This window comes from Agreia sp. VKM Ac-1783, assembly GCF_900177765.1.
Lineage (GTDB): Bacteria > Actinomycetota > Actinomycetes > Actinomycetales > Microbacteriaceae > Agreia.
Genome location: NZ_FXWI01000002.1, coordinates 573,347 through 629,380, shown reverse-complemented (window position 1 = coordinate 629,380; position 56,034 = coordinate 573,347). Strand labels below are relative to the sequence as shown.

The following is a 56,034-nucleotide window of genomic DNA, read 5'->3' as shown; positions in this document are numbered from 1 at the left end:
CGAATCCCCGCCGCTGGACGCCACGCATCCGAAAGGGCGACCCTCGCACGTCGTCGCCGGTGTTCTCGGTATGGGAGGGGGCCGTGCTCCTGCCGCGATCCGTGTTCGACGCGACGGGCGGGTGGGCTGCGCCGTTCTTCTACGCGCACGAGGGTATCGAGCTCGCCTGGCGCGTCTGGGATCAGGGGCTCGTCACCTGGTACGCCGGAGATCTCGTCGCACACCATCCCGCTATCGAACCGACGCGGCACTCGTACTACTTCAGGCTCAACGCGCGTAATCGCGTGTGGCTGGCGAAACGCAACCTGCCCGCGATTATCGCGCCGGTCTATGTGGGAGCGTGGACCGGCATCCAGATTCTTCGCTGGGCGCGCCGCCCCGCGGCCCTGCGCGCCTGGTTCGGCGGCTGGCTGGCGGGCTGGCGCGAAGACGCCGGCGAGAGACGGCCGATCCGCTGGCGCACCGTGCTTCGGATGACGAGGGCCGGCAGGCCGCCCATCGTCTAGCTGCGTGACCGGATGCGTGTGGTTCGATCATCACGATTGGCTACCGGTAAAGCCCCCTGGTCGGGGGGCCAACGGCGGCTGAGTACCCTGGAATGGTGGGAATTCTTCGTGACGCCAAACTCGGGATCAAAGTCGGAGTCGATCTGCTGAAGTCGAGGCGCACACGGGGCCAGCTCGCCCAGAAGCTGTCGCGCCGCCCTCCGTTCGCCCCGGGCTCTTTCGAGATCGGTGTCTACTTCGCCGATAGCGACGTCAACCTCTACCAGCTTCGCCAGTGGTACGAGCCGCTGGTCGAGCTGTCGAAGACCTGGCCCGTCGTCATCCTCAGCCGTAGCCCCTCCGCTATGAGCGCGCTGCTCGACGAGTCTCCGCTTCCGGTCGTCTACGTGCGCAAGGTCGTCGACCTCGAACAAGTGATCGATGAACAGGCCCTCAAGGTCGTGTTCTACGTCAACCAGAACACTCGGAACTTCCAGATGATGCGCTACGGGCGCCGCTGGCACGTTTTCATCAATCACGGTGAGAGCGACAAGATGTACATGACGACCAACCAGTTCAAGGCGTACGACTACAGCCTTGTCGCGGGCGAGGCAGCAGTCGCGAGACTGAATCGGGTTCTGTGGGACTACGACTTCGACAAGCGTGCGATCCGCATCGGGAGACCGCAGGCCGACCACTACTCGGGGCCGGTTCCCTACACCCCTGACGACCGCCGTGTCGTTCTCTATGCTCCGACGTGGGAGGGCGACAGGCCCTCCGCGGCCTACGGATCGATCGTGACTCACGGCGTCGGTCTGGTCACCCAACTCCTGGCGACCGGCGCGCACCGGGTCATCTACCGACCGCATCCTCGGAGCGGCGTCGTCGACTCGAGCTACGCTGCAGCCAATCAGCAGATCATCAAACTGATCGCTCAGGCGAACGCCGCAGATCCTCGGGCTCAGCACATCTACGACGACGGGCCCCAGCTCGGCTGGCAACTCGCGGCCGCCGACATGGCGATCGTCGACATCTCTGCGATGGTCTACGACCGGTTGGCGAGCGGAAAACCGCTGTTCGTCACCCGTCCGGTCAACGCGCTCGCCGAGATCGACTCGAGTGGATATCTTTTCGAGGCGGAATGGCTCGACGCCGACGAGGCTGCCGACATCGTGTCCAGAATCGACGCCCTCGAACACGATCCCGAGGCCGAAGCCCGTCTCGCGTACTGGGTCGAGAGATATTTCGGCGATACGTCACCGGGAGCGACGACGCGTCGATTCCATGAGGCAGTGGGAGGCCTGATGGACGCGTGGGAGACCTACGCCGCGCTCCACATGGACGACGGCCCGGTCGACGAGCATGAACCGGTCATCGAAGAATCGAATTGACGACCGTCGGCGTCGTGGATGCGTGCCTCGCGTCAGCGATCGACGCGGGCGAGACGCATGCGCACGAGAACCACCGCTACACCGATGACCACCAGCACGACGGCGGCCGCGACGAGCATGGGAACGAAGGCGACGCCCGTATCTGCAAGCGTCGTACTCACCGGAGTGATCTCAGTGAATCGTGCGAACAATGCTCTCACCCCGCTTTCGTATGTGTAACAAGTGTGTAACGTCGTCAAGCCTAGCAGTTGACTCTCAGCAATTCACCACGTTTGTGTGCGAGTCGCGCATTCGACGCAGAATAGAGATCATGATCACCATCACGTATACCGGTCACCGCTATGAACTCAGCGTCGACGGCGAAGGAGTCGGACGTTGTTTCTACCGAGACGCCGGCCCTCGTCGAGTCTTCATCCATACCGAAGTAGACGCGGGGCACGCAGGTCAGGGACTGGCCACACGTCTCATCGAGTACGCGCTCAGCGACTGCCGGGCTCGAGGGATGCGCATCGTCGCGCGTTGCCCGATGGTGTCGGCCTATCTCGACAAGCACCATGACTTCGACGACCTCGTCGATACTCCCGCGGGCGTGGACGCGCCTGAGGCTGCCGACTGAGGACCGTCCTAGCGACAATAGGATGTCGTCGGCTCAGATCCGCACCTCTGGCCACTCCGAACCCGGAGCATCCGGCGCCACGACCTCTGCCTCGGACTTCTTTCGCGACCGAGTGAGCATGCGGGGTCGGCGTCGATCCTGGCCCGTCAGCTCTTTCTGTCGAGGCACCTTCTTGTCGCGGGGCACGACCACCTTGGGTTCGAGGCTCGCGGGGAAAAGGGGTGGGGGAGGGCCGAAGGCGTAGCGGGCGCTGTGCACGACCTTTCGCCCCAGGATGTGATTGCCTGTTCCGCCGATCACGGCGCCGACACCGAAGGGTACGAGGCGCCCCACCGCTCCTGCTCCCGCGCGCGCGGCCAAGTGTTTGAGGAAGGTTGTCTTCAGGCGGTCGGCGATCGGTCCGATAGCGAACTGGGGGAGGCTCCGAGTCACCAACGTTCCCCAGTACTGACTTCTCGGCGCTCCGGTACCCGTCACTTGACCGGCCAGTTGCCTCACGAGGTCGGCGCCCGCCGTTCCCATCATCATCGACATCACGAGGGTGCGCGCCCGGTCGGGGTCGTCCACGGCGATACCGTGGACCTCGGTGATGGACTGAGCGAACAATGCGCTTGCCTCAAGGAATCCCGCCGTCTCGACGCTGGTGAGAGCAAGCGAGATTCCGACGCCGATGCCGGGGATGACCGCGCTCGCGCCGACAGCGGCCCCGCCTGCCGTGACGGCGGCGAGGTAACGCGTCTCGAGAATCTTGATGATCTGCTCGGACGTCGCGTTCGGGTGCATCTTGCGAATGGATCGGATATGGGCGACGACCACGGGCCGGTGCACGCTCAGGAGGCCGTCGATGCCCTTGGTGAACTGGGGGTGCAGATCGGGGTCGTAGACCGTCGGACCGGGCTGTGCCTCGCCGAGCTGCTTCTGCTTCTTCGCCACTGAGAGTCCTTCGTTCGGTCGGTGGGGTGATCATCCTACGTTTTCAAGCCGAGAGGCGTAGCGTCGACACATGGATACTCGACCGACGCATGCCCAGATTCCCGCCGACGGCCAGGAGTCGGTGTGGGACTACCCACGCCCTCCTCGCCTCGAGATGTCGACCGAACGCATCCAGATCACCCTCGGCGGTGTCGTCATCGCCGACACTGTGAATGCGTGCCGCGTTCTCGAGACGAGCCACCCGCCGGTCTACTATCTGCCGCGTTCCGCGTTCGCCGACGGAGTGATCACTCCTTCGGTCGGGAGCTCGTTCTGCGAGTTCAAGGGGTCGGCCAAGTACGTCACTCTCCGAGGTGGCAGCGTCGTTGCGCAGGGCGCGGGATGGTTCTACCCCACGCCGACGAGGGGATTCGAGGAGCTTCGAGACAGGATCGCCGTCTATCCGTCGGCGATGGATGTCTGCACGGTCGACGGCGAGGCGGTAACGCCGCAGGAGGGCGATTTCTACGGTGGATGGATCACCTCGCGCGTCGTCGGCCCGTTCAAGGGCGCGCCGGGAACCCTGGGGTGGTGAGCTGCGCCCTATTCGGCTGTGACGAAGTCGATGAGCTGCTCGACCCGGCCCAGTAGCTGTGGCTCGAGATCGGTGTAGGTAGAGACCCGCGACAGGATGCGCTGCCAGGCTCGGGCGATATCGGCCTGCTCCGCGTGTGGCCATCCGAAGGCCTCGCAGATGCCGTGCTTCCACTCGATAGATCGAGGGATCACGGGCCACTCGGTGAGGCCGAGTCTGGCGGGTTTCACCGACTGCCAGACGTCGACGTAGGGGTGGCCCACGACGATCACGTTGGCGCCATGGGGGCCGCGGGCGACCTTCTCGGCGATTCGGCTCTCTTTCGAGTTCGGAACGAGGTGATCGACGAGAACCCCGACCCGCCGTCCAGGCCCGGGCCGGAACTCGGCGAGAACCTCCTCGAGATGGTCGACGCCCTCGAGATACTCGACCACGACGCCCTCGGCGCGCAGGTCGGAACCCCAGACCTTCTCGACGAGTTCGGCATCGTGTCGGCCCTCGACGAAGATGCGGCTGGCACGAGCGACTCTGGCCCGTTCTTGCGGGCCGGCGATCGATCCCGATGCCGTGCGGCCAAGACCGGTCTGCTTCGTGCGGGGGGCACGAACGGCCACCGGGGTGCCTTCGAGCAGGAAGCCCGGTCCCAGAGGGAACATGCGGCGGCGGCCCTTGCGGTCCTCCAACTCGACCATCCGGCCTTCAACCCGCACGACGGAGCCGCAGAAGTCACTGGCGACGTCTTCGAGAACGAGATCGGTCACGGCCTCGACGACCGGGAGGTCGACCTTGGCCGGGCGTCTCGAGAAGTCGGCCAATACATCGGAGCCGTAGCGGTCGTCGGTGTTCATCTGCTCGACGCTAGCAACTCACCACGGGCGCGACCGAGAGGCTCGCTGGGCGGCAGCGTCGAGTTCAACACTGCCGTTTGGCCTGCACACGGTTCGTCTGAGGACAACCCCCGACAGCCCCGCTCGATCAACTCGTAGCGTGAAGAGAACGCACACGAGAAAGGCATGTCTATGACCCGGTTCGGATACACCCTCATGACAGAACAGAGCGGTCCCAAGCAGCTCGTCGGCTACGCCGTCGACGCCGAGCGCGCAGGATTCGACTTCGAGGTCTCGAGCGATCACTACTCGCCGTGGCTGACCGAGCAGGGGCACGCACCCTATGCCTGGTCGGTGCTCGGCGCCGTCGCCCAGGCCACCGATCGAGTTGAACTCGCCACCTACGTCACCTGCCCGACGATGCGGTACCACCCCGCTGTGATCGCGCAGAAGGCGGCCACCATGCAGCTGCTGAGCGACGGTCGGTTCATTCTGGGACTCGGATCGGGCGAGAACCTGAATGAGCACGTCGTCGGGGAGGGGTGGCCGTCGGTTGCACCGCGCCAGGACATGCTCGAGGAGGCCGTGACGATCATCCGTCAGCTGCACTCGGGCGATCTCGTCACGTGGGAGGGAGAGTACTTCCGCGTCGACTCGGCCCGCATCTGGGATGTGCCAGAGGGCGGGGTTCCCATCGGGCTGGCCGTGTCGGGCGAGAAGTCGATCCAGAGGTTCGCCCCCCTCGGCGATCACCTCATCACCACGGAGCCGTCTGCCGACCTCATCTCGGGATGGGCCGCCGCTCGCGCGGACAGCGCGCCCTCGCGCTCGATCGGCCAGATCCCCATCAGCTGGGCTCCCGACAAAGAGGATGCGATCGCCCGGGCTCACGAGCAGTTCCGCTGGTTCGCCGGTGGCTGGGCCGTCAACTCAGACCTGCCCACCCCGGCGGGTTTCGAGGGTGCGACCCAGTTCGTGCGGCCCGAAGACGTGGCCGAGCAGATCGCCTGCGGTCCCGATCTGGATGAGCTCGCCGAGAGTGTGCGCCCGTACCTCGATGCAGGATTCACCGACGTCGCGATCGTGCAGATCGGCGACGAGCTGCAGCAGCGATTCCTCGATGAGATCGCCGAGCCGCTGTTGGAAAAGCTCCGCGCACTCTGATCCCCAAAATATTCGTCGAGCGGGCCGGGCATAGAATTCCCGTCGGAATGGTTGCACACGCGCAACCTCCTCTCGAAAGGCACCACCCGGCCTATGGCCCCCTCGACGAATACTCCCGAACCCCCCGACAATTACAGCGAACGAGAACGACGCCAGCGCGCACGGCTCGCCCGCACGCCGAGCGAACGGGCGATCGTCTTCACGTTGGCGCTCACGGGCCTCACGGCCGCGGTGATGCAGACGCTGGTCACTCCCATCACTCCTGAGCTACCCACCCTGCTCGACACGTCCAGCTCGAACGCCACGTGGGTGCTCACGGCCACGCTGCTGGCAGCGGCCATCACCACTCCGATCTCCGGTCGTCTGGGCGACATGTTCGGCAAGCGCCGCATCACGCTCCTGCTTCTGGCGATCACGATCGTCGGTTCCGTGGTCTGTGCGCTCGCCCAAGACGTGACCGTGCTCATCGCCGGGCGAGCGTTGCAAGGCGCAGGGCTCGGCGTGATCGCACTCGGCATCAGCATTCTGCGCGATGTCCTGCACCCCAAGCGGCTCGGTGCAGCCGTTGCTCTCGTCAGTTCTACCCTGGGTATCGGCGGCGCTCTCGGCTTGCCGGTGGCCGCGTTCGTCGCCGACACCTTCGACTGGCACGTGCTGTTCTGGATGGCCACCGCGCTGTCTGCCATCGCTTTCGTCCTCGTGCTGTGGATCATCCCCGTCTCCACTCTCCGCACGGGTGGTTCGTTCGATTTCATCGGCGCGGTCGGGTTCGGAATCGGACTCGTGGCGATTCTGCTCGCGGTCTCGAAAGGAAACGAGTGGGGCTGGGCAACGCCGGCAACCATCGGCCTGTTCGCCGGGGGAGCCGTCGTGCTCATCGTCTGGGGCGTCTACGAGCTCCGCGCATCCAACCCGCTGATCGACCTGCGGATCGCCGCGCGCAGGCCGGTGCTTCTGACGAACCTGGCATCGATCACCGTCGGGTTCGCCTACTTCGCCAGCGTCGCCGTTCTGCCTCAACTCCTCGAGTCACCCACCGACACGGGCGTCGGCCTCGGCCAGTCGCTCTTCATCGCAAGCCTCTGCCTGATGCCCAGCGGAATCGTGATGTTCTTCCTCTCGCCGGTCGCCGCACGTCTGTCGGCAAGCAGGGGTCCGCGCACCTCCCTCGTTCTCGGCGCCTTCATCATCGCGGTGGGCTACGTGCTCGCCGTCGGCCTGATGACGGAGGTCTGGCACGCGGTGCTCGTCGCCACCGCGGTGGGCTTCGGCGTGGGGTTCGCCTATGCCGCGATGCCCACACTGATCATGCACGCTGTGCCGGCGTCGGAGACGGCCGCGGCCAACGGCTTCAACTCGGTGATGCGCACCCTCGGGTCGACGATCGCTGCCGCCGTCATCGGGGTGATCCTCTCATCGCACGTCGACATCGTGGGTGAGCGCGCCATCCCCACCGCCGAGGCATTCCAGTGGTCGTTCGGCCTCGCGGCCGCAGTGGCCCTCGCGGGCGCGATCCTCGCGCTCTTCCTTCCCCGACGCGAGACGATCTACACGACGGCCAGCATCCCCATCGTCGCGCCCGGCAAGAACTGATCACTCGAGCCGAGCCTCGTCGCCCAGCCACCGATTGAGGTCGGCGGTCAAGGCGTCGTCTACAGGCATGCCGCGGCCGTCGAGCGTGTGCACCGCAACAGCCTGGCGCACGCTCGACACGAGCCAGATCGCATCGCACTCGACGAGGTCGGCTGCCTCGATGGCAGCGAATCTCGTTCGGAAGCCTCTGGATTCGAAGAAGGCGAACGCAGTGGCCTGGGTCGTTCCGGCGAGGATTCCCGCGTCGATCGCGGGGCTCTCGATGAGCTCGCTTCGCCGCACGATCAGGCTCGACGTCGGACCTTCGAGCGCGAATCCATCGGTCGACGTGAAGATCACGTCGTCGGCGCCTCGTCTGGATGCCTCGCGCAGCGCGGCCGCGTTGGTCGCGTACGACAGGTGCTTGGCTCCCAGGAGAAGCCATGGCGCGCCTTCCGCGGCGTCGCTCGCGTACCCGCGATCGAGTGTGACGACCGAGACGCCGCTGCGTCTGATGCGAGTGAAGTCGCGAGCGGCACGGGCGAGGAGCCAGGCTGTGGGGGAGCCGTCTCCGCCCTCGACTCCCCGCGTCATCACGATAGTGACGGCGAGGCGGTCGACCGGCTCGTGCGCGTCGATCGCCATCCTCAGGGCATCCGTCCAGATCAGGCGGTCTGGCGGCGCAAGATCAAGCGCTCTCGCCGAGGCCTCGAGCCGGGCGAAGCGGGCCTCGAGTGCGGGCATCCGGCCGGCGATCACGCTGATGCTCTCGAAGATGCCGTCGCCGCGTGTGACTCCCCAGTCGGTCACGGCCAGGTGCGGCCCGCGGGGATCGACGCGTCGCGGGCCTGATGCGTCGACGATGAACAGGACGGGTGAACCGGTCACGGGTTCCACCGTTCGATGGAATGCAAGTGGACCTCACGCAGCTCGCCGGCATCGGCGACCGCGGTGAGAAAGGTGCAGTTTGGCTGGCGGCGGCGGTCGGTGGGCGAACCCGGGTTCAACAGACGCAGGCCGCTGGCTGCCGTCGAGTCCCACGGAATGTGGCTGTGACCGAAGACGAGGACGTCTGCGTCGTCGAACGTCTGCGCCATGCGCTCGTTTCGCCCGGTCGCCGCTCCGGTCTCGTGAATCATCGCGAATCGCACTCCTTCGATCTCTCGTCGCGCAACCTCGGGCAGCCGAGATCGAAGTTCCGGCCCGTCGTTGTTGCCGTACACCCCCACCAGGCGAGCGGATCGAGCCTCGAGCTCGTCGAGCGTGGCCTCATCGACCCAGTCGCCCGCGTGCAGAACGACATCTGCCGTGTCGATCGCCGTCCACAGCTCGGGCGGCAGAGCCTTCGCCCGTTTCGGTAGATGGGTGTCGGCGGTCATGACGATTCGGGTGCTCACTCGTTCAGTCTGACAGCGCGGGTGGGATTGAATAAGGGGGTGACCCATCCTCAGCGCGACCTCATCGCCGCCCTCCGCTCAGACCTCACCGCGGCGGGATTCACCGTCTCCGCTCTTTCCGGGCTCTGGGGCCAGGATGCCGACGCCGCGTTGCATCGCAATCAGCGCGTTCCGGCACTCAGGGCATTGACCCAGCTGAGGCGCACGCTCGGGCGGTCGACGCCGACAGCCACGCTCGCGGAACTGTTCGTGCTCGGCCTGCCAGTGCCGCCCGCACTGCTCGCCGAGGCCCTGCCGACTCTTGGTCTCCAGGGCGCATCGGAATTGAGGCTGATCTCGTCGGTGAGCGAGCGAGACGAGAGTGTGCGGCCGACGGCCGATCTGCGGCCCTACAGCTTCATCGACCAGCTCGGAGTCGGCAGCTGGTGGATCGTGTCGGACCTCGGCGAGTTGTCACTTGGACACGCCGTGGGCGAAGACCACGTGCTCGGTGTCGGAGGTGCGTCGCTCACGCTGAGCGGACTCATGATCCAGCGCCCCGTCGAGGCAGCCCTCGACCTCGGCACCGGATGCGGCATCCAGGCCATGCATGCGGCCCGGCACGCGCGCCGGGTCGTAGCGACTGACATCTCGGCTCGTGCCCTCGACATCGCCGCTCTGAACGCCGAACTGAACGGGTTCGAGAACATCGAGTTCCGGCTGGGCAGCCTCTTCGAGCCTGTCGCCGACGAGACCTTCGATCAGATCGTCTCGAACCCGCCGTTCGTCATCACCCCCCGGGCCGAGGGCGTGCCGAGCTATGAATACCGCGACGGCGGAATGGTCGGCGACGCGCTTGTGCAGCACGTCATGCGCCACGCGAGCGACTATCTGGCGCCCGGCGGCATCGCGCAGTCCCTCGGCAACTGGGAGTACACACACGAGAAGGACGGCCTCGATCGAGTGAACGGATGGCTCGATGACTCACCCGCCCTTGTTGTCGACGCGTGGGTCATCGAACGCGACGTGCAGCACATCTTCGAGTACGCGGAGACATGGATCAGAGACGGGGGCACGACCCCCGCGTCTCCCGAGTTCGATCGTCTCTACGGAGCGTGGCTCAACGACTTCGAGCACCGGGGGGTCGAGCGTGTCGGGTTCGGCTATGTCCTGCTTCGGCGACCGGATGCAGCGTCGTCCGTCGCGTCGGCGGCTCCGCTTCGCCGCCTCGAGCAACTACATGGCCCGCTGGGCGGCTCGGGCTCTGGCCTCGGGGCACACCTGGCAGAGTGCCTCGACGGGCACGACTGGCAGGCGAGCCGCAGCGATGCCGAACTCGCCTCATCGACCTTGGTCGTCGCATCCGATGTGACCGTCGAGCGGCACTACTGGCCCGGCGACGACGACCCGACAGCCATGATCTTGAGGCAGGGCGGGGGATTCGGGCGCCAGACCCCCGTCGACACGGGTCTCGCCGCGCTGGTCGGAGCGTGCGACGGAGAGCTCAGCGTCGGCGCCATCTGCGGCGCGCTCGCCCAGTTGCTCTCGGTCGATGAGCGGGCCCTCGAAGCGGAGCTGCTGCCTCTCGTCCGTTCACTCCTCGACGACGCGATCCTCCTGCCGACCACGGCGAGTTGATGCACGCCGCGCCGATTCGAGCTCCCGTTTCCCGAATGAGCACCGCATAGTCCCGATCCGGTCACCCGGCGTTTGCTTCATGGGAGTCCCCTGAATGCGTGGCATCTCGCCACGTTCGATCAGGGGGATCAAACGAATGCACTCACACTTCTTCCGAGGATCAGTGACTCGGCGGCGCACTCTGGCCGGCACCGCTGCCATCGTGGTCGCGGCGAGCGTTCTCGCCCCGGGCGCGGCCTTCGCCGCTGAGCTTCCCGACAATGGCGGGGCGGCGCGCAGCGAGGGCGACAGCACGGCCGCGCTTCGGGCTTCTATCGCCGATGGACCGGCCAAGAACGTGATCCTGCTCATCGGCGACGGCATGGGCGACAGCGAGATCACTATCGCCCGCAACTACGCCTATGGCGCCGCGGGTCAACTGCCGGGCATCGACGCACTGCCGCTCACGGGCCAGTACACGACGTATTCGCTCTACAAAGACGGAGCGAACAAGGGCAAGCCGGACTATGTGCCCGACTCAGCGGCGACCGGCTCCGCCTGGGCCACAGGAACCAAGACCTACGACAACGCCATCTCGGTCGACATCGATGGGGCGCCTCAGCAAACGCTGATCGAGATCGCCAAGGCCAACGGGCTCCGTACGGGCAACGTGAGCACGGCGGAGATCCAGGATGCAACGCCGGCCGTGCAGATCGCCCACGTCGATGCGCGTAGCTGCTACGGACCGGATTCCGCGACGTGCGGCGATGACGCGCTCGTGGCAGGAGGACTCGGATCGATCAGCGAGCAGTTGATCGACTCTCGTGCGGACGTCACCTTCGGCGGAGGCGCTGCGTCGTTCGGCCAGACTGCCAAGGCCGGCGAGTGGAATGGCCAGACTCTGTTCAACCAGGCGAGCGATCGCGGCTACCAGCTGGTCGACGATGCGACCGAGCTCGCCGCCCTCACCGAGGCGAATCAGCAGAAACCGGTGCTCGGTCTGTTCACTCCCGGCAACTTCCCCACACGATTCGCGCCGACCACGGCGACAGTCGGCGGCGCGGATGCCCCCGTGACATGCGCTCCTAATCCCGACCGTCTCTCGACCGACCTCTCATTGGCCAGCCTGACGGAGAAGTCGATCGGACTCCTCAACACCGCCGACAGCAAGGGATTCTTCCTGCAGGTCGAGGGCGCCTCGATCGACAAGCGCGACCACAGCGCTGACGCCTGCGGCCAGATCGGCGAGACGATCGACCTCGACGAGGCCGTGCAGAAAGCGTTGGCATTCGCCGAGGCAGACGGAAACACCCTGGTCATCGTCACCGCGGACCACGCGCACACGAGCCAGATCGTCGACAGCACGCCGCCCACGAGTCTGAGCACCGCGCTCACCACGGCCGACGGCACGGTGATGAAGGTGTCGTACGGCACCGCCGCAGCCGGAGGGTCGCAGCAGCACACGGGCAGCCAGCTCCGCGTCGCGGGCTACGGTCCGGGGGCTGCGAACGTGGTGGGTCTCATTGATCAGACGGACAACTTCTTCACGATCGCGAACGCCCTCCAGCTCAACCGCGACACGGCATCGCTGAGTTCGGACGCATCGCTCGTCCTACCGAAGACCACCTTTGCGCCGGGTGAATCGTTCGACGCGGTCGTCTCAGGCCTCGCCGGTGATCGCCAGCTGACCGGAACGATCTCCTCCACGGCGGATCAGAGCGATTCCGTCGTCGTGCCGAAGAGCGATCTCATCGACGGCGGGCTCGTCTTGCCTGCCTCAGCTCCGGCTGAGATCGGCGAGTACTCGGTGGATCTGACGGGAACGCAGAGCTCGAAGACACTGACAGCGAGGTTCCAGGTGACCGCTGACGGGCAGCTACCTCCCGCCGCTCCGGGCTCTAGCGTTCCGGGTGCGGCGACGGGCGGATCCGGATCGTCGGCCGCCGGCCTCGCACTGACGGGCGCCCAGATCTATCCGATCGTCGGAGCCGCTCTGCTGCTTCTGGCGCTCGGAGCCTTCCTCATCGCGCGTCGCCGATCGAGCACGAGCAACTGACACGCGTCGAAACGTGAGCGGGTGACAGGAATCTTCCTGTCACCCGCTTTCGTGTACGTAGTCGCGCGCCACATTCAAGGATGGCGAGATTCGACCCTCGCGGCGGCAGTCACTCCGAAAGCCAAGAGGACAAGAACCGACGCGGCCACGACAACGAGAGGCGCAGACCATCCGCCGGAGGCCTCGTGCACGGCGCCGACGATCGACGGACCTGTGGCGGCGAGAAGGTAGCCGCCGCCCTGCACGAAGGCCGACATACCTCTGGCCTGATCGTTGCTCGTCGACATGCGCACGATGATGATGAAGACGATCGTGATGCCGCCGCCCTGCGCGGCTCCACCCACGACCGACCACAGCGGCCAGAGCTGGGGGGCGAGCAGAAGCCCCAGCGGCATGGCCAGCCAGAGCGTGCCGACGAGACCCACTACAGAGCCGGGACGCCATCGATTCGCGAGCACCGGCACGCCCAGGGCGCCGACGACGGCAAGTACCTGGAACACAGATGAGCTGGCCCCCGCCGACTTGTTGTCGAGACCCTGCACCTCGTGCAGAATCGTCGGCAGCCAGGTCGTGATGCCGTAGTAGGAGAAGGCCTGTCCGCCGAACGCGAGCATCAGCAGCCACGCGGTGAGGCTCCTGTAGGAAGCCGAGTGGGCCGGTGCGACCTCGGAGGTGTCGGCGGCCGTTGCCCGGTCGCCAAAAATCGAGCTGCGCCATCCAGCGGCCTGACCCCAGACGAGAATGGCAGCGACGAGGAGAACGGCCCACGCGGTGATCGCTGCCCGCCAGCCCAGCCAGTCGGCCAGGGGAGCAGTGCCCAGGGAGGTCAGCATGGCGCCCACGTTGAGAGTCGCGGTGTAGACACCGGTCACGATGCCCACACGCGACGCGGGGAAGTCGCGACGCACGACGACAGGAACGACGACGTTTCCGATCGTGATCGCGATGCCGATGACCAGGGTCCCGATGACCGCGACCACGAATCCCCCCTGTGCGCGGATCAGAGTGCCGATCAGAATGCCCGTCAACGAGATGAGGACCGCGCGTTCGGGGCCCGCGCGCCCGATCAGAGCCGCGGCCAGGGGAGTGGCCAGGGCGAAGCAGAGAACAGGGAGGCTCGTGAGCAGGCCCGCGGTCGCGGCCGACAGGCCGAGTTCCTCGCGGATCTGCCCGATCACCGGGGCGATTGCGACGATCGGTCCCCGCAGATTGAGCGCGAAGAGAATGACCGCCACAAGCAGGAACCATGGCATCGCGCGGGCAAGGGATCCTGTGTCGCGCGTTCTCATCACTCCCCATTATCTCGAACCCTCGAGTGGCACAGGTGCGCCACAGCCCGGCTGGAGATGATTGAAGTCCGACGCGTCAGAAAGGACATCCCATGGGCTTCCTCGACAGGCTGCTCGGTCGCGAACCGGAGCAGCCACCCCAGGGTGCGACTCATTCAGCGCCCGACTACGGCACCCCTCCCTATGAAGCGAGGGATTCCGCGCACGGCCGGACCGACGACGAGATAGCGCTCGAGCGATATCGGTATCTGCTGAGAACGGCGCCGCCTGAGACGATCGAGCAGGTGCACGAAGAAGCGTTCGCCCGTCTGACGGCGGATCAGCGCGCGCAGGTGTTCGCTCAGCTCAGTGCGGAGGCTCCGCAGGGTGAGGCACCTCGTGACGCAGGAGCCCCTGCGCTGGCACAGGCGGCCACCCGCTCTGAGCTGCGCAGTCCGGGAGCCCTGGAGCGATCTCTTGGCGCACAGGGCCAGACGGGCGGGTCTGGCTTCGGGGCCGGCATGGGCACGATGTTCGCAGGCTCGCTGCTCGGCAGCGTTGCGGGCATCGTCGTCGGCAGCGCACTCGCGCAGGCGTTCATGCCTGATTTCGGGGGCGATACGTTCGGAGCAGACGATGGAGGTGTCGCCGACGCCGACGGTGGCGGCGGCTTCGGCGATTTCGGAGGCGGAGACTTCGGTGGAGGGGACTTCGGCGGCGGGTTCGACGTCTAAGAGCGCGACTTGGGCGCCGCTGCGACCGGGTAGTCGGCCGCGTAACGGGCGAGAACGTCGGCCACCGGGGCATCCAGAACCAAGGAACCCTTATCGAGGTAGAGCCCTCGGGTGCAGAAACGCCTGAGATCCTTCTCGTTGTGAGACACGAAGAACAGGGTTCGACCACCGGCGAGGAGTTCTTCGATGCGTCGGTAGCACTTCTCGCGGAAGGCCTTGTCGCCCACGGCGAGCACCTCGTCGACCAGGATGATCGGTTCCTCGAGTTGCGAGATGACCGAGAAGGCGATGCGCACCTTCATTCCGCTGGAGAGATGCTTGTAGGGAGTGTCGAGGAAGTCGCCGATCTCGGCGAAGTCGATGATGCGAGCGAACCGCTCGTCGATCTGCGCCTTGGTCATGCCATGAAGCCCCGCGGTCAGATAGACGTTGTCACGAACCGAGAGATCGTCGACGAATCCGCCGGTGATCTCGATGAGCGGAGCGACGCCTTCGCCCACGCTCACCGTTCCCTCGTCGGGAAGAACGACCTCGGCGACGAGTTTGAGCAAGGTGGATTTGCCCTGACCGTTACGGCCGATGACTCCGATGGCTTCGCCCTGTCGAACAGTGAAGCTCACGTGACGCAACGCCCAGAACTCGTCGGGTCGTGATCGACGCAGCCGGCCCGCGAAGAGATCTTTGAAGTTCCGGCGCGATCGCCGGTTTCGTTTGAACCGGATGCCGGCATCGGCGACGGTGATGACGGGGGAGTCGGGCATCAGATCTCTTTCAGTACGGCGCGTTCGGTGCGACGGAAGACGAGGATGCCCACGAGCAGGATGAGAACGCTCATTGCGGCGCTCACCGCGACGAGGTACCAGTCGAGGTGCTCGGGAAAGAATGCCGAACGGTAGAGCGAGAAGATTCCGCTGAGCGGGTTGAAGGCGGCCAAGACATGCAGGCCGGCGGGCAGATCACTCGTGCTGTAGATGATGGGCGAGGCGTAGAACAGAGCTCGAAGAGCGAGCTTGACCGCTCGCTCGAGGTCGCGGAAGAACACCACGAGGGGAGCGACGATGAGACCGACGCCGATGGTGAGCACGGCCTGAATGAGAATGGCGACCGGAAAGAGAAGTACCTCGATGTGCAGGGTCGCCCCCGCGAAGATGGCGAACACGGCCAGCACCGGCAGGCTGGCGAGAAACTCGATGCCCTTCGAGAGCACGAGCCTGTTCACCCAGATGGTTCGGGGAATCTTGGTCGAGCGGATGAGCTTCGCCTCGCGAAGAAACGCACGCGTGGAGTCGGCGGTCGTGCCGTTGAACCACATCCAGGGCAGGAGAGCCGCGAGGAGGAAGACGATATACGGATCTTCGCCGACCGACTTCTGGAAGACCTGAGTGAACACGAACCAGTAGATGAGCGCCATGACGAGCGGGTCGAGGATCGACCAGACGTAGCCCAGAGCCGATGTCGAGTAGCGCACTCGCAGGTCTCGTCTGGTCAAGAGCCAGAGCGCGTTGCGATACCGAGCGAACGGGGTGCGCTGGTTCGGTCGCACCTCGCTGAGCGTCGTCGTCACGTGCCGGTTCTCATTTCTTCTCGAAGAACAACGCTTCACTCTATCCCGCACACGAATAGTGCCCTCTCACGCCGATCGAGGATCGGAGTAAGAGGGCACGAGTTTCGGGATGCCGCACGAGTCGGCTATCGAGCGGTTCAGTTAGACGAAGAGGTTCGCCCGCTCCAGGTCTTCGGCGAAGTCGACCTCGACGGCGTAGAGATCCGAGATGTCGACGGGTTCGACGAGCAACCGGTTCTGCTCGATGGCGAGTTCGATGCCGCGTTCGAAGTAATCCTGATCGCCGACTGCCTTGAGCTGGCGAAGCAGCGTGGCCTTGTCGGCCGCGGAGATGTAGTTAATGCCGACGGCCTCGCCCAGACCGCCCTTGACGGTCTTCGACAGCTCTTTGATGTAGCCCTCGGCGCTGGTCGTGTATTTGACCTCTTCGTCGGACACCTTGGACGTGTTGACAGTGACGAACGACTGGTCGCGGGCGATCATCGCTGCTGCCCGGTCGAGCACGGCCGGGTCGAACACGACATCGCCGTTCATCCACAGCACGCCACCGGGGCCCGAAGCCTGAAGCGCCCGCATGAGACTCTTCGAGGTGTTCGTCTGGTCGTACTGCTCGTTGTAGACGAACGACGCCTGGGGGAATGCTTCGATGATGTGCTCGAGCTTGTAGCCGACGACGATGGTGACTTTGGCGTTGTTGCCGAAAGCGTGGTGGATGTTGTCGAACTGCTGGCCCATGATCGTGCGGCCATCATTGAGTTCGGTGAGCGGCTTCGGAAGGGTGCGGCCGAGTCGGCTGCCCATTCCTGCCGCGAGGATGACTACCTGGGTCGTCATGATGGATCTCCTTGATGGTGCGAAAGTACTTGAGGACAATTCTGCGCATCTGCATCGGAGACGAGAATTCAGAAACCGTTAAGCCATATGAGAGGCGCTGGACACTCCGTTATGTCGCCCTTCACTGTATCGTGTCCCCCGTTTCGGGTCACGTAAGCCTGTCGTATCGTTTCGTGTTCGTGATATAACCGGCACACATTCCTAGAGGAGCGAGTTGCGGACCGAAAGCACATCACAGTGTGTCATTGATGAATGCGAGTGTCGGTCTCGGCTGATACCTTAAGTTCGGTGAGCTCAGAGTCAGACATTTCCGCGACCGGGGGCGAAGGCAGCGAAGAGTTGAACGAGGAGTCGAATCCCTCGACAGCAGAATCCGCGACCGGAGTCCAGGGCGCACCGTCTCAGCCCACAAAACAAGGCACGACAGCACGAAAACCGCGGGCCGCCAAGACGCCGAAACCTCGTTCGGCGGGCGCGGAGAAGTCCTCCACGACGGTGAGACCGTCACGCACGGCGAAGCCGCGCACCCAAGTCCGACCGGTGAAGCCTGCCGAACCAGGCGTCGACTCGATCGGCGCAACCAGCAAAGAGGACGACGTGACGCCCCAGTCCCCGACCGATACGGCCGACAACGCTGTTGTCGAAGACAGTGCGACCGATGATGCTGTTGCGCAGATATCAACGAGCGAAGAGAGTTCCGACGAGGCCAAGATCGACGGCTCTGCAGGCGCAGATAATAAAGAGGTAGCCGACCCCGCCGAGAGCGATCAGCAGGCGGCGTCATCGGCTCAGAGCAGCACCAAACCTCGACCCGCCTCGCCTCGATCGCCGCGTGCTCGCGCCACCAGCACTCCTCGGGCGGCCTCCGGCTCAGACCGCGCCCCTGCCGCGCCCCGTGCGCCACGCAAACCCGCCGCTCCCCGAGCGAAAGCCGCGCCGTCGGCATCCGACGCGCCTATTGTCCTCGATCCGACAGCCTCGCCGATCAGCAAGCCGACCAAGAAGCCGGCACCCAAGGCGGTCCGGCTGACGGCTGCTCAGAAGAAGGCAGCGGCGCTGGCCGAGGCAGAGGCGGCCGAGCGGGCCGCATTCCGCGCTCAACAGCCCGTCGTGCTCTCCATCAGCCGTCTGGTCAAGAGATTCGGCAGCACGACGGCTGTCGACGGCATCGATCTCGAGGTTCGCCAGGGCGCGTTCTACGGAATCGTCGGACCGAATGGCGCGGGCAAGACGACCACGCTCTCGATGGTCACGGGGCTTCTTCGACCCGACTCTGGCACGATCACGATCAACGATCTCGATGTCTGGGCGGATCCGGCGCAAGCCAAGAAGATCATCGGTGTGCTTCCCGACCGTCTTCGCCTCTTCGATCGCCTCACCGGGCGGCAGATGCTCTATTACGCGGGCACTCTCCGCGGCCTCGACAACAAGTCAGTGCGCGAGCGCAGCGACGACCTCGCGGCGGCGTTCGGACTCGAGGACGCCCTGGGCCGACTCGTCACCGACTACTCGGCGGGAATGACGAAGAAGATCGCTCTCGCCGCCGCAATGATCCACTCTCCGAAGATCCTCGTGCTCGATGAGCCCTTCGAGTCGGTCGACCCGGTGTCTGCCGCGAACGTGATCGAGATCTTGCAGAAGTATGTCGAAACCGGCGGAACGGTCGTCTTGTCGAGCCACAGCATGGACATGATCCAGCGCGTGTGCGACGGAGTCGCGATCATCGTGCAAGGGCAGGTACTGGCGCAGGGCACGGTCGACGAGGTCAGGCGCGGCGGCACACTCGAAGACCGCTTCGTCGAGCTCGCCGGTGGGCGCAAGGCAGCGGAAGGCATGGAATGGTTGCTGAATTCCTCAAACTGAAGCTGAGGCTTCTCGGCAACACGTTCGACCGCACCCCCAAGCAGAACGTCGGGGTGGTCGCGAGCATCCTGTTCGCGATTGCATTGGCGGTCGCCTGCTCATGGGGGCTGTCGTCGCTCGCGCCCGGCTCTGCTGAGGCTCGCACGGCCATCGTGCTCGGTGGCTCCTTGGTGGTTCTGGCCTTCATCGTCGGTCCATTGCTTTCTGCCATACCCGATCCCCTCGACCCGCGCAGCTTCGCCCTCTTCGGCATTTCCGCGCCGACGTTGGCTCGGGGCTTGGCAGTAGCCGGGCTCCTGAGTCTGCCTGTGGTGCTCACCCTCGTCGTCGCCGCATTCACGCTTCGCGTCTGGTCGCAAGACGCAGCCACGACCTTGCTCGCTCTGCTCTCGGCTCTTATCGTCGTGGCGACGATCGTCCTCGCATCCCGTGTCACGTCTCTTCTCGCGGCCATCGGCCTCGCCACCCGCCGATCCCGCGAGACGGCGACACTTCTCGTCGTTGTCTTCCTCGTCCTCGTGTCACCCGCGGTCGTGCTGTGGGTCAGCGTCAACTGGGGTCGAGACGGATCCGGCCTCTCCGGTGCGGCGGCCGACGCGTTGAGCTGGAGTCCTCTCGGAGCCGCGTGGGCGCTGCCCGCCGACGCCGCGACAGGGGCACCGGCTGGTGAGGTCGCTCTCAAATGCCTGATCGCTGTGGCGTTTGTCGCGCTGCTCTGGCTGTCATGGAGAGCGCTGATCGCGCGAGTGCTCGTCACCGCACAGCGCAATGCGCCCGAGCGCGAGCACGCGAATCTCGGCTGGTTCGCTCGAACGCCAACCACCCGCACAGGTGCAGTCGCCGCTCGGAGCTTCACATACTGGGCCCGCGACGCTCGCTATCCGGTCCCCGTCATCGGCGTCTTCGGATTCCTCGTCGTTGTCTTTCTCGCTTTCGTCGTCGCGGGCATCCCGCTGACGTATCTCGTTCTGCTCACGGTGCCGGCGCTCTGCGTGACTCTGGCGTTCTCGGTACACAACGATGTTGCTCTCGACAACTCCGCCGTGTGGCTCCACGTCTCCGCCAGCCGGGTCGGATTCGCCGACCGGCTCGGCCGCACAGCTCCCGTCCTGGCCATGGGCATCCCGCTCATCGCCGTCGGATCGGTCGCTGCGGCCTTCTTCGCCGACAGCTTTGCGACGCTACCGGCAATCCTGGGCGTGAGTACCGTTCTTCTGCTTGCCGGTCTCGGAGTCGGAAACCTCTTGTCCTCTCTGTTCCCCTACCCGGCTGTACGGCCGGGCGACGGGCCCTTCTCTCAGCCTCAGGTCGGCGGAGGCACGGGTTTCGTGGTGCAGATCGCCTTCGTCCTTCTCACGGCGCTGTTCGCGGCACCGTCGGTCATCTATGCCATCATCGGCCTCCTCGGCGACGAGTCGGCGTTCTGGCCGTCGCTCTGGTGGGGTGCAGGGGCCGGTGTGGTCGTGTTCGTTGCGGGAACGGTTCTCGGTGGGGCTATCTTCGACCGTCGCGGTCCTGACATCCTGGCTGCAGCGCTGCGCAACTGATTCGTCGCCTCATTCGCGCGTACCTCGATGTCTCCAGGGTCACCGCCTCGCGGAGTGAAATTAGACTGGGCTCATGAGTTACGCACCTCACACCAGCCCCACCGCCAGCATCGCCGATCCGGGTTCACCCCGGGAGGGTGGAGGCACATCGACTCTCGACCGCGAGCTCGAGGAACTGCTCGAGCAGGAGGCCATCGAGCCGGGTGACCACGAGCGTTTCTCGCACTACGTCAAGAAAGAGCAGATTCTCGAGTCGGCCATGACGGGCAAGCCCGTCAAGGCGCTCTGCGGAAAGAAGTGGCTGCCGGGTCGTGACCCAGAGAAGTTTCCGGTGTGCCCCGACTGCAAGCGGATCTACGAGGGCCTCAAGCCCGAGTGACGTCCTGTTCCGGGTCAGACGTAGACGGTCGGGATGATCGGCTCGCCTCGGCCCAAGCGGAACGCCTGGTCTGGTAGCTCGGCGATAGCGTCGGCTCGGTGTGCACGCGCGAGCTCGACACCGGCGGGACCGACGTATCGGGTGTCGACGGTGCCCTTGTCGATGAGGGTCACGAGCAGATCGCGAGCTGAGCTGTTGGGTCGCTCCGCATCGCCGACGTCGATGGTCTCGGCCGTGGCCCGCCCCGACTCGTTGACACTACGGGCCGGATGCTTACGCCCACCCACCGTGGCCTTTTCGGCGGATTTCTTAGCGACCGAGATCCACTCGCCGTCGGCATCCTTATGAGCGACCAGCTTGTAGACCATGCCTGCGGCAGGGGAGCCGGAGCCGGTGACGACGGACGTTCCCACTCCGTACGAGTCGACGGGTGAGGCCGCCAGCGCGGCGATGGTGTACTCGTCGAGATCGTTGGTCACCGTGATCTTGGTGTGCGGGTTGCCCAGGGAGTCGAGCTGCTGCCGTACGGCGGTGACGAGCGAAGGCAGGTCGCCGGAGTCGATGCGAACCGCGCCCAGCTCGGGCCCAGCCACGCGCACGGCCAGTTCGACGCCTCGGTGAACGTCGAACGTGTCGACGAGAAGGGTAGTCGAGGGTCCGAGAGCATCGACCTGCGCCTGGAAGGCGGCTTCCTCACTATCGTGCAGGAGCGTGAAAGAGTGGGCGGCCGTGCCCATCGTCGGGATGCCCCACGTGCGCCCCGCCTCGAGGTTCGAGGTAGCACCGAAGCCCGCGATGTAGGCGGCGCGTGCGGCGGCTACGGCCGATCGCTCACCGGTACGGCGTGAGCCCATCTCCGCGAGCGGGCGACCCGCTGCGGCCGACACCATGCGAGAGGCGGCACTCGCCACCGAGGAGTCGTAGTTGAGAACGCTCAGGATCAGGGTCTCGAGAATGACACCCTCGGCGAACGTCGAATCGACGATGAGAATGGGGGAGTTGGGGAAGTAGACCTCGCCCTCACGGTATCCGGAGATGGTGCCGCGAAAGCGATAGTCGGCCAGCCAGTCGAGCGCGGCCGAGCGCACAATGCCCTCCCTCGCGAGCCATTCGAGCTCGGCGTCGCCGAAGCGGAAGGCTTCGATGAGCTCGAGCAGGCGTCCCGTACCCGCGACGATTCCGTAGCGACGCCCCTGGGGAAGCCGGCGTGCGAAAGCCTCGAAGACACATTCTCGCTCGTGCGTTCCGGCCTGAATGGCCGCATCGAGCATGGTGAGTTCATAGCGGTCGGTGAGAAGCGAAGAGGCGTCGGTCACCCGGCAAGCATATCCGCGGGCCACGCGCGCAGTAGTCTTGAGGGGTGAGTGATGCGCCGATCGGAGTCTTCGATTCCGGTGTCGGCGGATTGTCTGTGGCCCGGTCCATCCGCGACCAGCTGCCCCGGGAGTCCATCACCTACATCGGCGACACTGCTCGGTCGCCATACGGTCCGCGCCCGCTGGCCGAGGTGAGGGAGTTCGCTCTGGAGGCCCTCGACACACTGGTCGCGCAGGGTGTGAAGATGCTCGTCATCGCTTGCAATACGGCCTCTGCCGCCATGCTGCGCGATGCTCGCGAACGCTACTCCGTTCCCGTCATCGAAGTAATCCAGCCCGCGGTGCGCGCCGCCGTTTCGTCGACGAGAAATCTCAGGGTGGGTGTCATCGGTACCGAGGGAACGATCCGCTCCCGGGCCTACAACGACGCGTTCGCTGCTGCCCCTCACCTCGAACTCTTCACGCAGGCGTGTCCTCGGTTCGTCGAATTCGTCGAAGCGGGCGACACGACGAGCCGCGAGCTCTTCGCCGTGGCAGAGGAATATCTGGCTCCGCTTCGCGAGCACCACATCGACACCCTCGTGCTCGGCTGCACCCACTACCCATTCTTGAAGGGCGCTATCTCTTACGTGATGGGAGGCGGCGTGCGTCTCGTCTCGAGCGATACAGAGACGGCGAACGACGTGTACCGCGAACTCGTCAGCCGCGGCATCGAACGCACCTCGTCGGCACCGCCTGTGCACCGCTACGAGGCGACGGGTGCCAGCGCCGACGAATTCCTGCGTCTCGCAGACCTGATGCTCGGTCGACAGGTCGACGCGGTCGAGTTCGTCGAGACCGGCGTCATCACACTTCCGCCCATCCACTGATCCCCTCCTGGAGACACCATGTCGAACGATTTCCGCAAAGACGGCCGCACAGCCGGTCAGCTGCGCCCCATCACCATCGAGCGCGGATGGAGTGACCAGGCCGAGGGCTCGGCACTCATCTCATTCGGCAAGACGCGCGTCCTCTGCACGGCGTCGTTCACCAATGGCGTACCGCGCTGGAAGCAGGGCAAGGGCCAGGGGTGGGTCACGGCCGAGTACTCGATGCTTCCTCGCTCGACCAACGACCGCATGGATCGTGAAGCCGTGAAGGGCAAGATCGGGGGCCGCACGCACGAGATCTCCCGCCTCATCGGGCGCAGCCTTCGTGCCGTCGTCGACATGAAGGCTCTGGGCGAGAACACGATCGTCATCGACTGCGACGTCTTGCAGGCAGACGGCGGCACACGAACCGCCGCCATCACCGGCGCCTACGTCGCGCTGGTTGACGCGATCGAGTGGGCGCGCACCAAGAAGTTCATCGCACAGAAGTCGCAGCCGCTCATCGACAGCCTCTCTGCGGTCTCGGTGGGGATCATCGACGGCGTTCCGATGCTCGACCTCGCCTACGTCGAAGACGTGCGCGCAGAAACCGACATGAACGTGGTCGTGACCGGTCGAGGACTGTTCGTCGAAGTGCAGGGCACGGCCGAGGGCGCCCCGTTCGATCGCACCGAGCTCGACGCCTTGCTCGACCTCGCCCTCGCGGGCACCGCTGAGCTGGCCGAGATCCAGGCGACTGCCCTCGGGTCGGCCTAATGAGCATCCGGGTCGTTCTCGCGACGCACAACGCCCACAAGGTCGAAGAATTCCAGAAGATCCTGGCTGCCGAGATCCCCGAACTCGAGATCGTCGCATACGACGGACCCGAACCGATCGAAGACGGTGTGTCGTTCGCCGACAACGCGCTGATCAAGGCTCGTATCGCCGCAGCGCACACAGGCCTTCCTGCACTCGCCGACGACTCCGGCATCTGCGTCGACGTTCTGGGCGGAGCCCCCGGCATCTTCTCGGCGCGCTGGGCGGGACACGGCCGCGGGGCGTCGGCAAACCTCGAGCTCTTGCTCGACCAACTGGCAGATATCAAAGACCCGCACCGCACCGGATGGTACGCCTGCACGATCGCCGTCGTCGTGCCCGGGCAGCAGGGCCGAGACTCCAGTGAGCATCTCGCCGTGGGCGAGTGGCCGGGGCGAATTCTGGATGCGCCGCGCGGGGAGAACGGATTCGGTTACGATCCGATCTTCGCTCCCGATGGAGGAGATGTCTCGGCTGCCGAACTGACAGCGGAGCAGAAGAACGCCGACAGCCATCGCAGCCGTGCATTCCGCGAGCTCGTTCCGATGTTGAGAATGAGCGTCATTCCTAACTAGCTCAGCCGCTAGGTGCAGCCTCCTCCCTTGCCTACGCTGGAGGAACAATGGCTAGCACGGAACAACATTCGCACGGCTCACACGACCATGCCTCGACGACGAACCGAACCCGGCTGGCCTGGGCGATTGGCATCGTCGCCGCCGTCTTGGTTGTGGAAGTCGGCGGTGCGCTGGCCACCGGCTCGCTTGCGCTTCTCGCCGACGCCGGGCACATGGCATCCGATCTCATCGGGCTCACCGTCGCACTCGTCGCGACGGTCATCGCGGCTCGTCCCGCCACCGACAGGCACAGCTTCGGCTTTCAGCGCGTGGAGGTCTTCGCCGCGCTGTTCAACGGGCTGCTGCTGATCGGAGTGGCGGCCTTCGTGGCCATCGAGGGTGTGTCTCGGCTCATCACACCGGGCGATGTGAGCATTCCACCTATGCCGTTGCTGATCGTCGCCGTCATCGGTCTAGTCGCCAACTTCGGCGCCCTCATGCTGCTTCGAGGGGGAGCGGACTCCTCGCTGAATATGCGCGGCGCGTACCTCGAGGTGTTCGGGGATCTGCTGGGATCGGCGACAGTGATCGTCGCATCGATCGTGATCCTGGCGACGGGCTTTGCCCCGGCAGACGCCATCGCATCGCTCGTGATCGCAGCCATGATCATCCCGCGCGCCCTCTCGCTGCTGCGCGACGTCATCCGGGTGCTTCTGCAGCAGACGCCCGTCGAGACCGACGTCGCCGAGATCCGCAGCCATATCCTCGCGGAAGACGGCGTGGTCGATGTGCACGATGTGCACGTCTGGGCCGTGACGACGGGCAAGAACATCTTCTCGGCTCACGTCGTGGTCGATGCGGCGATCTTCGAGCGGGGAGAGTCCGGAAGGCTGCTGGATCGCCTCTCGACGTGTCTGTCAGCGCACTTCGACGTCGGTCACTCGACCTTCCAGATCGAGCCGGCGGAGCACGCACGGCACGAGGAGCACCTCCACCCGTAGGCGAGGTGTCCCCGTGCCGAGGGCTTACTTCTGGGGGAGGGCCTGTACCCCGAGGGTGCGGTACAGCTCGATCTGCTGCACGGCTTCCAGCTCGGCCGGTGCGCCCGTGAGCGGGTCGTTGCCGCCGCCCGACTTGGGGAATGCGATGACGTCGCGGATCGACTCGGTCGCAGCCAGAAGCGATACGACACGGTCGAAGCCCATGGCGAATCCTCCGTGCGGCGGTGCGCCGAACGCGAAGGCCTGCAGAAGGAAGCCGAACTTCTCCTCGGCCTCTTCTTCGCTGATGCCCATGATCTTGAAGACGCGCTCCTGCAGCTCGCGCGTGTGGATACGGATGCTTCCGCCGCCGATCTCGTTGCCGTTGCAGACGATGTCGTAGGCATACGACAGGGCGGATTCGGGGTCGGAGTCGAAAGTGTCGATGAACTCGGGCTTGGGCGACGTGAAGGCGTGGTGTACCGCTGTCCATGCGCCGGCACCGACGGCGACGTCGCCACTCGCGACGGCATCGCCTGCAGGTTCGAAGAGAGGGGCGTCGACCACCCAGGTGAACGCCCAGGCGTCGGGGTCGATGAGACCCTGGCGGGCTGCGATTTCTCCGCGGAGTGCGCCGAGCAGGCCGCGTGAGGCCTTGGGGGCGCCTGCCGCGAAGAAGATGCAGTCGCCGGGCTGCGCGCCGGCGTGCGCGACGAGTCCGGCGCGCTCGTCGTCGGACAGGTTCTTCGCGACGGGGCCGCGGAGTTCTCCGTCTTCGCCGACGAGAACGTAGGCGAGGCCCTTCGCTCCGCGCTGCTTCGCCCACTCCTGCCACGCGTCGAGCGCGCGACGGGCCTGGCCGGCACCGCCGGGCATCACGACGGCGCCGACGTAAGGCGCTTTGAAGATGGCGAAGTCGCTGCCCTCGAAGTATTCGGTGAACTCGACCAGCTCGAGGCCGAAGCGCAGGTCGGGCTTGTCGGAGCCGAAGCGACGCATGGCTTCTGCGTAGGTCATGCGGGGAAGCGGCGTGGGAAGCTCGACATCGATCGTGCGCCACATGGCGCGCAGCACCTTCTCGGCGAGCGCGATGACCTCTTCTTGATCGACGAAGCTCATCTCGACGTCGAGCTGGGTGAACTCGGGCTGCCTGTCTGCCCTGAAGTCTTCGTCGCGGTAGCAGCGCGCGATCTGGAAGTACTTCTCGAATCCGCCGACCATGAGGAGCTGCTTGAACAGCTGCGGGCTCTGCGGCAGCGCGTAGAACGTGCCGGGCTTGAGGCGTGCGGGAACAAGGAAGTCGCGCGCGCCTTCGGGGGTGGAGTGAGTAAGGGTCGGGGTCTCGACCTCGACGAAGTCCTCGTCGACGAGCACGTTGCGAACGGCCGCCGACACCTTGGAGCGCAGCTTCAGTGGGTAGGCCGCGCTCTCGCGACGAAGATCGAGGTAGCGGTAGGCCAAGCGGGTCTCTTCGCCGGGTTCGTCGTCGAGCTGGAACGGCAGGATGTCGCTCGCGGCGAGAACCTCGAGGCTCGTCGCCTGGATCTCGACCTCGCCGGACGCGATCGTCGTGTTGATGTTGCCGGCTGGACGCTCGCGGACGATTCCCTTGACGGTGACGACGGACTCGACCCGGAGGCTCTCGGCCGTTGCGACAAGCTCGTCACGGAACGTGACCTGGGCGATACCGGATGCGTCGCGCAGGTCGATAAAGGCGACGCCACCGTGGTCGCGGATGCGTGCGACCCATCCGGAGAGCATGACGTCTTGGCCCACGTCTTCGCGGGTGAGCGACGACGCGTAGTTGGTTCTATACATTGATGCGTGCTTCCTAAGCCTCCGGCTTGTGATCGAAGACCTCGGGGTCGAGTGCCAGATCTGCATGAGGCTCGGCGGCCCCCGCAGCGTTGGCCTTTCGAGCCTTCATCGTCGACTGCACGTAGTGCCAGATCGTGGGGATGAGCGTCGCCGCGACTGCGGCGAGCAGGATGATGTCGATGTACTTCGTGACGAAGTCGGCGACGGGAGGGATGTATCCGAGAACGAATCCGCCATAGGTCACGCCGGCGCCCCAGATGATCGCGCCGATCAGGTTGTACAGCGAGTACTTGCGGTAGTTCATGTGGCCGACGCCCGCGGCGATCGGAGCGAAAGTGCGAACGACGGGCACGAAGCGAGCCAGGATCACGGCGAAGGCGCCGTACTTGGCGAAGAACGCGTTCGTGCGTTCGACGTTCTTGATGCTGAAGATGCCCGACTCTTTGCGCTCGAAGATGCGCGGACCGAACTTGTGCCCGATGAGGTACCCCACCTCACCGCCGAGGAATGCGGCGAATCCGACCGCGAGGCACACCCACCAGATGTCGATCTTGATCGTTCCGGCGAAGGTGAGGAGGCCGGTGATGATCAGTAGGGTGTCGCCCGGAAAGAGGAACCCGATCAGAAGTCCGGTCTCGGCGAAGATGATGAGACAGACGCCGACGAGCGCAAGAGGCCCGAAGCCCTGGATGAGCGTCTCCGGGTCGAGCCAGGGGATGATTGCGGCGTGTGTCACGTGAGCTCCAGTCGTCGGCGGGTCGAGTCAAGGCCGGTCGGCGGCGGACAAGGGTCTGATCTGCGTGCATCAAGAGTACCCCCGCCGAGCTGCGGGATACGCGGACGACAATGAGGAGTACGGGAGAAGGGACTTGAACCCTCACGCTCGAAAGCACAGGAACCTAAATCCTGCGTGTCTACCAATTCCACCACTCCCGCAGAGCAGATCCAGTGTACCGGCGAGTGCCCGTCAGCTTCGCCCTGCGACCAGCAATCCGGACTCGTAGGCGATGATCACGAGTTGAGCACGATCGTGCACGCCGAGCTTCGACATCATGCGGTTCACGTGCGTCTTGGCAGTCTGCGGTGAGATCACCAGCCTGGCCGCGATCTCGCCGTTCGACAGACCCGACGCCACAAGCAGCAGAATCTCGCGTTCGCGCTCGGTCAGAAGAGCGAGCTCGTCGGGAACACGGTGCGGTGCCGAGTCGGCGGGCGAGAGATATCGATCGATGAGGGCCCGGGTGGCTTTCGGCGACAACAGGGCTTCGCCATCGTTGACGGTTCGGATCGCCGCCATCAAGGCGTCGGCCTCGGTGCCTTTGCCGAGAAACCCGCTGGCGCCTGCCCTCAGCGCGCGCAAGACGTACTCGTCGTCTTCGAAGGTCGTGAGAATGATGATGCGGGTCTCTGCGAGCTCGGGGTCGGCGCAGATGACCTCGGTTGCCTGTAGCCCGTCCATAACGGGCATCCGGATGTCCATCAGCACGATGTCGGGACGCGTCGCGCGAACCACATCCACGGCCTCGAGACCGTTCGAGGCCTCGCCGACGACGGCGAGGCCCTCGGTGTGAGACACGAGTTCGGAGACGGCGGTGCGGATGAGGGCCTGGTCATCGGCAAGGACGACGGAGATCATGGATGCGCTCCCGGATTGGAGGTGTCGAACGGGATGGTCACGACGAAGCGGTGCACAGGGCCGGGGCCGAACGACGTCTCTAGGACGCCGCCGACAGACGAGACGCGCTCCCGAACGCCGACGAGTCCATGGCCGACGGCAACGACGATCCGGTCGTCGCGGCGAGGCCGCGTCATATTGGTGACCGTGATCTCGAGCCGGTCGGGGCCGTAGTCGAGCTGCACGAGGGCGGTTCCGTCGCCTCCGTGCTTGTGTGCGTTCGTCAGACCCTCTTGGAGCACTCGATGGGACACGATGTCGCGAAGCGAGTCGAGCTCGACCGCGGTTCCGACTGTTCGCAGCTCGACGGTCAAGCCGGCTCTCGAGAACTCGTCGAGCAGCTGGGGAAGGTGCGCGAGGCCCGGAGTGGGAGCCAGGGAACCCGCGTGGTCGCCGTCTGCTGAACGGAGCACGGTCAGCAGGCTCCCTATCTCGCCGAGGACGGTGCGAGCCGCCTCTCGAACGGTAGTGAGTGAGCGTTCCGCGTCATCCGGTCGTGTGCGCAACGCCTGTGAGGCTGACGCGGCGTGCAGATTGATCACGGCGATCTGGTGCGCCATAACATCGTGCAGGTCGCGGGCGATGGCGAGCCGTTCCTCCGCCACGCGCCGCTCGGCCTCAGACTCGCGGGTCTCCTCGGCACGCCGTGCCCGTTCGGTGATGGCCTGAATAAAGGCCCGACCGTTGTATTGAGCGATCCCGCCCGTGGCAGCGAGACCCACGAGGGCGACGAGCGTGATCAGTGATTCGACGCCGCGCGAGCCCGCGGGCGGCGCGCACAATATGGTGAGGCCGATGGCGGCTACGCCGATGCCGGCGAGGGTGAGTGCCAGGGTGCGGCCTTGCCGAGATCCCACGCCGAAGACGGTGATCATGACGCACAGAACCGCCGCGACGACCGGACCGGGTCCGACGACGTCCAGGTGTGAGAGCAGCACGACCACACACGTCGTGGCGATCGCGACCGCCGCTGTGCACCGAGGGAATCGGATGCGCAGCAGCAGGGTGGCGACCAAGACCAGGGCGACGAGCACAGATGCCGTCACGATCGAGGCGGTTGTTCCGCCGGTCATCGCTCCGTGCTGGGATGCGACGACGACCGGAATGCAGACGACGACGATCGCGAGGGCCGAAGGGATCCAGCGCAGTCGCGCGGGCAGCGGAGACTCGAAAGGAACGGGAAACGCTCGAGAGCCAGATCTCATGGCGCACCCCCTTCGTCTCGTCGGCTCGCTGTCGTCCAGTCTCGCAGTACGCCCAGGCCGAGCGCGTCCCACGTTCGTGGTAGCCGAAGATGCCGTGCCGGGGTGACGACGCGCATCCGGTTGGCCGCCAGTCTGGAGTGATCGTGCACAACGCACGTGATGACAACACACAGGAGCAGCCATGCCGGTCCCGGTTCTCGCGGCGCGAGACGTCAAGAAGTCCTATGGGCGCGGAGCGGCGCGCTTCGATGCATTGAAGGGCGTGTCGATCGACATCGAGGAAGGGGAGTCCGTGTCGATCGTCGGAAAGAGCGGCTCAGGCAAGTCGACTCTGATGCACCTGCTCGCGCTGCTCGACAAGCCGTCCACGGGCGCGGTCGAGCTCAGCGGTCGCGACGCCGGGGCGCTGGGAGGTCGGGTGCTCAATCGCACACGCAACCAGACGTTCGGCTTCGTCTTTCAGCAGTTCTTTCTGACGCCCAACACCTCGGTGCTCGACAACGTGACTCTGCCGCTACGGATCGCGGGTGTGAGCGGCGCAGAGCGACGACGACGCGGCATGGAGGCGCTCGAACGCCTCGAGCTCGCAGACAAGGCGAAGAACCGGGCCACCGACCTGTCGGGAGGACAGAAGCAGCGGGTCGTCATCGCGCGGGCGCTGGTGAACGAGCCGCGGGTGATCTTCGCCGACGAACCGACGGGCAACCTCGACACGGCGACCGGAACGGTGGTCGAAGACATCCTCTTCGATCTCAACAGACGAACCGGGATCACTCTGATCGTGGTGACCCACGACGAGGACCTCGCGGCGAAGACCGACCGCAGCGTCTTCATCCGCGACGGGCTGATCGTCGACCGGAGCGGAGAGAGCGCATGAGCGGCCTCGATCTGATCCGCTCGGCGATCAGCAACACCTTTCGCAGCAAGACCCGCACGATTCTCACCGTGCTGGCCATCTTCATCGGAGCCTTCACGTTGGCGCTCACCAGTGGTGTGGGAACGGGGATCAACCGCTACATCGACACGACGGTCTCATCGATCGGTGCGAACGACGTGATGACCGTCACGAAGACCGTTGAGAACACCACGTCTGGGCCCGCGAAATACGAGCCCGACACCACCAACGTCTCGAGCGCGACCGGCAGACCTGGCTCGACGGTCGAGGCGATCACGGCGGCGGAGCTCGACGGCATCCGGGCTGTGCCGGGCGTGCAATCGGTCGAACCCGTTCTGACCGCCCGCCCGAACTACGTGGAATACGCCGGGGGCACTCCGTACCAGGCGTCGATCGGCGGCTTCGTGTCGGGCATGAGCCTCGACCTGGCGGCGGGTTCGGAGCCCGCGAGCGACAGCACGTCTTTCGAGGTCGCGCTGCCCGTGTCGTATGTCGAACCGCTCGGCTTCGCGAGCGATGCGGATGCCGTGGGCAAGACGGTGTCGTTCGGCGTCACCGATCAGACGGGCGCGTCGAGCACGATCGACGCGACGGTCTCGGGCGTGGCGGAGGCCGGTCTCCTCGGGAGTTCGAGCCTCACCGCCAACGACGCGCTCACGACCGCGCTGTACAACGCGCAATCGGTCGGTTTGAGTACCTCGACGAAAGACAGCTATGCCTCGGTCAGTCTGAGATTCGATCCGTCATCCTCCGATGCACAGGTCTCGACGATCAAGAGCGACCTCAAGGCTCTCGGTTACGACGCCACCACTGTGGAGGATCAGATCGGGTCGTTCAAAACGGTCATCGACGCGATCGTGCTGGTGCTGAACGGGTTCGCGGTGATCGCCCTGATCGCGGCGGGCTTCGGCATCGTGAACACTCTCCTGATGAGCGTGCAGGAGCGCACTCGGGAGATCGGTTTGATGAAAGCCATGGGAATGGGGGCGGGGCGGGTCTTCGGACTGTTCAGTCTCGAGGCCGTGTTCATCGGATTCCTGGGAAGCGCCATCGGAGCGGCCGGGGCGATTCTTGCGGGGACAGTGCTGAACGGGGCTCTCGCGAACGGCCTGCTGTCTGCGCTGCCGGGGCTCACTCTCATCGCCTTCGACCCCGTATCGATCGCGGTCATCATCGTGGTGGTGATGGGCATCGCGTTCCTTGCCGGAACCATCCCTGCCATCCGAGCTGCCCGGCAGGATCCGATCGAATCGCTGCGCTACGAGTAGGAGTTAGATCGCTCGTTCGCCGGAGCCCTGTGGATAACTTCCGCGGGGCTTCGGCGTTTCGGTGCATCATGTCGGTCGAGGGCGATCGACAGGAGGATGCGAGTGGCCAACGCCGTGCAGCTGATCACCGAGCGTGTGCGCGACCGCGTGCGCCGCGAGGGCGTCGACCTCGCGTCAGACGAGACTCTGGCCCGACGGTTCGTCGACGACGAGGTTCGCAGTTACACAGAGCGAGCCTTGGGCGGCGGCGCACCGTTACTCGCCGACGAGACCGTTGCCACCCGTGAGGTGGTGGCGTCGCTCACGGGGTTCGGCGCCCTCCAGCCGCTGCTCGATGATCCTGGCATCGAGGAGATCTGGATCAACGGCCCCGACAGGGTGTTCGTCGCTCGCAACGGAGTGTCAGAGCTCTCGAATGTGGTTCTGTCCGACCTGGAGGTGCGCGAGCTCGTCGAGCGCATGCTGCAGAGCTCCGGGCGGCGCGTCGACCTGAGTTCGCCCTTCGTCGATGCGTCCCTTCCCGACGGCAGTCGACTCCATGTCGTGATTCCCGACGTCACCCGAGCCCATCTTGCGGTCAACATCCGTAAATTCGCCCGGCGCATCCGAGACCTCCATCAGCTCGTCGGCCTCGGAGCTCTCACGCAGCAGGCCGCCGAATTCCTGCGCATGTGCGTGCTCGCGCAGCAGAACATCCTTGTGTCGGGCGCGACTCAGAGCGGCAAGACCACGCTGCTCAATGCCCTGCTCTCGGTCGCGCGACCGAGCGATCGCGTCGTCACCGTGGAGGAGACCTTCGAACTCGACCTCTCGGCGCGCGACGTCGTGGCGATGCAGTGCCGTCAGGCGAGCCTCGAGGGCACAGGCGAGATCACGCTGCGCCGCCTGATCAAAGAAGCGCTGAGAATGCGCCCCGACCGCATCGTGGTCGGAGAGGTGCGCGAGGCTGAGAGCCTCGACCTGCTCATCGCCCTGAACAGTGGACTGCCGGGAGCCTGCAGCATCCACGCCAACAGCGCACGGGATGCCCTCGTAAAGCTGTGCACGCTGCCACTGCTCGCCGGGCGCAACATCGATGCCGCGTTCGTGACCCCCACGGTGGCATCGTGCATCGACATCGTCGTGCACTGCGAGATGGACAAGCGCGGTGCCCGTCGCATCACCGAGATCCTCGCGCCGAGCGGCCAGGTTGCAGGGTCCGCAGAGCACGGCGGAGTCATCGAGGCCAGCACGATCTTCGGTCTCGACGGCCGAGACCTCGTCGCGACCGGCGGATATCCCACGAAGCTCGCGAAGTTCCGCGCTGCCGGTCTCGACCCGTCGATCGTGCTGGCACGGGGCGACCGATGAGCACTGTGCTCGGCCTCATTCTGGGACTCGGTCTCGTGCTGTGCGCGGCGCCGTTCTTGTGGCCCGCATCGCTCGAGCCGGCAGCAGAAAGGCGCACCGGTCGTATTCGTTCTCTTCTCGATCGTGCTGGGCTCGAGAAGGTGCCGGTTTCGGTGTTCCTCGCCACAAGCGTGTGCCTCGGCCTCGTCGCGGCGGCTGTTGCAGAGGCGTCTCTGGCCGTTCTCGCGCTCGACGCCGCGGCGGCCGTAGTCGGTCTCTTGCTGCCGATCTGGGTGGTGCGCCACCGCGGGCGCGCTCGTCGGCGCGCGAGTCACACGTTCTGGCCGGATGCCGTGGACCACCTCGTCTCAGCCGTTCGCAGCGGCGTCGCCCTGCCCGACAGTGTCAGCGCTCTAGCGCACGCCGGTCCGGTCTCGGGCCGAGCCGCCTTCGCCGAGTTCGAAGCGACGTACCGCACGACGGGTAACTTCGGAGTGAGTCTCGATGCGCTCAAAGTACGGCTGGCAGACCCGACGGCCGACCGCATCCTCGAGACGCTGCGCATGTCGCGAGAGGTGGGCGGCACAGACCTCACCCGCGTGCTGAGGAGTCTCTCGGGCTACCTTCGAGAAGACGCAGCCATACGCAGCGAGGTCGAGGCCCGGCAATCGTGGGTCATGAACGCGGCCCGCCTCGGAGTCGCGGCGCCGTGGATCGTGCTCCTTCTCTTGTCGACGCGTCCCGAGGCTGCGGCGGCCTACAACAGCGCCGGGGGAGTCGTGCTCATCGTCGGTGGCCTCTGCCTCAGCATCATCGCCTATCGCGTGATGTTGGTGATCGCACGTATCCCCGAGGAACGGCGGTGGTTCGCATGAGCGCCACCGTGGCCTGGGCGATGATCTTCGGAGTCGTTCTCGGTATCGGCCTCTGGTCGCTGGTGAATGTCACTCCGCGACTCTCGCGACCTTCATTGGCCGAACGCACCGCCCCCTACCTCGTCGATGTCTCGGCCGGGGCTCGGCAGTTCCTGAACAAGCGTTCCAGCGACCCGCTTCCGGTTTTCGGCGTGCTGTTCTCGCCCTTGGCCCGGGTCGCCATAGACGTTCTCGACGGAATTCTCGGTGGCGCGGAGCAGATCGAGCGCCGACTGGCGCAATCGCGGTCGGAACTGTCGGTCGAGCACTTCCGCTCGCAGCAACTGGTCTACGCGGTAGTCGGCGCGACCGTGGGCACCGTGCTTGTCGTCGCGTCCTCGCCCACAACGACCCTGCCCGTGGCCACGCAACTGGCCATCCCCATCGTGCTGAGTGCGGTGGGGGTCATGGCGCGCGATCTGGTGCTGCGCAAGGCGGCGCGACGGCGCATCGCCCGCATCGAGAGCGAGCTTCCCACTGTTCTCGAATTCTTGACGCTGAGTCTCTCTGCCGGCGAGACCGTGCTCGACGGCCTGCGCAGAGTGGCGAGGGTCTCGACCGGAGAACTGGCTCGCGAGTTCGCCGTCGTCGTCACCGACGTCAACTCGGGCGTCGGACTGGTGTCCGCGCTCGAGTCACGGGCCGGCGCGTTGGCGCTCCCCGCGTTCACGCGCTGCGTCGAACAGATGACAGGAGCCCTCGAGCGCGGAACCCCGCTGTCCGACGTGCTGCGAGCACAGGCGCAGGATTCGCGCGAAGACACCAAGCGCGCGCTGCTCGAGGCGGCGGGCAAGAAGGAGGTCACGATGCTCGTCCCTCTGGTCTTCCTCATCCTTCCGACTACCGTGCTCTTCGCCGTGTGGCCGGGCATCGTCGTGCTGCAGACGGGATTCTGATGCAGATCGTCTCGCGAGTTAGTCACGGCTTCATCATCGATTCACGCTCCGATTCCGCTGAAAAGAGAGATCCATGTCCTCGATAACAACTCGACTCACCCGACGCCTCCGCGACGATCGGGGCGATGTGCCCGGTTGGGTGCTCATCACTCTCATGACGGCCGGTCTGGTGATCATCATCTGGGGTCTCGCCGGTCCCGCGCTCAGCCAGGTCTTCGAGCAGGCGATCGATCGCGTCACGGCGTTCTGATCCGCTCATGGGGGCGAAGAGTCGGCGGATCCTGCAGAGACTGCGGCGTGACGACGGGTCGGCCGCCGTCGAGTTCGTTCTCGTGGGCGTGCTGCTGACCGCTCTGACGCTCGGGGTCATCCAACTGGCCTTCGCCCTCCACGTACGCAACACGCTGCTCGATGCGGCGGCAGAGGGTGCGCGGTTCGCGGCGCTCGCGGGAAACTCTCCCGAAGACGGAGCCGATCGAACGAGACAGCTCATCCGCACCGCCGTGGGCGCCGACTACGCCGCCGGAGTATCCGCCGGGTACACCGAATACCTCGGAGTGCCGGCGACCGAGGTCACCGTCAGCGCGCCCCTCCCGTTGGCTGGCCCGTTCGGGCCGCCGAGATCGTTGGAGGTGACAGGCCATGCCGCTGTGGAAGCGCTTGATGGCTGACGACGGATCAGCCTCCCTCGAGTTCATCACCGCGGGAATTCTGCTCCTGGTGCCGCTCGTCTACCTCGTGAGCGCACTGTCCGCGTTGCAGGGCGCCGCCTTCGCAGCGGAGGGCGCGGCGCGACAGGCAGCCCGGGTCTTCGTGCAGTCGGAGACGATCGATCAGGGAGCCGCATCCGCCGAGAAGGCTGCGGCGATCGCGTTCTCCGACTTCGGCATCACCGATGGCGTCGCTCCGATCGAGTACTCGTGCGATCCGGTTCCGGATGCCTGCCTCACCCGGGCGGGTCATGTCACGGTGACCGTGCGCGTGTCCGTACCGCTGCCGCTGGTCCCGGCTTTTCTCGGTCGCGAGAACTCGGGCCGCATCCCCTTCGTCGCCACGGCGACCCAGACGGTCTCGAGATTCCACTCATGATGCGGGTCGTCTCATGAGAGCGAGTGCCGCAGCAGAGCGCGTGCGCTCCGACGAGGGATCGACTCTGCCGCTCACGATCTTCTACGCGGCCCTCGCGTTGCTCGTCGTGCTCGTTGTCGTGGCAGCGTCGAGTCTGTATCTCGAGCGCACGCGACTCTTCACCATGGCCGACGGCGCCGCCCTCGCAGGCGCAGAGTCGTTCTCGCTCGACGACGTCGAACTCGTCGAATCGGCGGTCGTTCCGAGGCTGGATCCGCAGGCCGTCGACTCTGCTGTCGGCGACTACCTCGCCAACACTCCGTCGGCCGCATCGTTCGACGATCTCGCCGTGATCGAGGCGACCACCCCAGACGGCCGAAGCGCCACCGTCACACTGTCGGCGACGTGGCGGCCGGCTGTGCTGGCTCTCGTCGTGCCGAACGGGTTTCCCATCGAGGTCACCTCGATCGCGCGTTCGACATTCCGCTGAAATCTGCGCAAGGCCCTCAGGCCACGCACAGCTTCGGCGTAGAGTACGTGTCCATGACTTCGAGCTCACCGGCACCTCAGATGGAACTCACCGAGCGGGCGAAGTGGCAGGCGTTCGCCGTCGCCGTGGGCGTTGCCGCGCTCACCATCCTCGACCTCTCGAAGGTCAACGTGGGTCTTCCGTCGATCGAGAAGGCACTCGGCGCCGGCTCGACCGAGCTGCAGTTGATCGTCGCCGGCTACGCGCTCGCCTTCGGCCTGGCGCTCGTTCCCGCCGGCCGGCTGGGCGACATCTACTCGCGCAAACTGCTCTTCTCGATCGGCCTCATCTCGTTCACACTCGCGAGTCTCGCCTGCGCGCTGGCCCCGACTGTCGAGACGCTGCTCATCGCTCGCATCCTCCAGGGAGTCGCCGCCGGCATCCAGATGCCCCAGGTACTGGGGCTCGTGCAGCAGCTGTTCCAGGGCTCGGCTCGGGGGCGCGCGTTCGGTATCTTCGGCGCGACCATCGGCGTCTCGACGGCGTTCGGCCCGACGCTCGGCGGCCTGTTGATTGCCCTCGGCGGCGAGACCGACGGCTGGCGACTCCTGTTCTGGATGAACATCCCGCTCGGCCTGATCGCCCTGTTCTTCGCGCTGCGCCTGCTGCCGACGAAGCCGAAGGGGTCGACGGTCAAGACAGAACTCGACCTCGTCGGAATCCTGCTCCTCGGCTTCTCGGTGTTCAGCGTCATGGTTCCCTTCGTCTTCACGACGGGTGGCCCCGACGACGACCCCAAGCGCTGGTTCTGGCTTGTCGGCTTCGTTCTCGGAACCGTCGCCTTCCTCCTGTGGGAGCGCGACTACTCCCGCCGCGGCAAGTCCTCCGTCGTGCACTTCGCGCTCTTCCGCATCGCCTCCTACCGCAACGGCATCCTCGTGGCCACCGCGTACTTCGCCGCCATCCCCGGCACCTTTCTGCTCACGACGCTCTACCTGCAGCAGGGTCTCGGAGCGCTTCCCGTATTCGCCGGCATGGTCAGCATCCCGTTCGCGCTCACCTCCGCGGCCAGCTCGCTCATCGGCGGTCGAATTGTCGAGCGCTACGGGCGCAAGCTCGTGGTCATCGGCACGATCACGGTCATCGTCGGCTTCTCGCTGATTCTCGCCGCCGCCGTGCTCACCCCGCGCGACCAGACGATCTGGTGGATGGCCGCCGCCATGGCCGTCGCGGGAGCCGGAGGCGGCCTCGTGATCTCGCCCAATCAGACACTCACACTGGCCGAGGTGCCCGTCAGCGAGGGCGGCGTCGCAGGTTCGCTCGCGCAGGTCGGGCAACGAGTCGGCACCGCGATCGGTGTCGCGGCCGTGAGCTCGACCTTCTTCTCGACGCTCTACCGAGAGACGACGACGCCCGACAAGCTCACCGTGTACCACGACGGATTCCGCAACGGCATCCTCATCGCGATCTCACTCATCACGGTCTCCCTCGTCGTGGGTCTCGTCGACCTGAGGTCGCGTGCGAAAGCCCGTGCCCAGCAAGGCGCGCCATCCGCCGGATGAGAACTGCCGACGCCTGATCAGGCGGACGGGCGACCCGGCCTACGGGGAACGTAGCGGGGCACGTAGCGCAGCATCATGCCCGCGCCCAAGACACCGATGACGCCCATGATCGCCGTCGAGAGCGACAGGGTGGCCACAGCTACGACGAGAGACACGAGCAGGGGAGCGGCGGCCGTTCCGGCGTCGCCGGTGAAGCGGAATGCCCCGAGGAAGGGTGCCGGGTCGTTCTTGGGCGCCAGATCGGCGCCGAGGGTCATCAGGATGCCGCTGCCGATTCCGTTCGCGAGGCCGGTGATCGCGGTGATGCCGATGAACCAGCCCACGGCGTTCTGCAGGTCGTGGGTGAACGCCAGGGCGAAGAGTCCGATACCCATACCGAGCATCGAGGGCACCACGCTCCACAACCGGCCGAAGCGATCCATCACCTGGCCGCTGGCATAGAACAGCGCGAAGTCCATGGCGCCGCCCAGTCCGATGATCAGCGCGGTCGTGCTCTCGGGCAGCCCGAGGCTGACCGCCCAGAGCGGCAGTATGACGGAGCGACTGGCGCGCAGCGCTCCGACGATCGCCACTCCCGTTCCGAGCCGGATGAGTACCCCGCGGAAGGCCACGATCGTACGGAAAAGCCCCTGAGATTCCTCGGCGACGAGATGTTCGCCCTCTGTCTCGCGTGTTCCCTGCGCGCGGGCAGCCGCTGCGGCCCGCGCGGTGGGATCGGGTAACAGCATCAACAGCACGATCACGATGACCGCGCACCCGAGATGCACCCAGAACACGATCGCCGCGTGTGCCGTGAGCGCGATGAGGCCGGCGGCGATGAAGGGGCCGACGAACCAGCCCGCTCTGAAGGTTCCGCCGAGAGTCGACAGCGCCCGAGCCCGGTACGGCAACGGAACGAAGGTCGTCATGAACGCGTGCCGCGCCAGAGCGAAGGTCGCGGTCGACAGACCGAGCAGAAAGATGCCGACCCCGAGCATCCAGGGCCCGGATGCGACGATGCACGTCGTGACGCCGATGATCGAGACGAGCGACGCCCCGACCATGGCCCGTCGTTCACCGATGCGGCTGACGATCCAACCACTCGGGATGTCGCCGATGAGCTCTCCGACCATGATCATCGCCGCGATGAAGCCGGCGAAGGCGAGGCCGGCACCGAGATCCTGGGCGATGGCGGGGATGATCGGGATGATCGACCCCTCACCGATGGCGAAGAGCAACGAGGGAAGGAGGGCGGGTAGGGCGATGGAACGGAAACGGAAACCGGTCTCTGTGTCGCTCATATCGCATCCAACCCTACGCCGGAGGATCGCCCGCGGCCGCCCGGTAGGCTGGGTGCACCATGCAGGAACTTGATTTCAGCGAGCAGATCGCCGCCCTCCGCTCCACCTTCCGCGACATCCTCTCGGTCATCGACGTCGATGACCTCAAGGCTCGTATCGACGACCTCAGCGCGCAGGCCGGTGTACCCGACCTCTGGGACGACACCGAAAAGGCCCAGAAGGTCACCAGCGCACTGTCGCACGCGCAGTCCGATCTGGCGAAGGTCACCAGCATCACCTCACGGCTCGAAGACCTCGAGATCATGGTCGAGCTCATCAACTCCGAGGGCGACGAGGAGTCGGCTCAGGAGGCCCAGGCCGAACTCGAGAGCCTCACGAAGCTCCTCGGAGAGCTCGAGGTGCAGACGCTGCTGAACGGCGAGTACGATCCGCGGGCCGCCGTCATCACGATCCGCGCGGGAGCGGGCGGCGTCGACGCCGCCGACTTCGCCGAGATGCTGCTGCGCATGTATCTGCGCTACTCCGAGCAGCATGGATACTCGGTCACCGTGCTCGACACCAGCTACGCAGAAGAGGCGGGCATCAAGAGCGCGACCTTCGAGGTCGACGCCCCCTACGCCTTCGGAACGCTGTCGGTCGAGGCCGGAACCCACCGGCTCGTGCGTATGAGCCCCTTCAACTCGGCGGGCAAGCGCCAGACCAGCTTCGCGGCCGTCGAGGTCATCCCGCTCATCGCCCAGACCGAGTCGGTCGATGTTCCCGAGAGTGACATCCGGGTGGATGTCTTCCGCTCGTCGGGCCCGGGCGGCCAGTCGGTCAACACCACGGACTCGGCCGTGCGCATCACGCACCTTCCCACGGGGATCGTCGTCAGCTGCCAGAACGAGAAGAGCCAGATCCAGAACAGGGCGGCAGCGCTCCGCGTGCTGCAGTCGCGTCTGCTGCTGTTGCAGCGCGACGAGGAGAACGCCAAGAAGAAGGAGCTGGCCGGCGTGATCACCGCCAGCTGGGGAGACCAGATGCGCAGCTACGTGCTCGCGCCGTATCAGATGGTTAAAGACCTGCGCACGGACTACGAATCGAACAACCCCTCGAATGTCTTCGACGGTGAGCTCGACGGCTTCATCTCGGCCGGCATCCGCTGGCGCAAGCAGAAGGTCTCCTAGGCAATACCGGGCTCGCATTCAGACTCGCGGTCCAATCGGCGCTCCGTGGCGAGTCGTGCGCTGAGTAGCATCTCGGCCTGCTTAAGCTCAACCTGCCATGATTCGATTTGATCACGTATCCCAGATTTACCGGGGGACCAAGAAGCCGGCGCTGAACAGCGTCGACCTCGAGATCCTCCGCGGTGAATTCGTCTTTCTTGTCGGAGCCTCCGGTTCCGGCAAGTCGAGCTTCCTGCGCCTCGTGCTGAAGGAAGACAAGCCCACGAACGGCAGCATCCACGTGCTCGGCCAAGATCTGGGAACGATCTCATCGCGCAAGGTGCCCTATTTCCGGCGCAACCTCGGCGTCGTCTTCCAGGACTTCCGCCTGCTGCCGAACAAGAATGTGTTCGACAACGTCGCCTTCACCCTGCAGGTCATCGGCAAGTCTCGCGGATTCATCCAGGAGGCCGTGCCCGACGTGCTCGCCATGGTCGGTCTCAACGAGAAAGCCAACCGCCTTCCGCACGAGCTGTCGGGCGGTGAACAGCAGCGCGTGGCCATCGCCCGCGCGGTGGTCAACAAGCCCGCCATCCTGCTCGCCGACGAGCCGACCGGTAACCTCGACCCCCTGACCTCGGGTGGCATCATGCAGGTTCTGCAGCGCATCAACGCGGGCGGTACCACGGTGATCATGGCCACACACGACAACGCCATCGTCGACCAGATGCAGCGCCGCGTGATCGAGCTCGTGCAGGGCGAGGTCGTTCGCGACGAACTGCAGGGCGGCTACGGCATGACCGCCGAGATCGCGCTGCGCGACAGCGGAATGACCGCGGAGATCGGCATTCCCGGAATGGTGCGCGGCAGCCGCGGCATGAGCAGTTCGACGCCCACGTTCTCTGCGCCGGTCGTCACAGCCGAGCCCTCGTCCACCTCGGAGGCTCCGGTTGCTCCGGCTCAGGCGCCGGCAGCCCAGGCCCCCGACCAGGGCGAGCCGGCCGTAGCGGCGCCCGCCGCGCCCGTGCCCGCCGCATCCGCGCCCCCGGCGCCGCTGTCGGCCACCCCTCGCGCCGTCGACCCCGTCACCGATCAACTCGGCCTGGCCGAGAAGCTGGGGCTCCGCGCTCCCGGCGAACGAATCGATCCAGCCAAGGACCAGAACGTAGGACCCACCTCGTGAGACTCGGACTCATCTTCGGCGAGGTCGGCACCGGCCTCCGACGCAACGTCTCGATGGTCATCTCCGTCGTGCTCGTCACGTTCATCTCGCTCACCTTCGTGGGCACGGCAATTCTTCTGCAGATGCAGATCGGCCAGATGAAGAACTACTGGTACGACAAGGCGCAGGTCGCGGTCTATCTCTGCACCGCCACGGACACGGGGGAGACCTGTGGGAACGGCGACGCAACCCAGGACCAGATCGACGCCGTCAAGGCGCAGCTGGATGGATCGACCCTGTCGCCCTTCATCGACAAGTACTACTTCGAGGATCACGATCAGGCCTTCGAGAACTTCCAGAAGCAGTTCAAGGGCAATCCCGTCACCGACTATGTGACACCCGACCTGCTTCCGCAGACCTTCTGGGTGAATCTGAAAGATCCCACGCAGTCCGCCGTGCTCGTCGAGAGTCTGTCGGGGTTCGCCGGCGTGCAGAGTGTGACCGACCAGCGAAGTTATCTCGAGCAGATCTTCACGGTGTTGAACGCCGCCAGCTACACAGCGATCGCCGTCGCCGCCATCATGCTGATCGCGGCCGTCCTGCTGATCGCCACGACTATCCGACTCTCGGCGTTCTCGCGTCGCCGAGAACTCGGGATCATGCGATTGGTCGGTGCGTCGAACAGGTTCATCCAGACACCGTTCATCATCGAGGGTGTGATCGCGTCGCTGATCGGTTCGGCCCTGGCAGGTTTGGCCATCTGGGCGATCGTCAAGTTCTTCGTGCAGGGATGGCTGCTCAATCAGTTGCCGTTCACGTCGTTCGTCAGCACGGGAGACGCGCTTCTCGTAGCGCCGATCCTGATCGTGGTCGGTGCCGTGCTGGCGGCGCTGTCGGCGAAGTTCGCCATCACCCGCTACCTCAAGGTCTAAACAGTCTCGTCGCGGCTGAGGACGTGCGCGCCCGCGGCTGGGCGTATACTGGACGGCTGCCGCACGCGAGGTTCGGCACACTAAGTCATCAGGAGTTCAACGTGCCCAAGGAGAGCGGTCAGAAGGTCGTCGCGACCAACCGCAAGGCTCGGCACGACTACACCATCGAGTCGACGTACGAGGCCGGAATGGTCTTGAACGGCACAGAGGTCAAGTCGCTGCGCATGGGCCGCGCCTCGCTGGTCGACGGCTACGCGTTCATCGAGAACGGCGAAGCGTGGCTCGACGCTGTGCACATTCCCGAGTACACGCAGGGAACGTGGAACAACCACACCCCGCGGCGTAAGCGCAAGCTGCTGTTGCACAAGGAGCAGATCCTCAAGCTGCACAACAAGACGAAAGAGGGCGGTTACACCCTCATTCCGCTGCAGCTCTATTTCAGCGACGGACGCGCCAAGGTGGAGTTGGCCGTGGCGAAGGGAAAGCGCGAGTACGACAAGCGGCAGACGCTGCGCGAGCGCCAAGACAAGCGCGAGTCCGACAGGGCCATGTCGGCACGACGCAACCTCGGCGACTGATCTCGTCTTCGCTCGGCCTCACTACAGCGTCAGACTCATGACAGAGTCAGCGACGTTCCGGTCAGCTCCTCTGACCGCTGCCACAGCCTGGCGGCGACGGTCCGGTCGCGAGACCACGCCTTCGCAGTAGTGACACGCGGACGACCGTGTAGCTGCTGCCAGCCGGCGGGTCCGACGTATTCGCCGCCACGCAGGTACTCGTCGGTGGCGGCCAGCACGATCGGCCAGGCGCCGGCATCCTTGCCCTGAGCGAAAGAACGCAGCAGCGTCTGCACGACGGCCCCGGGTCGCTCATCGGGCCCGACACCGGTGCGCAGCGGTGTCAGCTCGTCGAGGGCGAATCCGGGATGCGCGACGATGCTCCGTGTCCCGTGGCCCGCCTCCCGAAGTCGCCTGTCGAGCTCGAAGGCGAAAGTCATCACGGCCAGCTTCGAGCGCGAGTAGCTTTGAAAGCTGCGGAACCGTTCGGGGGAGCCGTGCTCCTCGAGGTCGAGCGCGAAGAAGCGGTGGCTGATGCTGCCCAGGTGAACGATGCGAGAACCGGCCGTTGCGAGAAGCGCGGGCATCAGCCGGGAGATCAGGGCGAAATGGCCGAGGTGGTTGGTGCCGAACATGCTCTCGAACCCGTCGACCGTCTTCGCCTCGGCGGTGCCCTCGGTGATGCCGGCGTTGGCGACCAGAACGTCTATCGACGGCAGCTCGGCGAGTTCGTCGGCTGCGCGCGACACACTCGCGAGGTCGGCGAGATCGAGCTGCACGAACGAGGGCTGCTCGATGTTCTCGACTTCGCGGAGCAGCGATTCGATCGCGCGCTTCGCTTTGGCCTCGTTTCGGCTCGCGATCACCACTCGAGCGCCCCGCTGGGAGAGCTGTTCGGCGGTGAAGTATCCGAGTCCGGCGTTGCCGCCGGTGACGACGACGGTTCGGCCGACCAGATCGCGGGTCATGCCGTCGCCGCAAATCGCGCCTCGATGGATGCGCTGATCACGACGTCGGCCGGCGTCAGGTCGAGCGGCCCGCCACCACTGCTCTTCGCCATCTCGTGTGCGGCGAATCGAGCGACGCCCATGCCGGGGCCTGCCCCCGTGTCATCACCGAGCATCCCGGGGTCGGCGACGGCTATCGGGCGCAGGTTCGACAGGCCGAGCGCTTCGGCGTAGCTCTGTGCTTTCGAGCGGGCGGTGACGATCGCGGTCTTCTGGGCGTCGGTCTGCAGACGGGAACGCGTGGACGATGTCAGCGACCACTCGACCGACGCCACCGTCACTCCGTCACGGAACGCGACCGAGTCGAGCCAGGTCGCCAGCTCCGAGAAGTCACGGAAGCGAGCACGCACGGTCGTCGTGGCGTGATAGACGGGCGGCAGTTGGGCTCCGTCCTGACTCCACGGGCGTTGGCCCCATACGCTCATCTGGTCGGCGCTCCAGCGCGTGACAGCATCGGCGATCGGATCGTGCAGGGCGCGGAGGCTCTCGGACATCGCCGCGTGCAGTTCGCGAGTCTTCTCGAACACGGGCTGGCGCTCCGGGCCCTCGAACCCGAGGGTGAGCTGCACCGTCGCGCGTTCAGGAGTGTGATGGGTGTCGGCCGACGCCGCGACGGAGATGATTGTCTCGCTCATGGCTTCACCCTATCTGCGGGCGGTGACGAGCGGTTGTGGTTATCGCAGCAGATCTGTCGTAGACTAAGAAGCTGCATCCATCGAGGTGCTGGTATGAAACACACAACTCAACAGTGCGTGATAGTGACCCGCTCGGGGATGATCGGTTTCGACATTGCCTGCGAAACTGCGAGAAGCGGGTCGAGGATTCAGGGTTATCTCGTTAACGATCTCTGAAAAACAATAAGTGCCAAATCAAACCGCACTGTCTCTGCTCAGGCAGACTTCGCCCTCGCGGCGTAGTTCTCTTCTAAGCACTAAATAGAGACCGTCAGTCCGGGAATGCTCTCTACCCGGGTTCTGGCGACATTCAGAGAGATTGCTTCCGCGTTACGCCTGAGGGCGCGGAGGGACTTGCACTCGGGCTGGGCCCGTCGAGCTAGATGCCTGTAGCAAAGCTCGGGGCCGAGTAAAGCGAACTCAACAGGATACGCCCGTAGAAGGCGCAGAATCACAGCAGTGGACCGGGGTTCAATTCCCCGCATCTCCACCACTGAGGTCACATCACGCACTGTTGGTTTCACGCTCCGTTGGAGTTCGTACTCAGCTGGTTTTATGTCCGGCTGGCCTCCATTGTTCAGCGCCCGCGAAGTCCGACCGACGTCGGGATGTCCTGCCGTTGCCCACCGGAGTGCACGATCTCGTCGCCATCGACGCGCACCTGAGTCGCGTGGGCACGGAGCGCCGCCGTGACGGTGGGCCGCCTGTGTTCTAGCTCGAACCACTCGACGTCGTCGCTCGGCTCGGCCACGATCTCCGCCAAGGGGGTGTTTGTCAGGCGACACGCGGCGACGGTCGCGTCGTGCATCCGAACGTGATCCGGATGCCCGTAACCGCCCGCATCGTCGTAGCCCACGACGAGAGACGGCCGCACATGCTCGATCAGCGCCGCCAGGTCGTTTGTCACCTCGTCGAGAGGCGCGCTGACAAGCGCGTCCGGAGTGACATCGGGCGACGGGCCAGCGAGATCGGGGGTGATCCAGGACATGCCCGAGTCGCGGTACCGTCGCTCGGGTCGTTCGTGCGTTCGTGCAGGAGCGCTTCCGAGCCAGTATCTGTCGCTGATTCCGAGAATCGTGGATGCGGCGTTCAACTCGTTCTCGCGGATCTGCGACAGGGTCTCGGGGTCGGGCTCTGCCGCCAGCGAACCGGCGACGATCTCTCCGCGCTCTCCACGCGTGGCGGTCACGAGATGCACCCGGATGCCGCGGGCGACCATCTCGGAGATCAGTGCGCCTGTGGCGAGGGTTTCGTCATCGGGATGCGCGTGCACGAAGAGCACGCTGCGAACGCCGTCGAGAATGTTCACGCGACTGCGAGACGGGAGACGAGGTCGTCGTACACGCGGAGGAGCGCTTCTGCCGAATGCGACCAGCTGAGCGTCTCCGCACGTTCACGGGCCCTCATCGACAGGGCTGTCGCCTCGTCGCCATCCGAGATGAGCCGCGTGATCGCCTGCGCCCAGACCTCTGGATCGCGGGAGTCGATGACGATGCCTGTGACACCGTCGATCACCGCCTCTCGGAGGCCTCCCGATGCCGCAGCGACCACGGGAACCCTGCTCGCCGCGGCCTCGAGTGCGACGAGCCCATAGGTCTCGGAGTGAGAGGGGATCAACACGACCCGTGCCTGACGCAACAGCTCGGCGAGCGTCTCGCGGGACTGCGGTCCGATGAAGTGCACCAGATGACCGATGCCCCTGAGCTCGGCGAGCCGTGACAACTCGTCGACATAGCCGTCGAAGTCTGCGGATGCGTCGCCCGACACCACGAGTTCTGGACGGAGATCGGGAGAAACCGCGGCGATGGCCTCGATCGCGAGGTCCAGGCCTTTCAGAGGCTGCAATCGCGCTGCGACGACCGCGTAGGGCGCGCGCGGGCTCGACGGGGGTTCAGACGTGGCGGGTGCGAACAGATCGCTGTCGACGCCGGGGGAGACGACCGTGATGCGCTCGGGTGCGCCGCCCAGGCGGCTCTCGATCGTGCGGGCCTCGGCCTCACTGATCGCGACGAGGGCGTCCGATTCCCGTGCGAGCCATGATTCGCCGGCCATGCGCCCCGGAGACTCCGACCGTTCCCCGTCAGAGAGAGGCGTGGAGTCGTCTGCCGCGATGCTGTGGAAGCTTTGGACGTGCGGTATTCGTCGGGCGCGTGCGACGGGCAAGGCGGCCATTCCCGAGAACCAGTGATGCGAATGGATGACGTCGTACGGGCCGAGCGTCGAGAGGCGTCGGCTGAACTCGGCGATGAAGTTCTCGTGGTCGCCCTTCGCGGCCGGCTCTGCTGGACCCGCATCGACGAAGCGCAGACGAAGGTTGTCTCCGAGAGTGAGCACCGGCGGGGCAGTCGTCGTGGAGCGCCTCGTGATGATCTCGACGTCGTGCCCCAGTGACGCCAGGGCCTGTGCTTGGTGCAGTACGACGACGTTCATGCCCCCGGCGTCGCCGGAACCGGGCTCGTCTGCCGGTGAGGTGTGCAGACAGACGAGAGCTATGCGTAGCACTTAGACGAACACTCGATAACCGTTGACGAACTTGTTGACAGGCGCCAGGATCGCCACGAGCGGCACGAACATGCGCAGCAGGTAGACGATCACGGTGAGCTGGCCCAGGTCGGCGAGCGCGAACAGGCCGAGGGCGACGGCGCCCCAGCCGAGCGCGATCGTCAGAGAGCGCGTCGTGGCGAGGAACGGAGCGGCCGTACCCACGGCGGCGAACACGATTCCCGCGTCGGCGACGAATCCGCGAAGCCCGGCGTCGTCGAACTGACCGACCAGCACCCACAGCACGATGGCGATGGCCCAGAAGAGAACGAACAGGCCGCCGCCGACGGCCTTGGTCAGATACGTGACTGGAGCGGAGGTCTTGGCCGGGGCGGGAGCAGTCGTCATAACTAGAAATTCTAGCCCGAGGCCCAGACGTCTCGTGGACGATGTCGGTGGCAGGTGTCAGGCTCGATACATGCGATGCACGATTGTTCCCCCGTATCTGCTGGCCCGCCTCTCACGGCTCGACGCGAGCGGTCTCGAAGCCGTCGCGACAGCGGCTCACGAGACCTTGATGCACACTCGACCGCTGCGTGAGGCACGCCAGGGTGCCGTCGTGCGCCCCGCCGATCCTCGCCAAGCCGGCCACGGCCCTCGGCGCACGATCAGCGACGCGGGTGGCCGCGAGACCCTCCCGGGAACGGTCGTCCGAACTGAAGGCGCAACATCGACGGGTGACCCGGCTGTAGACGAGGCGTACGACGGTCTTGGGGCGACGTACGCCCTTTTCGCAGACGCCTACGGCCGGGCGTCGGTCGATGATCGCGGGCTCGGGCTCGACGCCACGGTGCATTACGGCGCACGGTACGACAATGCTTTTTGGGACGGCGAGCGCATGGTGTTCGGCGACGGAGACGGCGAGGTCTTCCGACGCTTCACGCTCTCGCTGAGCGTCATCGGGCACGAACTCAGTCACGGCGTGACGCAATTCTCGAGCCCGCTCGACTACTCCGGTCAGTCCGGTGCTCTCAACGAGTCGGTCTCCGACGTGTTCGGTGCTCTGGTCGAGCAGCACGCCAGACAGCAGACCACCGACCAAGCGAGCTGGCTCATCGGAGAAGAGCTGTTCACCGACATGGTCGAGGGCGCTGCTCTCCGCTCGATGAAGGCTCCCGGAACCGCGTACAACGACGATGTGCTCGGTCAAGACCCTCAGCCCGCTCATATGCGTGACTTCGTCGACACGAGTGACGACAATGGCGGGGTGCACATCAACTCGGGCATCCCGAATCGAGCGTTCTACCTCGTGGCCGAGTCGCTCGGCGGGTACACGTGGCAGCGCGCAGGGCAGATCTGGTACGACACTCTCAGCAGCGGCGAGCTTGCGCCTCGTGCGACGTTCGCCGACTTCGCGCGAGCCACGGAGCAGTCTGCCAGCCGTCGTTTCGGCGCCACCTCGAGCGAACTCGAAGCGGTCGAACGGGCGTGGTCCTCCGTCGGAGTCCGACCATGAACATCACGGTCGTTCGCACCGGCGGCTTCGCGGGCCTGCGTCGAACGTGGCGCGTCGACGTCGACGACCAGTCGCGCTCGGCACTCGACGAGTGGATCAGAATCCTCGATGCCTGTCCTTGGCGCGAAGGCATAGACCTCGACGGCGACGGCGTGCCCGATCGTTTTGTCTTCATGATCACGGTTCAGTCACCTCCCGATGCCGTGACGACCGCAGTCGACGCAGGGGGCCCCGAATTGCGAGCGACTCTTCCCGAAACCCGGGTGGTCGGCCCATGGAAGCAGTTGGTCGATCGCGTGCAGTCGACCGATCGCGTCGACTTATGACGACCCCGAAACATGCTGTCAACACGGGAGCGCTAGTTTAGGTCGGTGACGATTTTCGCTGACACGAACCCTGGCAATCCCGAGCTCAGCCGCAGAAGCATCCGCGACGAGGTCGACGCTGCGTTGCGCGCAGACGTGCGCCTTCTCGGATCGCTGCTCGGAAAGATTCTGACCGAAGCTGGCGGTACAGAGCTGTTGAACGACGTTGAGCGGTTGCGGGAGCTCACCATCGACGCATACGAGAAGCAGAACAACGCCTCGATCGAAGACGCAGAGAAACTCGTCGACTCGTTCACGCCTGTTCGTGCCGAGCAGGTAGCGCGCGCGTTCACGAGCTACTTCCATCTGGCCAACCTGGCTGAAGAGCATCACCGGGTGAGGGTACTGAGAACGCGCTTCTCGTCTCCGAGCGATCCGGCACCCGCGGATTCGCTGCCTGCCGCCATCGAGCGCCTCGTCGATGAGGTCGGTCGTGAGCAGACGGCGGAGCGGCTGGCAGCGCTACGGTTCCATCCCGTCCTCACGGCCCATCCGACAGAGGCGCGTCGGCGGGCGGTCGCCTCGGCCATCCGGCGCATCAGCGACCTCCTCTCCGACAGGGATTCCGGTCAGCAGGGCCGTTTGGCTGCCGCAGAGATTGAACGGCGCCTTCTCGAGCAGATCGACGTGCTCTGGCGCACGTCTCCCCTGCGCACGACCAGGCCGACGCCGCTCGACGAAGTCCGCACAGCGATGAACATCTTCGACCAGACGTTGTTTCAGGTCGTGCCGCAGGTCTATCGGCTTCTCGACGACTGGATGCTCGACTCGGAGGCGGGCAAGAAGCCTGTGGTCGCGCCGGCGTTCATGCGGCTCGGAAGCTGGATTGCGGCAGATCGGGATGGAAACCCCTTCGTCACGGCAGAGGTCACAGAAGAAGCGGCGGCGATCGCCAGCGAGCACATCCTCTTCGGTCTCGAACACGCGGCCACGCGCATCGGTCGCACCCTGACTCTCGATTCCGAGGACACCCCGCCCAGCGAAGCGCTGTTGGCGCTGTGGCAGCGGCAGGAGTCCATCGCTCCCCAGGTGACCAGTCAGATCGGCACCCGTTCACCGCACGAACCTCATCGCCGTGTTCTCATGGTCATTGCGGCCCGCATCGTCGCCACCCGTCAGGGCACCGAGCTCGCCTACGGTCTGCCCGACGAGCTGATCTCCGATCTGCGGGTGATCCAGCAGTCGCTGCGCGAGGCGGGCGCCGACCGCAGCGCCAACGGCGAGCTGCAGAACCTCATCTGGCAGGTCGAGACCTTCGGCTTTCACCTGGCCGAGCTCGAGGTTCGTCAGCACTCCAAGGTGCACCGTCAGGCGCTGGAGGAGGTCCGGGCCGGCGGCGATCTGAGCGAGATGACCCACGAGGTCCTGTCGGTCTACCGCACCATTGCCACTCTGCAGAAGCGCTACGGAACAGCTGCGGCTCGTCGCTACATCGTGTCGTTCACTCAGTCTTCGGCCGATATCGCCACCGTCTTCGCTCTGGCCGAGGCCGCACTCGGATCGCCCGAGGCTGCGCCGGTTCTCGACGCCGTTCCTCTGTTCGAGACGTTCGCCGATCTCGAGGCGAGCACAGACATCCTCGACGAGATGATCACGTTGCCGCAGGTGCAGGAGCGCCTCGCTGCGACGGGTCGAAAGCTCGAAGTCATGCTCGGCTACTCCGACTCCTCGAAAGACGTGGGTCCGGTCTCCGCGACGCTCGCGCTTTACTCGGCCCAGGAACGCATCTCGCGTTGGGCACAGGACAACGACATCGAGTTGACGCTGTTCCATGGTCGTGGCGGTGCTCTCGGCCGAGGCGGCGGGCCCGCGAACGAAGCCGTCATGGCACAGCCGGGCGGCTCGGTGGAGGGCCGGTTCAAACTGACCGAGCAGGGCGAGGTGATCTTCGCCCAGTACGGCGACAAGGCGATCGCGGCACGCCACATCGAACAGATGGCTGCAGCGACGCTTCTCGCGTCGAGTCCGTCGAACGAAGAGGCCAACAACACGGCCACGCGCGACTTCGCCGACATCGCCCGCACTCTCGACCTGCGGTCGCGCGAACGCTTCTTCGAACTCATCAAGGCAGACGGCTTCGCTCCGTGGTTCGCGCAGGTGACGCCGATGGAGGAGGTGGGCTTGCTCGCACTGGGTTCTCGGCCCGCGCGCCGCGGGCTCTCAGTGGAGTCGCTCGAAGACCTTCGCGCCATCCCGTGGGTGTTCGCGTGGACTCAGGCGCGCATCAATCTGACAGGCTGGTTCGGCCTGGGCTCGGCTCTCGCCGCTGTAGGAGACGTCGATGCACTGCGTGATGCCTATGCCCGCTGGCCACTCTTCACCGCCATGATCAACAACGTCGAGATGTCGCTCGCGAAGACGGACGACAGGCTTGCCGAGCGGTACCTCGCCCTGGGCGATCGCGACGACCTGGCTTCTCTCGTGCTCGACGAGATGGAGACAACCCGCGAGTGGGTTCGGCGCACGACCGGGCACGGCGAGATCCTCGAGGGTCGCCCCGTACTCCAGCGTGCGGTTCGTCTGAGGAGTCCGTACGTCGATGCTCTGTCGCTTCTGCAGCTTCGCGCCCTGAGGGCTGTGCGCAGTTCGGGCAGCGTCGATCCGGCTGACGACACGCACCGGCTTCTCCTGCTGGCCGTCAACGGGGTCGCCGCCGGTCTGCAGAACACGGGATAGGCAATCGTGTCCGTTGCACACCGGTCGGTGTATCAGGCCCTGCTCGGTGACCGGATCGTTCGGCTGCAGCCAGAACTGTCGCACTACGTCGGCGGCGCTGCCCGTGGCGAGGCCGGAATCGGGCGCGGGGTCTACGAGTTCGCGGGGCCGTCGAAGAGCTGGCTCGTGCCCCTGTTTGCGGCCATTGCCCGAGCCGACGCCTTGTTCGGGGAGCGCGGAGGCGCGGGCCTCACGGTGGTCAACGTGCCGCACGCCGACAGCCACGGTCGGCTGTGTCTCAGTTCGACCCGCACGTTCGCCTTCGCGGACGTGACGCGAACGATGCAGGACACGATGCTGGCCGGCCGCGACGGTCTGCTGCACGACTTCCTCGGCAGATCCCGTTTCCTCGAGGTATCGCTTCGGCTTTCCGTGTCACCCGAGGGCTGGCTCCGGATGCGATCGGTCGGCACCTGGCTCTGGGTGGGGCGTGTGCGCATTCCGGTTCCGCAGATCTTGTCGGCGCGGGTGGACCTTCTCGAACGCTGGGACGCCGAGACGGCAAGCCAACGAGTCGAGGTGACCCTCACGCATCCCATCTTGGGCCGGGTGTTCGAGTACCGCGGGTCGTTCGAGTACGACCCTCGGGCGGGGCGGGTCGGCGATGTCGACACGACCCGCATCGATCGCCGGCACTAGCGCGCCTCCGGTGCGTCGTCGAGTGGCGCCTACTCGGCGAGTACTCGTAGGGCCTCGTCGTGCAGCAGCCCGTTGGTGGCGAGAGCCGAGCCCCACCACGGTCCGGGGATCCCATCGACCGAGGTGAACCGACCGCCTGCTTCGGTGATCACGGGTATCAGCGCTGCCATGTCGTAGGGCTGCAGGTCGAACTCGCCGGCGACATCGAGCGCCCCCTCGGCGACGAGCATATACGACCACATCTCGCCGTAGGCCCGTGTGCGCCAGACGCCGCGGCTCAGAGAGAGGAGGCTCTCGAGCCTGCCCGCCTCGTCCCAGCCCTTGAGGCTGTTGTAGCTGATGCTCGCATCGTCGAGTCGGGCGACTGCCGAGACAGCGAGACGTCGCGCGGGAGATGACGGTGCCAGCGTGGAGTTCGTCGTCCACGCACCCTGCCTGAGAGCACCCCACCAACGACGACCGAGAGCGGGCGAGCTGACGACTCCGACGACCGGTTCGCCGTCGACGACGAGCGAGATCAAGGTCGCCCACACCGGGACGCCCCTCAGATAGTTCGCCGTGCCGTCGATGGGGTCGATGATCCACTGTCGCGTCGAATCACCAGCGGAGCCATACTCTTCGCCGAGGATGGCGTCTTCCGGTCGCGCCGACGCGAGCCGGTCTCTGATCTCGCGCTCGACGGCCTTGTCCGCATCCGTCACCGGGGTTCGATCGGGCTTCTTCTCGACGACGAGATCGAGCGCCATGAAGCGATCGAGCGAGATCGCATCGGCGGCGTCGGCGATCTCGAGGGCAAGGGCCAGGTCATCTGAGTACGGCTCGGTCATGCCCTAAGAGTAGCCAGCGCGGGTGAACAGCCGGTCACCGCTGAGCGGCAGCTACGAGTCGCTGAGCGAGCCGACGAGCTTCTGCAGAGACTGGATGCGGGCTATACCGCTGGATCCCAACTCCCCGGCCAGCACGCGGTCGACGATCTCCCAATCGTGCGCCTGGCTGAGTGGGATGCCGTCGGGTGGCTCGACGGCGGAGGGGATCGCCATGCGCGCGAACGACTTCAGGACGTTCGCGGGATCGACATGTCCGAGGCCGAACGAACGCACGCCGGGCGTGTCGATGATCCAGCCGGAGCGGCCATCGTCGTCGTGCACGCGCAGTCCAAGGGTCGACGACGATGTGTGCCGACCGCGCCCGGTGACATCGTTCACCCGTCCGATCGCCCTGTCGGTTCCCGGAACGAGAGCGTTGACGAGGGTGGACTTGCCGACGCCCGAATGGCCCACGGTCACCGTCGTATGGCCGATGAGCAGGCTCTTCAACTCGTCGAGGGGCAGCTCGTCGCGTTGGCCTGTAACAACCGTCAGGTCGAGGCAGTCGAACTCAGAGAGGAACTCGGCCGGATCGGCGAGGTCTGTCTTGGTGATGAAGAGGATCGGCGTGATACCGGCATCGAAGGCGGCGACCAGGTAGCGGTCGACGAGCCGTGCGCGCGGCTCGGGATTGGCGGCGGCGACGACGATCAGCATCTGATCGGCGTTGGCCACGATCACGCGCTCGACGGCGTCGGTATCGTCGGCGCTGCGGCGCAGAAGCGTGGTGCGAGGCGTGATCTTGACGACCCGCGAGAGGCTGCCCTCCGCGCCCGAGGTGTCGCCCACGAGACCCACCCGGTCGCCGGTCACGATGGCGGTCTTGCCCAGCTCGCGCGCACGAGAGGCGGTTATCGCGCGTTCGTTCGGCGTGTCCTCATCGACCAGCACGGTGAAGCGCCCGCGGTCGACAGTGAGGATGCGTCCCGGCACAGCGTCGGCGTATTCGGGGCGGATCTTGGTTCGCGGCTTGTTTCCCTTCGGGTTCGGTCGCAAGCGGACGCTCGACTCGTCGTACTCCGACTCGTCGTCGTCGTCATCGTCGTCGTTCGACCACCAGGTCATGAGGTGCTCGCGGCGAGCGTGCTCCAGAGCTCGGGGAACTCGGGAAGGGTCTTCGAGGTCGTCGCGATGTCTTCGATCAGGACATCGGGCGTGACGAGGGCGATGATCGCGCCCGCGTGAGCCATCCGGTGATCGGCGTATGTCTTCCACGTGCCCCCGTGCAGGGGGGCGGGCTCGATGCGGAGGCCGTCCTCGAGTTCGGTGACGATGCCGCCCAGGGCGGTGAGCTCGTTCGCGAGGGCGGCGAGGCGGTCTGTCTCATGGTGTCGGATGTGCCCGATGCCGGTGATTTCGCTGGGGGAGTCGGCCAAGGCGGCCAACGCAACCAGCGCCGGTGCGAGTTCGCCTCCCTCGGAGAGGTCGAGGGTGATGCCGTGGATCTCGCCCGTGCCTTCGACGGTGAGGACGCCGTCTACCAGCGACACGGTGGCGCCGAAGAGCGGCAGGAGGTCGATGAGGTGAGCGCCCACCTGAGTAGTGGTGGTCGGCCAGCCGCTGACGCTCACTCGTCCTCCCGTGGCCACAGCGGCGGCGAGAAACGGCGCCGCGTTCGAGAGGTCGGGTTCGATATCGACGGTCGCACCCCGGATGCGGCCGGGCGCGATCGTCCACACGCCCGGCCCGGGCGACTCCACGGTCACTCCACGACCGGCCAACGCCTGGATCGTCATCTCGATATGAGGTTGGCTGGGCACACGCTCGCCCGAGTGACGGAGAACGAGGCCCTCGTCGAATCGCGCCGCGGAGAGCAGCAGACCCGAGACGAACTGGCTCGAGCTGGACGCGTCGATGACGATTTCTCCGCCGGCGACTCGGCCAGTGCCATGAACGGTGAAGGGAAGCGCCCCCGCGCCGTCGTCTGCGATATCTACGCCGAGCGAGCGGAGTGAGGAGATGGTCGTCTTCATGGGCCTGCGGCGCGCGGCCTCGTCGCCGTCGAAGACGACGGGTCCGAGCGCGAGAGCGGCGACAGGCGGGATGAATCGCATCACCGTTCCCGCGAGTCCGCAATCGACGGTTGTACTGCCCAGCAGCTCGTCGGCGGGGGTGATGAGCCAGTCGTCACCGAACCGGCCGGTGCCGGAGACGGCTTCGATCGTCGTTCCCATGGAGCGGAGCGCGTCGACCATCAGGGTCGTGTCACGGGAATGAAGGGGAGCTCGGAGCGTAGACGGTGAATCAGCGAGCGCCGACAGCACCAGTTGACGGTTCGTGAG

57 protein-coding genes, 1 tRNA gene and 1 other RNA gene (2 of these 59 only partly in view) are annotated in these 56,034 nt (G+C 65.6%); 35 read left to right on the top strand and 24 right to left on the bottom strand.

The annotated features are described in order from the left end of the window. Together CCK87_RS08030 and CCK87_RS08025 are read left to right on the top strand one after the other, a co-directional pair. Positions 1–506 carry the 3' portion of a glycosyltransferase gene (locus tag CCK87_RS08030; protein ID WP_249273781.1) on the top strand. It extends 337 nt beyond the left edge of the window, so only the last 506 of its 843 coding nucleotides appear in the window; the start codon falls outside the window, past its left edge; its stop codon occupies positions 504–506. 95 nt (positions 507–601) lie between these two features. Next, a complete protein-coding gene (locus CCK87_RS08025) occupies positions 602–1,876 on the top strand; it encodes a hypothetical protein (protein WP_086461235.1) in 1,275 nt (424 codons plus the stop codon). A 32-nt stretch (positions 1,877–1,908) separates the two neighbouring features. Here CCK87_RS08025 and CCK87_RS18640 read toward each other — a convergent pair whose 3' ends face one another. After that, positions 1,909–2,037 carry a hypothetical protein gene (locus CCK87_RS18640; protein WP_267240104.1) on the bottom strand — a complete coding sequence of 43 codons (129 nt, stop codon included), beginning with the start codon at positions 2,035–2,037 and terminating at the stop codon, positions 1,909–1,911. A 149-nt stretch (positions 2,038–2,186) separates the two neighbouring features. Here CCK87_RS18640 and CCK87_RS08020 point away from each other — a divergent pair, with 149 nt between their 5' ends. Next, positions 2,187–2,492 (top strand): GNAT family N-acetyltransferase, encoded by a 306-nt coding sequence (locus CCK87_RS08020; RefSeq protein WP_086460878.1) that lies wholly within the window; start codon positions 2,187–2,189, stop codon positions 2,490–2,492. Positions 2,493–2,525: 33 nt separating this feature from the next. On the opposite strand, the gene CCK87_RS08015 is transcribed toward CCK87_RS08020, so the two are convergent. Continuing rightward, positions 2,526–3,425, bottom strand: coding sequence for a hypothetical protein (locus CCK87_RS08015; RefSeq protein ID WP_086460877.1), 900 nt, complete (start codon positions 3,423–3,425; stop codon positions 2,526–2,528). Between the two features lie 70 nt (positions 3,426–3,495). On the opposite strand from CCK87_RS08015, the gene CCK87_RS08010 reads away from it, so the two are divergent. Next, positions 3,496–3,999 (top strand): DUF427 domain-containing protein, encoded by a 504-nt coding sequence (locus CCK87_RS08010; protein ID WP_086460876.1) that lies wholly within the window; start codon positions 3,496–3,498, stop codon positions 3,997–3,999. A gap of 8 nt (positions 4,000–4,007) precedes the next feature. Here CCK87_RS08010 and CCK87_RS08005 read toward each other — a convergent pair whose 3' ends face one another. Then, positions 4,008–4,847: a DUF3097 domain-containing protein gene (locus CCK87_RS08005; RefSeq protein ID WP_086460875.1), complete on the bottom strand. Its 840-nt coding sequence runs from the start codon at positions 4,845–4,847 to the stop codon at positions 4,008–4,010. A 171-nt stretch (positions 4,848–5,018) separates the two neighbouring features. On the opposite strand from CCK87_RS08005, the gene CCK87_RS08000 reads away from it, so the two are divergent. Both CCK87_RS08000 and CCK87_RS07995 read left to right on the top strand, forming a co-directional pair. Then, positions 5,019–5,990 carry an LLM class F420-dependent oxidoreductase gene (locus tag CCK87_RS08000; RefSeq protein ID WP_086460874.1) on the top strand — a complete coding sequence of 324 codons (972 nt, stop codon included), beginning with the start codon at positions 5,019–5,021 and terminating at the stop codon, positions 5,988–5,990. A gap of 93 nt (positions 5,991–6,083) precedes the next feature. Continuing rightward, positions 6,084–7,583 carry an MFS transporter gene (locus tag CCK87_RS07995; RefSeq protein WP_086460873.1) on the top strand — a complete coding sequence of 500 codons (1,500 nt, stop codon included), beginning with the start codon at positions 6,084–6,086 and terminating at the stop codon, positions 7,581–7,583. Here the strand turns inward: CCK87_RS07995 and CCK87_RS07990 are convergent, their stop codons facing one another. Together CCK87_RS07990 and CCK87_RS07985 are read right to left on the bottom strand one after the other, a co-directional pair. Beyond that, positions 7,584–8,450, bottom strand: a complete 867-nt coding sequence (locus CCK87_RS07990) for an aminotransferase class IV (RefSeq protein WP_086461234.1) — start codon at positions 8,448–8,450, stop codon at positions 7,584–7,586. Further along, entirely contained in the window at positions 8,447–8,959 is a 513-nt protein-coding gene (locus CCK87_RS07985) for a YfcE family phosphodiesterase (protein ID WP_212638199.1), read from the bottom strand. The genes CCK87_RS07990 and CCK87_RS07985 overlap by 4 nt, the downstream gene beginning before the upstream one ends. Positions 8,960–8,998: 39 nt before the next feature. Here CCK87_RS07985 and CCK87_RS07980 point away from each other — a divergent pair, with 39 nt between their 5' ends. After that, positions 8,999–10,576 carry a methyltransferase gene (locus CCK87_RS07980; protein WP_249273780.1) on the top strand — a complete coding sequence of 526 codons (1,578 nt, stop codon included), beginning with the start codon at positions 8,999–9,001 and terminating at the stop codon, positions 10,574–10,576. Between the two features lie 163 nt (positions 10,577–10,739). After that, entirely contained in the window at positions 10,740–12,611 is a 1,872-nt protein-coding gene (phoA, locus tag CCK87_RS07975) for an alkaline phosphatase (protein ID WP_249273779.1), read from the top strand. Positions 12,612–12,685: 74 nt separating this feature from the next. On the opposite strand, the gene CCK87_RS07970 is transcribed toward phoA, so the two are convergent. After that, positions 12,686–13,900: an MFS transporter gene (locus CCK87_RS07970; RefSeq protein ID WP_086460869.1), complete on the bottom strand. Its 1,215-nt coding sequence runs from the start codon at positions 13,898–13,900 to the stop codon at positions 12,686–12,688. 92 nt (positions 13,901–13,992) lie between these two features. On the opposite strand from CCK87_RS07970, the gene CCK87_RS07965 reads away from it, so the two are divergent. Then, on the top strand, positions 13,993–14,613 hold the full coding sequence (locus CCK87_RS07965; RefSeq protein ID WP_086460868.1) for a hypothetical protein: 621 nt from the start codon (positions 13,993–13,995) through the stop codon (positions 14,611–14,613). On the opposite strand, the gene CCK87_RS07960 is transcribed toward CCK87_RS07965, so the two are convergent. From CCK87_RS07960 to CCK87_RS07950, 3 genes are all read right to left on the bottom strand, one after another. Next, positions 14,610–15,374, bottom strand: a complete 765-nt coding sequence (locus tag CCK87_RS07960) for an ABC transporter ATP-binding protein (RefSeq protein WP_086460867.1) — start codon at positions 15,372–15,374, stop codon at positions 14,610–14,612. The two genes, CCK87_RS07965 and CCK87_RS07960, sit on opposite strands and share 4 nt — an antisense overlap. Then, positions 15,374–16,177, bottom strand: a complete 804-nt coding sequence (locus CCK87_RS07955) for an ABC transporter permease (protein WP_249273777.1) — start codon at positions 16,175–16,177, stop codon at positions 15,374–15,376. The genes CCK87_RS07960 and CCK87_RS07955 overlap by 1 nt, the downstream gene beginning before the upstream one ends. A 141-nt stretch (positions 16,178–16,318) precedes the next feature. Continuing rightward, positions 16,319–17,011, bottom strand: coding sequence for a phosphocholine cytidylyltransferase family protein (locus tag CCK87_RS07950; RefSeq protein WP_044438827.1), 693 nt, complete (start codon positions 17,009–17,011; stop codon positions 16,319–16,321). Between the two features lie 597 nt (positions 17,012–17,608). Here CCK87_RS07950 and CCK87_RS07945 point away from each other — a divergent pair. From CCK87_RS07945 to CCK87_RS07935, 3 genes are all read left to right on the top strand, one after another. Then, a complete protein-coding gene (locus CCK87_RS07945; RefSeq protein WP_249273775.1) occupies positions 17,609–18,874 on the top strand; it encodes an ABC transporter ATP-binding protein in 1,266 nt (421 codons plus the stop codon). Beyond that, complete coding sequence (locus tag CCK87_RS07940; RefSeq protein ID WP_086460865.1) at positions 18,850–20,421, top strand: hypothetical protein; 1,572 nt, start codon at positions 18,850–18,852, stop codon at positions 20,419–20,421. The genes CCK87_RS07945 and CCK87_RS07940 overlap by 25 nt, the downstream gene beginning before the upstream one ends. A gap of 73 nt (positions 20,422–20,494) precedes the next feature. Then, a complete protein-coding gene (locus CCK87_RS07935; protein WP_086460864.1) occupies positions 20,495–20,800 on the top strand; it encodes a DUF3039 domain-containing protein in 306 nt (101 codons plus the stop codon). Between the two features lie 14 nt (positions 20,801–20,814). Here the strand turns inward: CCK87_RS07935 and CCK87_RS07930 are convergent, their stop codons facing one another. After that, the gene (locus CCK87_RS07930) at positions 20,815–22,116 is read right to left on the bottom strand and encodes a nicotinate phosphoribosyltransferase (protein WP_086460863.1); all 1,302 of its coding nucleotides are present in this window, start codon (positions 22,114–22,116) and stop codon (positions 20,815–20,817) included. Between the two features lie 44 nt (positions 22,117–22,160). Between CCK87_RS07930 and murI the strand changes: the two genes are divergently transcribed. The 4 genes from murI to CCK87_RS07910 are packed head-to-tail and all read left to right on the top strand — an operon-like array spanning position 22,161 to position 25,335. Next, entirely contained in the window at positions 22,161–22,985 is an 825-nt protein-coding gene (murI, locus tag CCK87_RS07925; protein WP_086460862.1) for a glutamate racemase, read from the top strand. A gap of 18 nt (positions 22,986–23,003) precedes the next feature. Continuing rightward, positions 23,004–23,741 (top strand): ribonuclease PH, encoded by a 738-nt coding sequence (rph, locus tag CCK87_RS07920; protein WP_086460861.1) that lies wholly within the window; start codon positions 23,004–23,006, stop codon positions 23,739–23,741. Then, positions 23,741–24,355 (top strand): RdgB/HAM1 family non-canonical purine NTP pyrophosphatase, encoded by a 615-nt coding sequence (rdgB, locus tag CCK87_RS07915; RefSeq protein ID WP_086460860.1) that lies wholly within the window; start codon positions 23,741–23,743, stop codon positions 24,353–24,355. The genes rph and rdgB overlap by 1 nt, the downstream gene beginning before the upstream one ends. Positions 24,356–24,402: 47 nt before the next feature. Then, the gene (locus CCK87_RS07910) at positions 24,403–25,335 is read left to right on the top strand and encodes a cation diffusion facilitator family transporter (protein ID WP_086460859.1); all 933 of its coding nucleotides are present in this window, start codon (positions 24,403–24,405) and stop codon (positions 25,333–25,335) included. 24 nt (positions 25,336–25,359) lie between these two features. Here CCK87_RS07910 and aspS read toward each other — a convergent pair whose 3' ends face one another. The 5 genes from aspS to CCK87_RS07885 form a co-directional block, all read right to left on the bottom strand. Continuing rightward, a complete protein-coding gene (gene aspS, locus CCK87_RS07905; protein ID WP_086460858.1) occupies positions 25,360–27,132 on the bottom strand; it encodes an aspartate--tRNA ligase in 1,773 nt (590 codons plus the stop codon). A 13-nt stretch (positions 27,133–27,145) separates the two neighbouring features. Continuing rightward, complete coding sequence (locus tag CCK87_RS07900; RefSeq protein ID WP_086460857.1) at positions 27,146–27,868, bottom strand: VTT domain-containing protein; 723 nt, start codon at positions 27,866–27,868, stop codon at positions 27,146–27,148. Between the two features lie 118 nt (positions 27,869–27,986). Next, a tRNA-Leu gene (locus CCK87_RS07895) sits at positions 27,987–28,068 on the bottom strand. Positions 28,069–28,099: 31 nt separating this feature from the next. Beyond that, complete coding sequence (locus tag CCK87_RS07890) at positions 28,100–28,768, bottom strand: response regulator transcription factor (protein WP_086460856.1); 669 nt, start codon at positions 28,766–28,768, stop codon at positions 28,100–28,102. Beyond that, positions 28,765–30,012: a histidine kinase gene (locus CCK87_RS07885; RefSeq protein ID WP_170927194.1), complete on the bottom strand. Its 1,248-nt coding sequence runs from the start codon at positions 30,010–30,012 to the stop codon at positions 28,765–28,767. Before CCK87_RS07885 ends, CCK87_RS07890 begins: the two co-directional genes overlap by 4 nt. Positions 30,013–30,193: 181 nt before the next feature. Between CCK87_RS07885 and CCK87_RS07880 the strand changes: the two genes are divergently transcribed. The 10 genes from CCK87_RS07880 (at position 30,194) to CCK87_RS07840 (ending at position 38,413) form a co-directional block, all read left to right on the top strand. Then, positions 30,194–30,889 (top strand): ABC transporter ATP-binding protein, encoded by a 696-nt coding sequence (locus CCK87_RS07880; protein WP_086460854.1) that lies wholly within the window; start codon positions 30,194–30,196, stop codon positions 30,887–30,889. Next, positions 30,886–32,175, top strand: coding sequence for an ABC transporter permease (locus CCK87_RS07875; RefSeq protein ID WP_086460853.1), 1,290 nt, complete (start codon positions 30,886–30,888; stop codon positions 32,173–32,175). The genes CCK87_RS07880 and CCK87_RS07875 overlap by 4 nt, the downstream gene beginning before the upstream one ends. A 96-nt stretch (positions 32,176–32,271) precedes the next feature. Beyond that, entirely contained in the window at positions 32,272–33,525 is a 1,254-nt protein-coding gene (locus tag CCK87_RS07870; RefSeq protein WP_086460852.1) for an ATPase, T2SS/T4P/T4SS family, read from the top strand. After that, complete coding sequence (locus CCK87_RS07865) at positions 33,522–34,379, top strand: type II secretion system F family protein (protein WP_086460851.1); 858 nt, start codon at positions 33,522–33,524, stop codon at positions 34,377–34,379. The genes CCK87_RS07870 and CCK87_RS07865 overlap by 4 nt, the downstream gene beginning before the upstream one ends. Beyond that, on the top strand, positions 34,376–35,314 hold the full coding sequence (locus CCK87_RS07860; protein WP_086461232.1) for a type II secretion system F family protein: 939 nt from the start codon (positions 34,376–34,378) through the stop codon (positions 35,312–35,314). The genes CCK87_RS07865 and CCK87_RS07860 overlap by 4 nt, the downstream gene beginning before the upstream one ends. 73 nt (positions 35,315–35,387) lie before the next feature. After that, complete coding sequence (locus tag CCK87_RS18230; protein WP_170927193.1) at positions 35,388–35,564, top strand: hypothetical protein; 177 nt, start codon at positions 35,388–35,390, stop codon at positions 35,562–35,564. Between the two features lie 7 nt (positions 35,565–35,571). After that, positions 35,572–35,985, top strand: a complete 414-nt coding sequence (locus CCK87_RS07855) for a TadE/TadG family type IV pilus assembly protein (RefSeq protein WP_170927192.1) — start codon at positions 35,572–35,574, stop codon at positions 35,983–35,985. Further along, positions 35,978–36,403 carry a hypothetical protein gene (locus CCK87_RS07850; protein ID WP_249273773.1) on the top strand — a complete coding sequence of 142 codons (426 nt, stop codon included), beginning with the start codon at positions 35,978–35,980 and terminating at the stop codon, positions 36,401–36,403. Before CCK87_RS07855 ends, CCK87_RS07850 begins: the two co-directional genes overlap by 8 nt. 13 nt (positions 36,404–36,416) lie before the next feature. Further along, entirely contained in the window at positions 36,417–36,872 is a 456-nt protein-coding gene (locus tag CCK87_RS07845) for a pilus assembly protein TadG-related protein (RefSeq protein ID WP_086460849.1), read from the top strand. 53 nt (positions 36,873–36,925) lie between these two features. Beyond that, positions 36,926–38,413, top strand: coding sequence for an MFS transporter (locus CCK87_RS07840; RefSeq protein WP_086460848.1), 1,488 nt, complete (start codon positions 36,926–36,928; stop codon positions 38,411–38,413). 17 nt (positions 38,414–38,430) lie between these two features. Here CCK87_RS07840 and CCK87_RS07835 read toward each other — a convergent pair whose 3' ends face one another. Continuing rightward, entirely contained in the window at positions 38,431–39,693 is a 1,263-nt protein-coding gene (locus tag CCK87_RS07835) for an MFS transporter (protein ID WP_086460847.1), read from the bottom strand. A 59-nt stretch (positions 39,694–39,752) separates the two neighbouring features. Between CCK87_RS07835 and prfB the strand changes: the two genes are divergently transcribed. The 4 genes from prfB to smpB all read left to right on the top strand — a co-directional run bounded on the left by prfB (position 39,753) and on the right by smpB (position 43,510). Then, on the top strand, positions 39,753–40,859 hold the full coding sequence (gene prfB, locus CCK87_RS07830; RefSeq protein WP_044438800.1) for a peptide chain release factor 2: 1,107 nt from the start codon (positions 39,753–39,755) through the stop codon (positions 40,857–40,859). Positions 40,860–40,956: 97 nt separating this feature from the next. Further along, the gene (gene ftsE, locus CCK87_RS07825) at positions 40,957–42,021 is read left to right on the top strand and encodes a cell division ATP-binding protein FtsE (RefSeq protein ID WP_086460846.1); all 1,065 of its coding nucleotides are present in this window, start codon (positions 40,957–40,959) and stop codon (positions 42,019–42,021) included. After that, positions 42,018–42,932, top strand: coding sequence for a permease-like cell division protein FtsX (ftsX, locus tag CCK87_RS07820; protein ID WP_086460845.1), 915 nt, complete (start codon positions 42,018–42,020; stop codon positions 42,930–42,932). The genes ftsE and ftsX overlap by 4 nt, the downstream gene beginning before the upstream one ends. A 101-nt stretch (positions 42,933–43,033) precedes the next feature. Further along, positions 43,034–43,510, top strand: a complete 477-nt coding sequence (smpB, locus tag CCK87_RS07815) for an SsrA-binding protein SmpB (protein WP_055780595.1) — start codon at positions 43,034–43,036, stop codon at positions 43,508–43,510. Positions 43,511–43,545: 35 nt separating this feature from the next. Here smpB and CCK87_RS07810 read toward each other — a convergent pair whose 3' ends face one another. After that, positions 43,546–44,457, bottom strand: a complete 912-nt coding sequence (locus tag CCK87_RS07810) for an SDR family NAD(P)-dependent oxidoreductase (RefSeq protein ID WP_086460844.1) — start codon at positions 44,455–44,457, stop codon at positions 43,546–43,548. Further along, positions 44,454–45,131, bottom strand: a complete 678-nt coding sequence (locus CCK87_RS07805) for an SIMPL domain-containing protein (RefSeq protein WP_086460843.1) — start codon at positions 45,129–45,131, stop codon at positions 44,454–44,456. The genes CCK87_RS07810 and CCK87_RS07805 overlap by 4 nt, the downstream gene beginning before the upstream one ends. A gap of 134 nt (positions 45,132–45,265) precedes the next feature. On the opposite strand from CCK87_RS07805, the gene ssrA reads away from it, so the two are divergent. Beyond that, positions 45,266–45,663: a transfer-messenger RNA gene (gene ssrA / locus CCK87_RS07800) on the top strand. Between the two features lie 84 nt (positions 45,664–45,747). Here ssrA and CCK87_RS07795 read toward each other — a convergent pair. From CCK87_RS07795 to CCK87_RS07785, 3 genes are read right to left on the bottom strand one after another with little or no spacing between them, the layout of a single operon-like run. Next, a complete protein-coding gene (locus CCK87_RS07795; protein ID WP_170927191.1) occupies positions 45,748–46,479 on the bottom strand; it encodes a PIG-L family deacetylase in 732 nt (243 codons plus the stop codon). Further along, the gene (locus CCK87_RS07790; protein ID WP_249273771.1) at positions 46,476–47,672 is read right to left on the bottom strand and encodes a glycosyltransferase; all 1,197 of its coding nucleotides are present in this window, start codon (positions 47,670–47,672) and stop codon (positions 46,476–46,478) included. The genes CCK87_RS07795 and CCK87_RS07790 overlap by 4 nt, the downstream gene beginning before the upstream one ends. Then, positions 47,673–48,059, bottom strand: a complete 387-nt coding sequence (locus CCK87_RS07785) for a hypothetical protein (RefSeq protein ID WP_086460841.1) — start codon at positions 48,057–48,059, stop codon at positions 47,673–47,675. A gap of 70 nt (positions 48,060–48,129) precedes the next feature. Between CCK87_RS07785 and CCK87_RS07780 the strand changes: the two genes are divergently transcribed. The 4 genes from CCK87_RS07780 to CCK87_RS07765 all read left to right on the top strand — a co-directional run bounded on the left by CCK87_RS07780 (position 48,130) and on the right by CCK87_RS07765 (position 52,886). Next, positions 48,130–49,167, top strand: a complete 1,038-nt coding sequence (locus CCK87_RS07780; protein WP_086460840.1) for a M4 family metallopeptidase — start codon at positions 48,130–48,132, stop codon at positions 49,165–49,167. Next, the gene (locus tag CCK87_RS07775; protein WP_086460839.1) at positions 49,164–49,493 is read left to right on the top strand and encodes a protealysin inhibitor emfourin; all 330 of its coding nucleotides are present in this window, start codon (positions 49,164–49,166) and stop codon (positions 49,491–49,493) included. The genes CCK87_RS07780 and CCK87_RS07775 overlap by 4 nt, the downstream gene beginning before the upstream one ends. A 99-nt stretch (positions 49,494–49,592) precedes the next feature. Beyond that, on the top strand, positions 49,593–52,208 hold the full coding sequence (locus CCK87_RS07770; protein ID WP_249273824.1) for a phosphoenolpyruvate carboxylase: 2,616 nt from the start codon (positions 49,593–49,595) through the stop codon (positions 52,206–52,208). 6 nt (positions 52,209–52,214) lie between these two features. Beyond that, positions 52,215–52,886: a DUF4166 domain-containing protein gene (locus tag CCK87_RS07765; RefSeq protein ID WP_170927190.1), complete on the top strand. Its 672-nt coding sequence runs from the start codon at positions 52,215–52,217 to the stop codon at positions 52,884–52,886. Between the two features lie 29 nt (positions 52,887–52,915). On the opposite strand, the gene CCK87_RS07760 is transcribed toward CCK87_RS07765, so the two are convergent. The 3 genes in view from CCK87_RS07760 to aroA are tightly spaced (at most 51 nt apart) and all read right to left on the bottom strand, a layout consistent with a single transcriptional unit that may run on beyond the window. Further along, positions 52,916–53,713 carry an inositol monophosphatase family protein gene (locus CCK87_RS07760; RefSeq protein ID WP_086460837.1) on the bottom strand — a complete coding sequence of 266 codons (798 nt, stop codon included), beginning with the start codon at positions 53,711–53,713 and terminating at the stop codon, positions 52,916–52,918. A gap of 51 nt (positions 53,714–53,764) precedes the next feature. After that, on the bottom strand, positions 53,765–54,817 hold the full coding sequence (gene rsgA / locus CCK87_RS07755) for a ribosome small subunit-dependent GTPase A (RefSeq protein ID WP_086460836.1): 1,053 nt from the start codon (positions 54,815–54,817) through the stop codon (positions 53,765–53,767). After that, positions 54,814–56,034: the 3' portion of a 3-phosphoshikimate 1-carboxyvinyltransferase gene (aroA, locus tag CCK87_RS07750; RefSeq protein ID WP_086460835.1), read on the bottom strand. The gene runs 153 nt beyond the window's last position; only the last 1,221 of its 1,374 coding nucleotides appear in the window; its start codon lies off the right edge, out of view — the gene reads right to left on this strand; its stop codon occupies positions 54,814–54,816. Before aroA ends, rsgA begins: the two co-directional genes overlap by 4 nt.

What these genes read in the sequence shown, in the direction of transcription:
- aspS (WP_086460858.1), bottom strand. Translation starts at nt 27,132, where the DNA reads ATGTATAGAACCAACTACGCGTCGTCGCTCACCCGCGAAGACGTGGGC.
- CCK87_RS07805 (WP_086460843.1), bottom strand. Translation starts at nt 45,131, where the DNA reads ATGAGCGAGACAATCATCTCCGTCGCGGCGTCGGCCGACACCCATCAC.
- CCK87_RS07780 (WP_086460840.1), top strand. Translation starts at nt 48,130, where the DNA reads ATGCGATGCACGATTGTTCCCCCGTATCTGCTGGCCCGCCTCTCACGG.
- CCK87_RS07775 (WP_086460839.1), top strand. Translation starts at nt 49,164, where the DNA reads ATGAACATCACGGTCGTTCGCACCGGCGGCTTCGCGGGCCTGCGTCGA.
- CCK87_RS07850 (WP_249273773.1), top strand. Translation starts at nt 35,978, where the DNA reads ATGGCTGACGACGGATCAGCCTCCCTCGAGTTCATCACCGCGGGAATT.
- CCK87_RS08005 (WP_086460875.1), bottom strand. Translation starts at nt 4,847, where the DNA reads ATGAACACCGACGACCGCTACGGCTCCGATGTATTGGCCGACTTCTCG.
- CCK87_RS07760 (WP_086460837.1), bottom strand. Translation starts at nt 53,713, where the DNA reads ATGACCGAGCCGTACTCAGATGACCTGGCCCTTGCCCTCGAGATCGCC.
- CCK87_RS07995 (WP_086460873.1), top strand. Translation starts at nt 6,084, where the DNA reads ATGGCCCCCTCGACGAATACTCCCGAACCCCCCGACAATTACAGCGAA.
- CCK87_RS07845 (WP_086460849.1), top strand. Translation starts at nt 36,417, where the DNA reads ATGAGAGCGAGTGCCGCAGCAGAGCGCGTGCGCTCCGACGAGGGATCG.
- CCK87_RS07875 (WP_086460853.1), top strand. Translation starts at nt 30,886, where the DNA reads ATGAGCGGCCTCGATCTGATCCGCTCGGCGATCAGCAACACCTTTCGC.
- CCK87_RS07835 (WP_086460847.1), bottom strand. Translation starts at nt 39,693, where the DNA reads ATGAGCGACACAGAGACCGGTTTCCGTTTCCGTTCCATCGCCCTACCC.
- CCK87_RS07910 (WP_086460859.1), top strand. Translation starts at nt 24,403, where the DNA reads ATGGCTAGCACGGAACAACATTCGCACGGCTCACACGACCATGCCTCG.
- CCK87_RS07860 (WP_086461232.1), top strand. Translation starts at nt 34,376, where the DNA reads ATGAGCGCCACCGTGGCCTGGGCGATGATCTTCGGAGTCGTTCTCGGT.
- CCK87_RS07865 (WP_086460851.1), top strand. Translation starts at nt 33,522, where the DNA reads ATGAGCACTGTGCTCGGCCTCATTCTGGGACTCGGTCTCGTGCTGTGC.
- CCK87_RS07960 (WP_086460867.1), bottom strand. Translation starts at nt 15,374, where the DNA reads ATGCCCGACTCCCCCGTCATCACCGTCGCCGATGCCGGCATCCGGTTC.
- rsgA (WP_086460836.1), bottom strand. Translation starts at nt 54,817, where the DNA reads ATGACCTGGTGGTCGAACGACGACGATGACGACGACGACGAGTCGGAG.
- CCK87_RS07965 (WP_086460868.1), top strand. Translation starts at nt 13,993, where the DNA reads ATGGGCTTCCTCGACAGGCTGCTCGGTCGCGAACCGGAGCAGCCACCC.
- CCK87_RS07855 (WP_170927192.1), top strand. Translation starts at nt 35,572, where the DNA reads ATGGGGGCGAAGAGTCGGCGGATCCTGCAGAGACTGCGGCGTGACGAC.
- CCK87_RS08020 (WP_086460878.1), top strand. Translation starts at nt 2,187, where the DNA reads ATGATCACCATCACGTATACCGGTCACCGCTATGAACTCAGCGTCGAC.
- CCK87_RS07840 (WP_086460848.1), top strand. Translation starts at nt 36,926, where the DNA reads ATGACTTCGAGCTCACCGGCACCTCAGATGGAACTCACCGAGCGGGCG.
- CCK87_RS07935 (WP_086460864.1), top strand. Translation starts at nt 20,495, where the DNA reads ATGAGTTACGCACCTCACACCAGCCCCACCGCCAGCATCGCCGATCCG.
- CCK87_RS07885 (WP_170927194.1), bottom strand. Translation starts at nt 30,012, where the DNA reads ATGAGATCTGGCTCTCGAGCGTTTCCCGTTCCTTTCGAGTCTCCGCTG.
- rdgB (WP_086460860.1), top strand. Translation starts at nt 23,741, where the DNA reads ATGAGCATCCGGGTCGTTCTCGCGACGCACAACGCCCACAAGGTCGAA.
- prfB (WP_044438800.1), top strand. Translation starts at nt 39,753, where the DNA reads ATGCAGGAACTTGATTTCAGCGAGCAGATCGCCGCCCTCCGCTCCACC.
- rph (WP_086460861.1), top strand. Translation starts at nt 23,004, where the DNA reads ATGTCGAACGATTTCCGCAAAGACGGCCGCACAGCCGGTCAGCTGCGC.
- CCK87_RS07940 (WP_086460865.1), top strand. Translation starts at nt 18,850, where the DNA reads ATGGTTGCTGAATTCCTCAAACTGAAGCTGAGGCTTCTCGGCAACACG.
- CCK87_RS18230 (WP_170927193.1), top strand. Translation starts at nt 35,388, where the DNA reads ATGTCCTCGATAACAACTCGACTCACCCGACGCCTCCGCGACGATCGG.
- CCK87_RS07970 (WP_086460869.1), bottom strand. Translation starts at nt 13,900, where the DNA reads ATGAGAACGCGCGACACAGGATCCCTTGCCCGCGCGATGCCATGGTTC.
- CCK87_RS07870 (WP_086460852.1), top strand. Translation starts at nt 32,272, where the DNA reads ATGCGAGTGGCCAACGCCGTGCAGCTGATCACCGAGCGTGTGCGCGAC.
- CCK87_RS07890 (WP_086460856.1), bottom strand. Translation starts at nt 28,768, where the DNA reads ATGATCTCCGTCGTCCTTGCCGATGACCAGGCCCTCATCCGCACCGCC.
- CCK87_RS07785 (WP_086460841.1), bottom strand. Translation starts at nt 48,059, where the DNA reads ATGACGACTGCTCCCGCCCCGGCCAAGACCTCCGCTCCAGTCACGTAT.
- CCK87_RS08010 (WP_086460876.1), top strand. Translation starts at nt 3,496, where the DNA reads ATGGATACTCGACCGACGCATGCCCAGATTCCCGCCGACGGCCAGGAG.
- CCK87_RS07950 (WP_044438827.1), bottom strand. Translation starts at nt 17,011, where the DNA reads ATGACGACCCAGGTAGTCATCCTCGCGGCAGGAATGGGCAGCCGACTC.
- CCK87_RS07880 (WP_086460854.1), top strand. Translation starts at nt 30,194, where the DNA reads ATGCCGGTCCCGGTTCTCGCGGCGCGAGACGTCAAGAAGTCCTATGGG.
- CCK87_RS08000 (WP_086460874.1), top strand. Translation starts at nt 5,019, where the DNA reads ATGACCCGGTTCGGATACACCCTCATGACAGAACAGAGCGGTCCCAAG.
- CCK87_RS07810 (WP_086460844.1), bottom strand. Translation starts at nt 44,457, where the DNA reads ATGACCCGCGATCTGGTCGGCCGAACCGTCGTCGTCACCGGCGGCAAC.
- ftsE (WP_086460846.1), top strand. Translation starts at nt 40,957, where the DNA reads ATGATTCGATTTGATCACGTATCCCAGATTTACCGGGGGACCAAGAAG.